The organism is Lysobacter sp., from assembly GCF_035655815.1.
Lineage (GTDB): Bacteria > Pseudomonadota > Gammaproteobacteria > Xanthomonadales > Xanthomonadaceae > Lysobacter_J.
The window spans coordinates 1-57329 of record NZ_DASRTS010000012.1; the positions used below are offsets into that span (position 1 = coordinate 1).

The 57329-nt window shown below is 67.0% G+C and carries 48 protein-coding genes, 1 tRNA gene and 1 riboswitch (1 of these 50 running past the window's edge); of the genes, 9 read left to right on the forward strand and 40 right to left on the reverse strand.

The window, feature by feature from the left end; genetic code table 11:
- On the reverse strand, positions 1-1972 hold a 1972-nt coding region (locus tag VFE83_RS02045; protein ID WP_324903252.1), incomplete at its 3' end, for an alpha-glucuronidase family glycosyl hydrolase.
- 295 nt (positions 1973-2267) lie between these two features.
- Between VFE83_RS02045 and VFE83_RS02050 the strand changes: the two genes are divergently transcribed.
- On the forward strand, positions 2268-3332 hold the full coding sequence (locus VFE83_RS02050) for a LacI family DNA-binding transcriptional regulator (protein ID WP_324903206.1): 1065 nt from the start codon (positions 2268-2270) through the stop codon (positions 3330-3332).
- Between the two features lie 17 nt (positions 3333-3349).
- On the opposite strand, the gene VFE83_RS02055 is transcribed toward VFE83_RS02050, so the two are convergent.
- The 5 genes from VFE83_RS02055 to VFE83_RS02075 all read right to left on the reverse strand — a co-directional run bounded on the left by VFE83_RS02055 (position 3350) and on the right by VFE83_RS02075 (position 10808).
- The gene (locus VFE83_RS02055) at positions 3350-4780 is read right to left on the reverse strand and encodes a sugar porter family MFS transporter (protein ID WP_324903207.1); all 1431 of its coding nucleotides are present in this window, start codon (positions 4778-4780) and stop codon (positions 3350-3352) included.
- Positions 4781-5077: 297 nt separating this feature from the next.
- Positions 5078-6409, reverse strand: a complete 1332-nt coding sequence (gene xylA, locus VFE83_RS02060; protein ID WP_324903208.1) for a xylose isomerase — start codon at positions 6407-6409, stop codon at positions 5078-5080.
- An 86-nt stretch (positions 6410-6495) separates the two neighbouring features.
- Complete coding sequence (xylB, locus tag VFE83_RS02065; protein ID WP_324903209.1) at positions 6496-8007, reverse strand: xylulokinase; 1512 nt, start codon at positions 8005-8007, stop codon at positions 6496-6498.
- 261 nt (positions 8008-8268) lie between these two features.
- Entirely contained in the window at positions 8269-9087 is an 819-nt protein-coding gene (locus tag VFE83_RS02070) for a UDP-2,3-diacylglucosamine diphosphatase (RefSeq protein ID WP_324903210.1), read from the reverse strand.
- Complete coding sequence (locus tag VFE83_RS02075; RefSeq protein ID WP_324903211.1) at positions 9084-10808, reverse strand: lysophospholipid acyltransferase family protein; 1725 nt, start codon at positions 10806-10808, stop codon at positions 9084-9086. The genes VFE83_RS02070 and VFE83_RS02075 overlap by 4 nt, the downstream gene beginning before the upstream one ends.
- 231 nt (positions 10809-11039) lie before the next feature.
- On the opposite strand from VFE83_RS02075, the gene metK reads away from it, so the two are divergent.
- The 5 genes from metK (at position 11040) to ahcY (ending at position 20178) form a co-directional block, all read left to right on the forward strand.
- Positions 11040-12260 (forward strand): methionine adenosyltransferase, encoded by a 1221-nt coding sequence (gene metK, locus VFE83_RS02080; RefSeq protein WP_324903212.1) that lies wholly within the window; start codon positions 11040-11042, stop codon positions 12258-12260.
- A 258-nt stretch (positions 12261-12518) separates the two neighbouring features.
- Complete coding sequence (locus tag VFE83_RS02085; RefSeq protein WP_324903213.1) at positions 12519-14084, forward strand: type I restriction-modification system subunit M; 1566 nt, start codon at positions 12519-12521, stop codon at positions 14082-14084.
- Positions 14081-15340 (forward strand): restriction endonuclease subunit S, encoded by a 1260-nt coding sequence (locus VFE83_RS02090; RefSeq protein ID WP_324903214.1) that lies wholly within the window; start codon positions 14081-14083, stop codon positions 15338-15340. The genes VFE83_RS02085 and VFE83_RS02090 overlap by 4 nt, the downstream gene beginning before the upstream one ends.
- Positions 15337-18357, forward strand: coding sequence for a type I restriction endonuclease subunit R (locus tag VFE83_RS02095; RefSeq protein WP_324903215.1), 3021 nt, complete (start codon positions 15337-15339; stop codon positions 18355-18357). The genes VFE83_RS02090 and VFE83_RS02095 overlap by 4 nt, the downstream gene beginning before the upstream one ends.
- Before the next feature lie 222 nt (positions 18358-18579).
- Positions 18580-18660: riboswitch (S-adenosyl-L-homocysteine riboswitch) on the forward strand.
- 72 nt (positions 18661-18732) lie between these two features.
- A complete protein-coding gene (gene ahcY / locus VFE83_RS02100; RefSeq protein WP_324903216.1) occupies positions 18733-20178 on the forward strand; it encodes an adenosylhomocysteinase in 1446 nt (481 codons plus the stop codon).
- Between the two features lie 151 nt (positions 20179-20329).
- On the opposite strand, the gene VFE83_RS02105 is transcribed toward ahcY, so the two are convergent.
- From VFE83_RS02105 to VFE83_RS02210, 22 genes are all read right to left on the reverse strand, one after another.
- Positions 20330-21787, reverse strand: a complete 1458-nt coding sequence (locus VFE83_RS02105) for a KAP family P-loop NTPase fold protein (protein ID WP_324903217.1) — start codon at positions 21785-21787, stop codon at positions 20330-20332.
- 277 nt (positions 21788-22064) lie between these two features.
- Positions 22065-22140: transfer RNA gene (locus tag VFE83_RS02110), tRNA-Lys, on the reverse strand.
- Between the two features lie 107 nt (positions 22141-22247).
- Positions 22248-22946 (reverse strand): 7-cyano-7-deazaguanine synthase QueC, encoded by a 699-nt coding sequence (queC, locus tag VFE83_RS02115; RefSeq protein ID WP_324903218.1) that lies wholly within the window; start codon positions 22944-22946, stop codon positions 22248-22250.
- A 25-nt stretch (positions 22947-22971) separates the two neighbouring features.
- Positions 22972-23649 carry a 7-carboxy-7-deazaguanine synthase QueE gene (gene queE / locus VFE83_RS02120; RefSeq protein ID WP_324903219.1) on the reverse strand — a complete coding sequence of 226 codons (678 nt, stop codon included), beginning with the start codon at positions 23647-23649 and terminating at the stop codon, positions 22972-22974.
- 56 nt (positions 23650-23705) lie between these two features.
- Positions 23706-24506, reverse strand: coding sequence for a tol-pal system protein YbgF (gene ybgF / locus VFE83_RS02125; protein ID WP_324903220.1), 801 nt, complete (start codon positions 24504-24506; stop codon positions 23706-23708).
- Positions 24507-24530: 24 nt separating this feature from the next.
- Positions 24531-25040, reverse strand: a complete 510-nt coding sequence (pal, locus tag VFE83_RS02130; protein WP_324903221.1) for a peptidoglycan-associated lipoprotein Pal — start codon at positions 25038-25040, stop codon at positions 24531-24533.
- 78 nt (positions 25041-25118) lie between these two features.
- Positions 25119-26435 (reverse strand): Tol-Pal system beta propeller repeat protein TolB, encoded by a 1317-nt coding sequence (tolB, locus tag VFE83_RS02135; RefSeq protein ID WP_324903222.1) that lies wholly within the window; start codon positions 26433-26435, stop codon positions 25119-25121.
- 141 nt (positions 26436-26576) lie between these two features.
- Entirely contained in the window at positions 26577-27557 is a 981-nt protein-coding gene (gene tolA / locus VFE83_RS02140) for a cell envelope integrity protein TolA (RefSeq protein WP_324903223.1), read from the reverse strand.
- Entirely contained in the window at positions 27557-28006 is a 450-nt protein-coding gene (gene tolR / locus VFE83_RS02145) for a protein TolR (protein WP_324903224.1), read from the reverse strand. Before tolR ends, tolA begins: the two co-directional genes overlap by 1 nt.
- Before the next feature lie 89 nt (positions 28007-28095).
- Entirely contained in the window at positions 28096-28878 is a 783-nt protein-coding gene (tolQ, locus tag VFE83_RS02150) for a protein TolQ (protein WP_324903225.1), read from the reverse strand.
- On the reverse strand, positions 28875-29384 hold the full coding sequence (gene ybgC, locus VFE83_RS02155) for a tol-pal system-associated acyl-CoA thioesterase (protein WP_324903226.1): 510 nt from the start codon (positions 29382-29384) through the stop codon (positions 28875-28877). Before ybgC ends, tolQ begins: the two co-directional genes overlap by 4 nt.
- A 50-nt stretch (positions 29385-29434) precedes the next feature.
- On the reverse strand, positions 29435-30484 hold the full coding sequence (gene ruvB / locus VFE83_RS02160; protein ID WP_324903227.1) for a Holliday junction branch migration DNA helicase RuvB: 1050 nt from the start codon (positions 30482-30484) through the stop codon (positions 29435-29437).
- Positions 30485-30603: 119 nt separating this feature from the next.
- Complete coding sequence (locus VFE83_RS02165) at positions 30604-32535, reverse strand: potassium transporter Kup (protein WP_324903228.1); 1932 nt, start codon at positions 32533-32535, stop codon at positions 30604-30606.
- Between the two features lie 34 nt (positions 32536-32569).
- Positions 32570-33160: a Holliday junction branch migration protein RuvA gene (ruvA, locus tag VFE83_RS02170; protein WP_324903229.1), complete on the reverse strand. Its 591-nt coding sequence runs from the start codon at positions 33158-33160 to the stop codon at positions 32570-32572.
- Positions 33161-33245: 85 nt separating this feature from the next.
- Positions 33246-33773: a crossover junction endodeoxyribonuclease RuvC gene (gene ruvC, locus VFE83_RS02175; RefSeq protein WP_324903230.1), complete on the reverse strand. Its 528-nt coding sequence runs from the start codon at positions 33771-33773 to the stop codon at positions 33246-33248.
- 25 nt (positions 33774-33798) lie between these two features.
- Positions 33799-34527, reverse strand: coding sequence for a YebC/PmpR family DNA-binding transcriptional regulator (locus VFE83_RS02180; protein WP_324903231.1), 729 nt, complete (start codon positions 34525-34527; stop codon positions 33799-33801).
- A gap of 38 nt (positions 34528-34565) precedes the next feature.
- Positions 34566-35198: an alpha/beta hydrolase gene (locus tag VFE83_RS02185; RefSeq protein WP_324903232.1), complete on the reverse strand. Its 633-nt coding sequence runs from the start codon at positions 35196-35198 to the stop codon at positions 34566-34568.
- Between the two features lie 888 nt (positions 35199-36086).
- On the reverse strand, positions 36087-36602 hold the full coding sequence (locus VFE83_RS02190) for a GNAT family N-acetyltransferase (protein WP_324903233.1): 516 nt from the start codon (positions 36600-36602) through the stop codon (positions 36087-36089).
- 2 nt (positions 36603-36604) lie between these two features.
- A complete protein-coding gene (locus VFE83_RS02195) occupies positions 36605-36883 on the reverse strand; it encodes a DNA primase (RefSeq protein WP_324903234.1) in 279 nt (92 codons plus the stop codon).
- 2 nt (positions 36884-36885) lie between these two features.
- Positions 36886-38682 carry an aspartate--tRNA ligase gene (gene aspS, locus VFE83_RS02200; protein WP_324903235.1) on the reverse strand — a complete coding sequence of 599 codons (1797 nt, stop codon included), beginning with the start codon at positions 38680-38682 and terminating at the stop codon, positions 36886-36888.
- A 303-nt stretch (positions 38683-38985) separates the two neighbouring features.
- Positions 38986-39288 (reverse strand): zinc ribbon domain-containing protein, encoded by a 303-nt coding sequence (locus tag VFE83_RS02205; RefSeq protein WP_324903236.1) that lies wholly within the window; start codon positions 39286-39288, stop codon positions 38986-38988.
- Between the two features lie 742 nt (positions 39289-40030).
- The gene (locus VFE83_RS02210) at positions 40031-41881 is read right to left on the reverse strand and encodes an ABC-F family ATP-binding cassette domain-containing protein (RefSeq protein ID WP_324903237.1); all 1851 of its coding nucleotides are present in this window, start codon (positions 41879-41881) and stop codon (positions 40031-40033) included.
- Between the two features lie 190 nt (positions 41882-42071).
- Between VFE83_RS02210 and VFE83_RS02215 the strand changes: the two genes are divergently transcribed.
- From VFE83_RS02215 to VFE83_RS02225, 3 genes are all read left to right on the forward strand, one after another.
- Positions 42072-44516, forward strand: coding sequence for a TonB-dependent receptor (locus VFE83_RS02215; RefSeq protein WP_324903238.1), 2445 nt, complete (start codon positions 42072-42074; stop codon positions 44514-44516).
- A 356-nt stretch (positions 44517-44872) separates the two neighbouring features.
- Positions 44873-46558: a YbaL family putative K(+) efflux transporter gene (ybaL, locus tag VFE83_RS02220; RefSeq protein WP_324903239.1), complete on the forward strand. Its 1686-nt coding sequence runs from the start codon at positions 44873-44875 to the stop codon at positions 46556-46558.
- Positions 46559-46567: 9 nt separating this feature from the next.
- The gene (locus VFE83_RS02225) at positions 46568-47203 is read left to right on the forward strand and encodes a YceH family protein (protein ID WP_324903240.1); all 636 of its coding nucleotides are present in this window, start codon (positions 46568-46570) and stop codon (positions 47201-47203) included.
- Positions 47204-47206: 3 nt separating this feature from the next.
- Here the strand turns inward: VFE83_RS02225 and VFE83_RS02230 are convergent, their stop codons facing one another.
- From VFE83_RS02230 to btuB, 12 genes are all read right to left on the reverse strand, one after another.
- On the reverse strand, positions 47207-47947 hold the full coding sequence (locus tag VFE83_RS02230) for an adenosylcobinamide-GDP ribazoletransferase (RefSeq protein WP_324903241.1): 741 nt from the start codon (positions 47945-47947) through the stop codon (positions 47207-47209).
- Positions 47944-48504, reverse strand: a complete 561-nt coding sequence (locus VFE83_RS02235; RefSeq protein ID WP_324903242.1) for a histidine phosphatase family protein — start codon at positions 48502-48504, stop codon at positions 47944-47946. Before VFE83_RS02235 ends, VFE83_RS02230 begins: the two co-directional genes overlap by 4 nt.
- Before the next feature lies 1 nt (position 48505).
- A complete protein-coding gene (cobT, locus tag VFE83_RS02240; protein ID WP_324903243.1) occupies positions 48506-49567 on the reverse strand; it encodes a nicotinate-nucleotide--dimethylbenzimidazole phosphoribosyltransferase in 1062 nt (353 codons plus the stop codon).
- Entirely contained in the window at positions 49564-50085 is a 522-nt protein-coding gene (gene cobU, locus VFE83_RS02245) for a bifunctional adenosylcobinamide kinase/adenosylcobinamide-phosphate guanylyltransferase (protein WP_324903244.1), read from the reverse strand. Before cobU ends, cobT begins: the two co-directional genes overlap by 4 nt.
- On the reverse strand, positions 50073-51560 hold the full coding sequence (locus tag VFE83_RS02250) for a cobyric acid synthase (protein ID WP_324903245.1): 1488 nt from the start codon (positions 51558-51560) through the stop codon (positions 50073-50075). Before VFE83_RS02250 ends, cobU begins: the two co-directional genes overlap by 13 nt.
- A complete protein-coding gene (gene cobD / locus VFE83_RS02255; protein ID WP_324903246.1) occupies positions 51557-52540 on the reverse strand; it encodes a threonine-phosphate decarboxylase CobD in 984 nt (327 codons plus the stop codon). The genes VFE83_RS02250 and cobD overlap by 4 nt, the downstream gene beginning before the upstream one ends.
- Positions 52533-53441 carry an adenosylcobinamide-phosphate synthase CbiB gene (gene cbiB / locus VFE83_RS02260; RefSeq protein WP_324903253.1) on the reverse strand — a complete coding sequence of 303 codons (909 nt, stop codon included), beginning with the start codon at positions 53439-53441 and terminating at the stop codon, positions 52533-52535. The genes cobD and cbiB overlap by 8 nt, the downstream gene beginning before the upstream one ends.
- Positions 53442-53452: 11 nt before the next feature.
- The gene (locus VFE83_RS02265; protein WP_324903247.1) at positions 53453-54745 is read right to left on the reverse strand and encodes a cobyrinate a,c-diamide synthase; all 1293 of its coding nucleotides are present in this window, start codon (positions 54743-54745) and stop codon (positions 53453-53455) included.
- Between the two features lie 18 nt (positions 54746-54763).
- The gene (cobO, locus tag VFE83_RS02270; RefSeq protein WP_324903248.1) at positions 54764-55390 is read right to left on the reverse strand and encodes a cob(I)yrinic acid a,c-diamide adenosyltransferase; all 627 of its coding nucleotides are present in this window, start codon (positions 55388-55390) and stop codon (positions 54764-54766) included.
- Entirely contained in the window at positions 55387-55947 is a 561-nt protein-coding gene (locus VFE83_RS02275; protein ID WP_324903254.1) for a hypothetical protein, read from the reverse strand. Before VFE83_RS02275 ends, cobO begins: the two co-directional genes overlap by 4 nt.
- Positions 55948-56016: 69 nt before the next feature.
- Positions 56017-56592, reverse strand: coding sequence for a hypothetical protein (locus VFE83_RS02280; RefSeq protein ID WP_324903249.1), 576 nt, complete (start codon positions 56590-56592; stop codon positions 56017-56019).
- Positions 56593-56620: 28 nt separating this feature from the next.
- A protein-coding gene (gene btuB / locus VFE83_RS02285) for a TonB-dependent vitamin B12 receptor (RefSeq protein ID WP_414674672.1) crosses the window boundary here: on the reverse strand, positions 56621-57329 show its 3' portion. 1151 nt of this gene lie beyond the right edge of the window; only the last 709 of its 1860 coding nucleotides appear in the window; its start codon lies beyond the right edge, outside the window; the stop codon is at positions 56621-56623.

Below are 57329 nucleotides of genomic sequence, written 5' to 3' on the forward strand. Positions count from 1 at the left end.
CTTCCACGCGCTGCTGGGCCAGGCGCTGGGCCGTGTCGTTCCAGCGCTGGGCATCCACCACCCCGCGCAGGCCGCCCCAAAGTTCCTGCATGCGCCCGACCTCGAGCACGCCGCGGTCGTAGTGCGCCACCAGCTCTTCCCACAGCGTGCGCTGCGAGGGCATGCGGTAGTCCCAGGACAGGTGGTGGAACCACAGCAGCAGTTCGGGCGGCGTGGTGGCCGGGTTGGAGAAGCGGCGCGCGACTTCGGGTGCGTACTGGCTGACTGCATTGCTGCCGCGCGCCGTGCGGTCGAAGCCGATGCCGTCGCGGCCGGCGCGGTGGTAGTACACCGGATTCCAGTCGGGACGCTCCAGGTTGTCCACCCAGGGTCCCGGGCCATGGTGGTGGCCGGTGTCCATCAGGTGGTGCAGGCCGAGCGGCGTCATGTAGTCGACCACTGCCTCGCGCGAAGCCATCATCATCGCGACCACCGGGTCGAGCACCTGCCTGTCCGGTGAGAAGGTCTGCGCCGCCCACTCGCGCGCCACGGCGCCGGCGTCCAGCATCGGATCCCAGGCCATGCGTCCGAACACGTACCAGTTGGCCTGGTCGAAGACCGAGCCGGACCAGGTACGGCTGCTGCCGATATTCGCCACGCCGGCGATGCCGCCGACGCGTCCCTTCTGCGCGCCCTGCAGTGCCTGGGTCACGGTGAGGGCTTGCGCATGTGTGCCGATACCGGCGCGGGTGTCGGCGCGCAGCGTTTCCTGGAACATCGGGCCGAGGTAGGCCTGGTGGGTGGCGAAGCCCAGGTACTCCTTGGTGATCTGGAATTCCATCATCAGGCGCGTGTCGGGCATGGCGCCGAACAGCGGGTGGAAGGGCTCGCGCGGCTGGAAGTCGATGGCGCCGTTCTTCACCTGCACCATCACGTTGTCGCGGAACCTGCCGTCCAGCGGGACGAACTCCGTGTACGCCTGCTTGGCGCGATCGTCCGGCGTCTCGTGCGAGTACACGAACGCGCGCCAGATGACCTTGCCACCGTGCGGCTTCACCGCGTCGGCCATCATGTTGGCGCCGTCGGCATGCGTGCGGCCGTAGTCCTGCGGTCCGGGCTGGCCTTCGGAGTTGGCCTTCACCAGGAAGCCGCCGAAGTCGGGAATGGCTCGATAGATCTCGTCGGCCTTGTCGGCCCACCAGTCGCGCACCTGCGGATCCAGCGGATCGGCGGTCGGCAGTCCGCCGATTTCCCTCGGCGCGGAGAAGCGCGCGCTCAGGAACACGCGGATGCCGTACGGACGGAACACGTCCGCCAGCGCCGCCGCTTTGGCGATGTACATCGGCGTCAGCTGCTGCGCACTGGCGTTGACGTTGTTGAGCACCGTGGCGTTGATGCCGATGGAGGCGTTGGCGCGCGCGTAGTCGATGTAGCGTGGGCTCACGTAGTCCGGCAGCTTGTGCCAGTCCCAGATCGACTCGCCCGCGTAGCCTCGCTCGACGTGACGGTCCAGGTTGTCCCAGTGGTTGAGCATGCGCAGCTGCGTGCGCGGCGCCTCGCGGATGTCCAGCGCATCGAGCGATTGTCCGGTCTGCAGCAGGCGCAGGTAATGGAACGCGCCGTACAGCGCGCCAATGTCGTCGTTGGCGGCGATGACCGTGGCCGGCTTGCCGTCGGCTACGACGTTGCGGATCAGGTAGCCCTCGCGACCGAGATCCTTCAGCTTCAGGCGCAGGCCCGCGATGGTTGGCGACGACGCCGGCGTGCCGACGATCAGCGCGCTACCGCTCGCCGTATCGGACGCAGCCGGTGCAGCGCCCAGCAGGCCGGTCAATGCGTGCTGCAGTTCATCGCGCGTCGCCTTCTGCGTGGGCGTGGCGGATGGCGCGACCAGCTGGCTGGCATGTGCGCGGACGGCTGTGGCCTGCTGCGTCGGCAACGGCCGGTAGCGCAGCCACAGGTCGTACCCGTCTTCGGCCCGTGCCGGCCGCATCGCGACGATGGTCGCCAGCAGCAATGCCGCCGCAGCACCGATCCGTAACAACGCTTCGCTTCCGCGGCGCAGGCGCGCCGCGGGTCCGATCCCGCCTACTTCAGTCATCGGCCCCTCCGACCGCACCGGCATGTGCTTTGATATGTGGATTCGCCGGCGATTTGTGTTACCGGTAACATGCGAACACCTCGAAGTCCAGATCAGCGGTCTTGCCAATGAAGGCCTCATGCGGAAACTGCGACGCGCGCGCTAGCTTTGCGCCTTCGCACGCGCCGGCCCAACGAAGGAACGAGCGATGAAGAACGAGAAGAAATCGGTCAGCCGCAAGGGCCGCGCGATCACGATCCACGAGGTCGCCTCGCGCGCCAACGTGTCGCCGATGACGGTCTCGCGCGTGGTCAACGGCAACAGCAACGTGCGCGACGCCACGCGTGATCGCGTCATGCGCGCGGTACACGAACTGGGCTACACGCCCAACCTGGCGGCGCGCTCGCTCGCCGCCGCTTCTGGCACCCGCATCGCACTGATCTACACCAACCCCAGCTCGGCCTACCTCAGCGAGCTGCTGGTGGGCGCGCTGCGCGGTACCGCGCGCACCGCCGCACAACTGGTCATCGATACCTGGGACAACCTGGACGCCAAGGCCGAACGCGCCGCGGCGCGGGCGCTGTCGAAAAGCGTGGCGGGCGTGATCCTGCCGCCGCCGCTGTGCGAATCCAAGACCATCATTTCCGAATTGCTCGGCGATGGCGTGTCGGTGGTGGCGCTGGCATCGGGCCGCTCCAGCGACGAAATCTCGCACGTGCGCATCGACGACTTCCACGCCGCACGGGAGATCACCGAGCACCTGATCGCCCAGGGCCACACGCGCATCGGCTTCATCAAGGGCCATCCCAACCAGACCGCCAGCGCACGGCGTTTCGAGGGATTCCAGGCCGCGCTCGCCGATGCCGGCATCGCGGCCGACGCGGGCCTGGTGCAGCCGGGTTACTTCACCTACCGCTCGGGGCTGGAGGCAGCCGAGAAGCTGCTCGGCCGGCGCCAGCCACCCACCGCGATCTTCGCCAGCAACGACGACATGGCCGCCGCGGCCATCTCGGTCGCGCATCGTCGCGGGCTGGACGTCCCGCGCGATCTGTCGGTGGTGGGATTCGACGACACGTCCGCGGCAACGACGGTGTGGCCGGAACTGACCACCATCCGCCAACCCATCGCCTCGATGGCGGACACCGCCATCGACATCCTCCTGCGCAGCATCCGGCGCAAGGAGAGCGAGACACGTCTGGTGGTCGATCATGTGGTCGCGCACCTGCTGGTCAAGCGGGGTTCGGTGGCTCCGCCGGCGTCCGCATCGGGCTGACGCGGACGCCTGCGGGTTCAGCCCACCATCTGTTCGAGTTCCTTGCCCTTGGTCTCGTGCACGAAGCGCAGCACGAAGAACACCGAGATGACGGCAGCGGCGAGGTAGAGGCTGTACGTGGCGGCCAGGCCGATGCCCGCCAGCAGGATCGGGAACGTCACGGTGATCGCGAAGTTGGATGTCCACTGCGCCGCACCCGCAACGGCCAGGCCCGAACCGCGGATCTGGTTGGGGAACATCTCGCCCAGCATCACCCACATCACCGGGCCCCACGACATGTTGAAGAAGATGACGTAGAGGTTCGCCGACACCAGCGCGAGCATGCCCATTCCGTCCGAGAGCGCGAGACGGCCATTCGCATCGAGGCTGCCGGTGGCGAACGCACCGGCCACGCCGGCCAGCGTCAGCGCCATGCCGGCCGAGCCGATCCACAGCAGCGGCTTGCGGCCCACCTTGTCGATCAGCAGCACGGTGACCAGGCACGCACCGATGCTGAGCGCGCCGGACAGCACGTTGATCAGCAGCGCGTCCTGTTCGGAGAAACCGACGGCCTGCCACAGCACGGCGCCGTAGTAGAAGACGACGTTGATGCCGACCAGCTGCTGGAACGTGGCCAGCCCGATGCCCACCCACACGATCGGCCGGATCTTGCCGGTGGCCTTGTTGACCAGGTCCGACAGGCGCGGGCGGTGATGGTCGGCCGACAGCGAGGCTTCGATCTCGCCCAGCTTGGTCTCCGCCTCGGTCGCACCGTACAGCTTGGTCAGCACGCGGCGCGCATCTTCCTTGCGGCGCTTGACCACCAGGTAACGCGGGCTTTCGGGAATGGTCAGCAGCAGCACCAGGAACAGCAGCGACGGGAACGCCATCATCCAGAACATCCAGCGCCAGGCCTCATACCCCAGCCACAACGGCTGCGTGGAGGCGCCGGCCGTCCTGGCCAGCAGGAAGTTGCTGAGGAACGCGCAGAACAGGCCACCGATGATGGCGATCTGCTGCACCGTCGCCAGGCGCCCGCGATAGCGCGCGGAGGCGACTTCGGCGATGTAGGCCGGCGACATGACGCTGGCGGCACCGACGGCGAAGCCACCGATCACACGTGCGATGACGAACATCGCAGAGCTGTTGGCCGCGCCCGAACCGAGTGCCGACACGAGGAACAGGACGGCCGAGATGATCAGCACCGAGCGGCGTCCCCAACGGTCGGCCAGTCGACCTGCAAAGAACGCGCCGATCGCGCAACCCAGCAGCATGGACGCGACCTCGAAGCCGAGTCCGGCCTTGGTCGACTGGAACGCCTGCTGCAGGCCGTCGACGGTGCCGTTGATCACGCCACTGTCGAAGCCGAACAGGAAGCCACCGATGGTGGCAACGCAACTCACGAGGATGATGAAGCCGGTGTTCTCCGCGCTTGCGGATCTGGAACCTTCGAGCGTGGCGCTGTTCATTCGCGTATCTCGTTTGAAGGAATCGGATTGGGTTCGGGAAGGTGGAACCATCACGCGTCCACGTTCAACCGGCACGAGCGCGAGCTTCCCCCACGCGCTGCACCTCACCGCCTTTAGCCGTACCGCCTGGGCTGTCATCCCCGCGCAGGCGGGGATCCATCTTTCACACGCGGCACGCTGTTGCGCAGCGGTGACGCATCGGACGCTTGGACTCCCGCCTTCGCGGGAATGACAGCTTTTTAACCCTTACCCGGGAGGAAAGACAGATCCCGGGATCCCGAATCCGCAAAGGCCGGCTCAGCGCAGCAGGTACTGGTTGAGCAGGTTCTCGTACTTCTCCTGCTTGCCGCTGATCTGCCTGGGCTCGCCGTTCTTCAGGGCCAGTGCGTGCAGGTCGGCCAGGCCCAGCTTGCCCTGCTCGAAATCGCGACCGGCGCCATTGTCGAAGCTGGCGTAGCGCTCGGCGCGCCACTGCTCCCACGGCGAGGCGTTCAGCAGTGCGTGCGCGACTTCCAGGCCGCGTGCGAACGCGTCCATGCCGCCGATGTGCGCGATGAACAGATCTTCCATGTCGGTCGACTCGCGGCGCGCCTTGGCGTCGAAGTTCAGGCCGCCCACCATGCCGCCCTGGCGCAGCACCACCATCATCGCGCCCACGGTGTCGTACAGGTCGGTCGGGAACTGGTCGGTGTCCCAGCCGTTCTGCGCATTGCCGCGGTTGGCATCGATGCTGCCCAGCAGGCCATGGTCGGACGCGACTTGCAGGTCGTGCTCGAAGGTGTGACCCGACAGCGTGGCGTGGTTGGCCTCGATGTTGAGCTTGAAGTCCTTGTCCAGGCCGTACTGCTGCAGGAAGCCGGCAACCGTGGCGCTGTCGAAGTCGTACTGGTGCTTCATCGGCTCCATCGGCTTGGGCTCGATCAGGTAATAGCCCTTGAAGCCGATGCTGCGGCCGTAGTCGCGCGCCATGGTCAGGAAGCGCGCGAAGTGCTCAAGCTCGCGCTTCATGTTGGTGTTGTGCAGGCTGGCGTAGCCTTCGCGGCCGCCCCAGAACACGTAGTGCTCGCCGCCCAGTTCGACAGTGGCGTCCAGCGCGGCCTTCACCTGCACCGCGGCGCGCGCGACGACGTTGAAGTCCGGGTTGGTCGACGCGCCGTTCATGTAGCGCGGATGCGAGAACAGGTTGGCGGTGCCCCACAGCAGCTTGACGCCGGTGGCCTGCTGGCGCTCCTTGGCGATCGCGACCATGTGCCTGAGGTTCTTCTCGTACTCGCCGATGTCCTCGGCGTCGGGCGCCAGGTCGACGTCGTGGAAGCAGTAGTACGGCACGCCAAGCTTGGTGATGAACTCGAACGCCGCGTCGGCCTTGTTCTCGGCCGTCTGCATCGGGGTGGCGCCTTCCCACGGGAACTTGCGCGTGCCCGGGCCGAACGGATCGTGGCCGGCGTTGGTGAAGGTGTGCCAATAACACACGGCGAACTTCAGGTGTTCGGCCATGGTCTTGCCGCCAATCTTCCTGTTGGCGTCGTAATGCTTGAACGCCAGCGGATTGTCGGAGCCCAGGCCCTCGAACTGGATGCGGCCGATGCCGGGGAAGTACTCGCGGTTGCCGATGAAGGGTGTGGTCATGGTGCGTGGCTCGATTCGTGTGGATCGTGGAGCGGAGGGAGGGCCGGGACTTCGTCATGCACGACGTGCATGGCGTCGCCGGGACGTCAGTGGGCGGTGGATTCCTGGTTCGGGTACAGCTGCCGTGCGGCTTCGAGGTGGCGCAGGAAACGGCGGTAGTGCTGGCGGTACGCGTCCGCGGCGGCCGCGTCGGGCTGCACCGCGAGCGATGCATCCACGCTGACGTGTTCGCGCGCGAGCGCGGCGATGTCCGCGCCCTCGCCCTTCGCACGGCCGTGGGCCCACAGCGCCTGCAACGCGGCGCCGAACGCCGCGCCTTCGGCCTGCTGCGGCACGTCCACGGGCAGATCGAACATGTCGGCCACCATCTGGCGCCAGGCGAGGCTGTGGCTGCCGCCGCCGGTCAGGCGGATCGAAGTGAAGCGCAGGCCGGCGTCTACCAGGCTGTCGTAGCCGTTCTTCAGGCTGTAGGTCGCGCCTTCCATCGCGGCGCGATACACGTTGGCGCGGGTGAGGTTGACCGGATCCATGCCGAACAGGCCACCGCGCGCGTTCGGCAGGTCCGGCGTGCGCTCGCCGTTGAGGAAAGGCAGCATCACCAGTCCGCTCGCACCCGGCGTGGTGCCGGCCATCACCGTGTCGCCGTCGCGGCTGCTGAAGCCGAACAGCCTGGCGACCGCTTCCGTGGCGACGGTGCAGTTCATCGTGCAGATCAGCGGCAGCCAGCCGCCGGTCGACGAACAGAACGCGGCCCAGCGCGCGCCGTCATCCACCACCGCGTGATCCGCGTACGCGAACAGCGTGCCGGAGGTGCCCAGGCTCATGCTCAACACCCCCGCCTCGACGTTGCCGGTGCCGATGGCGGCCATCATGTTGTCGCCGCCGCCGGCGGAGACCAGCACGTCGTGCGGCAGGCCCAGTTCGTCGGCGATGGCCGGCGCGATCCGGAAGCTCGCATCGGCCTCCACCAGCGACGGCAGGCACTGCGCCAGGTCGCGATCGCCGTCGGTGGCGGCCAGCATCGGTGCGGACCACTGGCGCGTGCGCACGTCCAGCCAGCCCGTGCCGGACGCGTCGCCGTATTCCATGTAGCGCTCGCCCGTGAGCCAGAAGTTCACGTAGTCGTGCGGCAGCAGGATCGTCGCCAGCTTCGCGTAGGCATCGCCGCGATGGCGGCGCGTCCACGGCAGCTTCGAGGCGGTGTACCCGGCCAGGATCGGATTGCCGGCGACTTCCACGCAGCGCGCCGCGCCGCCGACGGCCGACATGATCTCGTCGCATTCGCGCTGGGTGCTGGTGTCGCACCACAACTTGGCCGGCGCCAGCACGTTGCCGGCCGCATCCACCGGCACGAAGCCGTGCTGCTGGCCGGACACCCCGATGGCCGCGACGCGCGCGCGTTGCGCGGGCTCCATGCGCGAGAAACACGTGCGGATCGCATCGGTCCACCACTGCGGGTGCTGCTCGCGGCTGCCGTCATCGCCGCTGAGCAGTTCGAGTGCGACGCCGTGCGTGGCGACCACCTCGCGGCGCGCGGGATCGTACGCGACCAGCTTAACGCTCTGCGTGCCGACATCCAGGCCGACGAACAGGCTCATGCGCACCACCTCAACGGAAAGTTAGCGCTAACAATTCTCTGGCAAAAAAAAATGACCGGGACTGTCATTCGATTCGATCCGGTTCCCCGAACGGTTTGGGCGCACTGTACCAGCGGTGCGGAAAACCCTTTGCTGCGGTGCAAAAACGCCCGCAGGGCGGGCGCTCGCGACTGGGGGCTGAATGCGGAACGAGGCCGCCGCAACCGGGCTCGACAGATGGAGCCGCTACGCCGCGGCGCAGCTGGCACGCCCGGAATGCCGTCAGGCAGCGTCGGGCAATGCGACGGGCATTGGCGGGCGCGGCGGTACCAGCGCCCGGGTCTCGCCAGTGTGGGTCAGCAGGCGGAGGGTGCCGTCTGGTTCCTCGACCAGCGCGCTGAGGCTCTCCACCCAATCGCCGTCGTTGGCGTAGACCAGCCCATCGTGCTCGAACAACGCGGCGCGGTGGATGTGGCCGCAGACGATGCCGTCCAGTCCGCGCCGGCGTGCGTCCTCCAGACCGGCATGGACGAACCGCGCGATGTACCGCTCGGCCGCGCCGCTCTGGCGCTTGAGGAATTCGGACAGCGACCAGTAACGCTGGCCCATGTGCCGGCGCAGGCGGTTGTAGATCTGGTTGCCGGTCAGGATGCGGTAGTACAGCCAGTCGCCGAAGCGTTCCTGCAGGCCGCCGAAGTGGGTGACGCCGTCGTAGTCGTCGCCGTGCGTGACCAGCAGGCGCCGGCCATCGGCCGTGACGTGGATGGCGCGCCGGCGCACGCTCATGCGCGGCAGGGCCAGGCCGCAGAAGCGGCGGATCGGGCGGTCGTGGTTGCCGGGCACATAGACCAGTTCGGTGCCGGCGCGACGCAGCGCATGCAGTGCCTCGACCACACGGTTGTGCGCCGCGTCCCAGCGCGCGCGGCGCTGCGCCATCCACCACAGGTCGACGATGTCGCCGACCAGGTACAGGCGATCGCAGCGCAGGCCGGTGAGGAAGTCGGCCAGTTCGGCCGCGTGGCAATGCTTGGAACCCAGATGGACGTCGGACACGAACACCGCGCGCCGGCGCGGTGGAAGCGATGTCGGCATCGTCGTCATCCGGTGGCCTCCGCGGTGTGGGGAATCTGGCCGAGGTAGCGCTCGCGCTTCTTCGGGCGCAGCAGGTGCAGGTCGACCTCGATCAACCCATCCACCGCATCGCTGAAGGCCGGGTCCACGCCGAAGGCGAGAAAACGCGCGCCGCCCGGCTCGCACAGGTCGGTGTACTGCTTGTAGAGCATCGGCAGCGTGGCGCCGAGCGCGTCGAGGTTGGCCTTGAGCACACGGAACGCCGTGGCGGCATCGACGGCATCGAAAGTCGGCGGCGCGGCGCGGTACACGAACGGCTGCTTCGACACCGCGCGGATGTCGCCGCTGCCGAAGTAGCGCTGGTAGTACGCGACGATCTGCTCGCGCGCCTCCAGCGGCAGCGCCGCGCTGATCGACACCGGGCCGAACAGGTAGCGCACGTTCGGATGGCGCGAGAGATAGGCGCCGATGCCCTGCCACAGGTAATCGATGCTGCGCGAACCCCAGTAGTCCGGCACGACGAAGCTGCGTCCCAGCTCCATGCCCTGGGCGATGCGCATCACCGCGTCGTCGGCGTAACGGAACAGCGACGCGGTGTAGAGACCGGCCAGGCCGCGTTCGGCCAGCACGGCCGCGCCGCGCGCGATGCGGTAGGCGCCGGCGATCTTCATCGCCTCGGCATCCCAAAGCACGATGTGTTCGTACCAGCTGTCGTACAGGTCGACGTCGACGCGCTGGCCGGTGCCCTCGCCCACCGCGCGGAAGGTCAGCTCGCGCAGGCGGCCGATCTCCTGCAGCAGCGGCGAACCGGCTGCAAGCCGACCGGCGCGGATCTGCTTGCCGTCGAACGTGCGCCCGAGCAGCGGCATGGCTTCGACACCGGCGCGTACGGCCTGCGCGTCCAGCGGTTCGATCAGCGGTTGCGGCCGGGCGGCCGCCGCGGCATCGCTTTCGCGGCGGCGGCGGCCGAGCGAGAACAGCTCGCGACGCACTTCGCGCAGCAGGAGTTGCGGATTGCCGTCGGCGGGCAGCGACAGCGGCGTGCCGATGTGCAGCGCGACGCGGTGGGCGCGGCGCGCGAACATCTCGCGCGCCAGGAGCGCGGTGCCGGCCGGCTTGAACAGGGCTGAGGCGCCGTAGAACAGCGCGGAGTTGCGCGCTTCGATGCGTACCGGCAGCACCGGTGCGGCGCTGGCCCGCGCGAAGCGCAGGAAGCCGCGGCGCCAGCGCCCGTCGGTGACGCCGCGAAGCCCGAGCCGCGCGACTTCGCCGGCCGGAAACACGATCACGCACTGCTCCTGCGCCAGCGCCGCCTCGATGGCCTGCAGGCTCTGCGCGTTCGGACGGCCGCCCAGGATGCGCACCGGCAGCAGCAGGCCCGACAGCGGCTCCAGCGCGGAGAGCAGATCGTTGGCGACGATCTTGACGTCCCGGCGCACGCGACCCACCGCATCGAGCAGGGCCAGCGTATCGGTCGCACCGGAAGGATGGTTGGCGACGATCAGCAACCGACCGGATGCAGGAATGCGCGCCAGCTCCGCGGCCTCGGCGACGTAGCGCACCTGCAGGTGGTCCAGCGCCGCGCCAACGAATTCGAAGTCGCGCAGATGCCCATTGGCCTGCAGGAAGGCCTCGACCTGGTCGAAGCGCGACCAGCGGCCGATCGTGCGCAACAGCGGCCGGGCCACGCTGGCACGGCGTCCCCGGAACCAGTGCGGAAAACGTTCTTGCAGGCGGCGTTCGATCGGCATGCGTCGCTGCGCACCGCCCCGACGGGGCGTCCCTGGCGGCACGATGCGCTGCCGCGGCGACAACGACATGGCGGTTTCGGGTCAGAACGGTGACACGGCTTCGAACCCTGGCGCGGCCGCCTCACGGGCTTAACTCACCGGCAACACATGAATGACGCACAATGCGCCCACCGCGCCAAGCCTGTATCATGCGCGGCCATCCTTTCATCCGAATACGAGGATAAAGCCTCGATGTCCAGCTACCTGTTCACCTCCGAATCCGTCTCCGAAGGCCATCCGGACAAGATCGCCGACCAGATCTCGGACGCCGTCCTCGACGCCATCCTGGCCCAGGACAAGCGCGCCCGCGTGGCCTGCGAGACCATGGTGAAGACCGGTGCCGCCATCGTCGCCGGCGAAGTCACCACGACCGCGTGGGTGGACATCGAATCGCTGGCCCGTCGCGTCATCAACGAGATCGGCTACGACAACTCCGACGTCGGCTTCGATGGCCACACCTGCGCCATCATCAACATGCTGGGCAAGCAGTCGCCCGACATCGCCGCCGGCGTGGACCGCAAGAAGCCGGAGGAACAGGGCGCTGGCGACCAGGGCCTCATGTTCGGCTACGCCTGCAACGAGGCGCCGGAATTCATGCCGGCCCCGATCTACTACTCGCACCGCCTGGTCGAGCAGCAGGCCAAGATCCGCAAGAAGAAGAACTCGCCGCTGCCGTGGCTGCGTCCGGACGCGAAGTCGCAGGTCACCCTGCGCTACGACGCCAACCACAACGTCGCCGGCCTCGATGCCGTCGTGCTGTCCACGCAGCATGATCCGGGCGTCAAGCAGAAGGACCTGGTCGAGGGCGTGTACGAGCACATCCTGCGTCCGGTGCTGCCGAAGAAGTGGCTCGAGTCGCTGCCGAAGAACAAGATCCACATCAACCCGACCGGCATCTTCGTGATCGGCGGCCCGGTGGGCGATTGCGGCCTGACCGGCCGCAAGATCATCGTCGACAGCTACGGCGGCATGGCCCGCCACGGCGGCGGCGCGTTCTCGGGCAAGGATCCGTCGAAGGTCGACCGTTCGGCCGCCTACGCCGCGCGCTACGTCGCCAAGAACATCGTCGCCGCCGGCCTGGCCGACAAGTGCGAAGTGCAGGTGTCCTACGCCATCGGCGTGGCCCAGCCGACGTCGATCTCGGTGACCACCTTCGGCACGGGCAAGATCAGCGACGACAAGATCGAGAAGCTGATCCGCAAGCACTTCGACCTGCGTCCGTACGGCATCGTGAAGATGCTCGACCTGATCCACCCGGTCTACCAGGAGACGGCCGCGTACGGCCACTTCGGCCGCAAGCCGAAGGAAGTCAGCTACGTCGACGGCGCCGGCAAGAAGCAGGTCGCCACTGCCTTCTCGTGGGAGAAGACCGACAAGGCCGACGCGCTGCGCGCGGACGCCAAGCTCAAGTAAGTCACCACACACCTCTCCCGCTCGCGGGAACGAGGAGCAGGCCGCCGCAGGTGGCCTGGATGAGGCAACGGGCCGCATCGCGGCCCGTTTGCTTTTCGGCAACCACGCGACGCCGGAGCCGTCTGCTGCGCTGTTATCCTGCCGACCGCCATCCTCAGAATCGCCTCTCCCGTGGCTCCGCCGGGCAACCGGCGGCCCGGCGCGAAGCCAGGGCACAGGCGAACGTTTTCAAGATCGTGATTCATTGAAGGCTCGGACGTGACCAACAACAAAGAAGCCGAACGGGCAGAACTGCACAAGACCATCTGGCGCATCGCCAACGACCTGCGCGGCAGCGTGGACGGCTGGGACTTCAAGAGCTACGTGCTCGGCATGCTGTTCTACCGCTTCATCTCGGAGAACCTCACCGCCTACCTGAACACGCAGGAGCGCAAGGCCGGCCACAAGGACTTCGACTACGCCACATTGGCCGACGCAGACGCCGAGCAGGGCCGCGCCGAAACGGTGAAGGAAAAGGGCTTCTACATCCTGCCCTCGCACCTGTTCGCCAACGTGCGCAAGCAGGCGCGACACGACGCCAACCTCAACGAAACCCTGTCCCGCGTGTTCAAGGACATCGAAGGGTCGGCCATCGGTATGGACAGCGAGGACGATTTCAAGGGCCTGTTCGACGACCTGGACGTCAACAGCAGCAAGCTCGGTCCCACCGTCGCCAGGCGCAACGAGAAGCTGGTCAAGCTGCTCGACGCCATCGGCGACCTGCCGTTGAGCCACAACGGCAACACCATCGACCTGTTCGGCGACGCCTACGAATACCTGATGCAAATGTACGCCTCGACTGCCGGCAAATCCGGCGGCGAGTTCTACACTCCGCAGGAAGTCTCCGAACTGCTGGCGCGCATCACCGTCGTCGGCAAGACCGAAGTCAACAAGGTCTACGACCCGGCCTGCGGCTCGGGCTCGCTGCTGCTCAAGTTCGCCAAGGTGCTAGGACAGGACAAGGTTCGACAGGGCTTCTACGGGCAGGAAATCAACCTGACCACGTACAACCTGTGCCGCATCAACATGTTCCTGCACGACGTGAACTACGAGAAGTTCGACATCGCGCACGGGGACACACTCACGGACCCGGCGCACTGGGACGACGAGCCCTTCGAGGCCATCGTTTCCAATCCGCCGTATTCCATCCGCTGGGCGGGCAAGAGCAATCCGCTGCTGATCAACGACCCGCGTTTTGCACCTGCCGGTGTCCTCGCGCCGGAAAGCAAGGCGGACCTCGCCTTCACCATGCACATCCTGAGCTGGCTGGCGACCAGCGGCACGGCGGCCATCGTCGAGTTCCCGGGCGTGCTGTACCGCGGCGGCGCGGAGCAGAAGATCCGCCAGTACCTGATCGACAACAACTACGTCGACGCCGTCATCCAGTTGCCGCCCGACCTGTTCTTCGGCACCACCATCGCCACCTGCATCATCGTGCTGAAGAAGTCCAAGCGCGACAACGCCACGCTGTTCATCGACGCCAGTGCCGAGTTCGTGCGCAGCGGCAACAAGAACAAGCTGCTTGAGGCCAACCAGCGCAAGATTCTTGACGCCTTCACGGCCCGCAAGGACGTAGCGCACTTTGCGAAGCTGGTCCCGAACGCCGACATCGCGGCCAACCGCTACAACATCGCGGTGTCGTCCTATGTCGAGCAGGCGAACGACAGCGAAACGGTGGATATTCGCGCACTCAATGCGCAGATCGCGGGCATCGTGGCGCGCCAGGCGAAACTGCGGGCGCAGATCGATGCGATCGTGGCTGATCTGGAAGGCGAAGCGGCATGAGCCGGATTGACGATCTCATCAGCGAGCACTGCCCTGATGGAGTAACGTTCAAGGCCATTGGCGAGATAGCGGACTGCTACTCCGGCGCTACGCCTGCATCTGGCGTTTCCTCCTATTGGGAGAACGGGACCATTCCTTGGATGAGTTCCGGTGAGGTCAACAAGGGAATCGTTTACGACACCGACAAAAAGATTACCCAAGCTGGCTTCGATTCGTGCAGCACGAAGATGGTTCCCGCTAATGCCGTTGTCATCGCATTGGCAGGACAAGGCAAGACGAGAGGCATGGTAGCCAGAACTCGTATTTCTCTTTGCACCAATCAATCGTTGTGCTCGATCATCATCAACACTGCAACCGTAGATAGCGACTTCCTCTACCACTTCCTATCTACGCAGTACCAGCAACTTCGCAGCGTATCGGCTGGTGATGGCGGCCGCGGAGGTTTGAACCTTCAAATGATACGGAGCTACCGCGTTCCTGTTCCGCCGCTGGAAGTGCAACGCGATATCGTGAAAGTACTTGACGCATTCACGGAGTTTGAGGCGGAGTTGGAGGCGGAGTTGGAGGCGGAGTTGGAGGCGCGTCGGCGGCAGTACGAATACTACCGCGACGCGCTTTTGACATTCGGCGAGTGCGCGACGCCAACTCAGATCAGCGTGAGACTAATGGCCATGGCCGAGGTTGCAGAGGTTCGCAGCGGTTGGGGTTTCCCGAATGCCTACCAAGGCCAGGCTGAAGGCGCATACCCGTTCTACAAAGTCAGCGACATGAACCTTGTCGGCAATGAAACGGTGATGACGTCAGCCAACAACTTCATTGACGATGCCACGGCGCGAAAGCTCGGCGTCACACCTGCTCCTGCGGGAACGGTCATCTTTCCGAAGATTGGCGCTGCCGTTGCAACAAACAAGAAGCGCCTGCTTTCAATTCCATCAGCCTACGACAATAACGTGATGGGTTTAATTCCAAGCGATAAGCTCAATCCGCGGTTTCTCTTCTTCTGGATGCAGACGATTGACCTGACCATGCTTGCAAACGATTCCGGCGCTGTTCCATCCATCCGGAAATCCGAGATGGAGGCATTGCAAGTTCCTGTTCCTCCGCTGGAAGAACAAGAGCGCATCGTCGCTATCCTCGACAAATTCGACACACTGGTGAACGACCTCTCCTCCGGCCTGCCCGCCGAGATCAAGGCCCGTCGCCAGCAATACGAGCATTACCGCAACCGTCTGCTCACCTTCAAGGAAGCTGCATGAGCGAGAACCTCAAGCCATCCCGCTACGAGCCGATTGCGCTTTCCAGCGAAAGCACCGTCGTCGCGGAATTCGTCCGTCCGGACGACGTGCGTGAGGAACGTTACCAATCCGAGGCGGAGCTCGAACGCGACCTCATTGAGCGCTTGCAGGCGCAGGCTTACGAGTACCTGCGCATCACTTCAGAGGTTGATCTGATCGCCAACCTGCGCCGCCAGTTGGAGGCGCTGAACAGCATCAGTTTCAGCGATGCCGAATGGAAAGCCTTCTTCAACGAGAAGATCGCAGGCGCCAACGACGGCATCGTCGAAAAGACCGCGCGCATCCAGGAGGACTACGTCCAGGTACTCAAGCGTGACGACGGAAGCAGCAAGAACATTTACCTGATCGACAAGCGCAGCATCCACAACAACCGCCTGCAGGTCATCAACCAGTACGGGGTGGATGGGAGGCGCAGCAACTGCTACGACGTGACCATACTGGTCAACGGCCTGCCGATGGTGCACATCGAGCTGAAGCGCCGGGGAGTCGACATCCGCGAGGCATTCAACCAGATCGACCGCTATCAGCGCGACAGTTTCTGGGCCGGCTCCGGTCTGTTCGAGTACGTGCAATTGTTCGTCATCAGCAACGGAACGCTGACCAAGTACTACAGCAATACCGTACGCGATGGACATCTGGCGGAACTTCGCGGAAAGCGCCAGCGCAAACATACGTCCAACAGCTATTCCTTCACTAGCTGGTGGGCAGATGCGAAGAACCAGCCCATCACTGAGCTAGCGGACTTCACCAGGACCTTCTTCGCCAAGCACACGCTGCTGAACATCCTCACGCGGTATTGCGTGTTCGATGTGGACCGCAAGCTGCTGGTGATGCGCCCGTACCAGATCGTCGCCGCCGAGCGCATCCTGCAACGCATCGCCACCGCCACCAATCACCGGCAACTGGGTACCGTGGCGGCGGGGGGCTATATCTGGCACACCACCGGCAGCGGCAAGACGCTGACCAGCTTCAAGGCAGCGCAACTGGCGCGCGGCCTGCAAGAGATCGATAAGGTTCTGTTCGTGGTGGATCGCAAGGATCTGGACTACCAGACCATGCGTGAGTACGAACGCTTCGAGAAGGGCGCGGCCAACTCCAATACATCCACGGCTGTGTTGCAGAGGCAGTTGGAAGACCCGAACGCGCGCATCATCATCACCACCATCCAGAAGCTGAGCCGCTTCGTAGCCAAGAACAAGAAGCACCCGGTGTACGACGCGCATGTCGTGGTGATCTTCGACGAATGCCACCGTAGCCAGTTCGGCGACATGCACACGGAGATCACCCGGCATTTCAAGCGCTACCACCTGTTCGGCTTTACCGGCACTCCGATCTTCGCCGACAACGCCGGCACGGGCGGCAACCCGCGCCTGCGCACCACCGAGCAGGCCTTCGGCGACAAGCTGCACACCTACACCATTGTCGATGCCATCAACGACAGGAACGTGCTGCCGTTCCGCATCGACTACATCAATACCATCAAGACCGCGCCCAACGTGCGCGACAAGCAGGTCTCGGCCATCGATACGGAACGGGCCTTGCTTGCTCCGGAGCGGATAACTCAGATCGTCGGCTACATCCGCGAGCACTTCGACCAGAAGACCAAGCGCAGCGCCAGCTACAGGCTTGGTGGAAAGCGGCTGGCCGGCTTCAATTCCCTGTTCGCCACGGCTTCCATCGATGCGGCCAAGCGCTTTTACCTGGAGTTTGTCGACCAGCAGAAGAACCTCCCGTCCGCGCAGCGACTGAAGGTTGGCCTGATCTACAGCTTTGCTGCTAACGAGGAAGAGACGGATGGACTGCTGGGCGAGGAGGAGTTCGAGACCGAAGGGCTGGATCAAGGCTCGCGCGATTTCCTGGATGCGGCCATCCAGGATTACAATGGTCTGTTTGGCACCAGTTACGACACCTCCGCCGACAAGTTCCAGAACTACTACAAGGACCTGTCGCAGCGCCTGAAAAACCGGGAGCTTGACCTCGTGATCGTGGTCAACATGTTCCTGACGGGCTTTGACGCCACCACGCTGAACACGCTATGGGTGGACAAGAACCTGCGCGCGCATGGGCTGATCCAGGCCTACTCACGCACCAACCGCATCCTCAACTCGGTCAAGACCTACGGCAACATCGTCTCCTTCCGCGACCTGGAACAGGCAACCAACGACGCGCTGGCGCTCTTCGGCAACAAGGACGCCAGTGGCATCGTGCTGCTCAAGCCCTATGCGGACTACTACGCCGAGTACCAATCGAGGATCGCCGACCTGGTGTCGCTGTTCCCGCTGGGCAAGGCGATCACCGGCGAAGCGGCGCAGAAGGCATTCATCAAACTGTTCGGCTCGATCCTACGTCTGAGGAACATCCTCACGGCCTTCGATGACTTTGCTGGCAACGAGATCCTTAGTGATCGCGACTTCCAGGACTACCAGAGCCTGTACCTGAACCTGTACGCCGAATTCCGCAGCGCGTCCGAGGCCGAGAAAGAGTCGATCAACGACGACGTGGTGTTCGAGATCGAGCTGATCAAGCAGGTCGAGATCAACGTCGATTACATCCTGATGCTGGTCGAGCGCTACCTCAAGGTCAAGGGCACCGGCCAGGACAAGGAAATCCGCGCGGCCATCGAGCGCGCGATCAATTCCAGTCCGTCGCTACGCAACAAGAAGGACCTTATCGATCAGTTCGTGGATTCCGTTTCGCCGAAGGCGCCGGTGGATGTCGAATGGCTGGCCTTCGTCACCCGACGAAAGGCCGAGGAGCTTGGTCGGATCATCACGGAGGAGGGCCTGAACGCCGAGGAGACCGAGGCATTCGTGGACAATGCCTTCCGCGATGGCGCGATCCCGAGCAGGGGTACGGCAATCACCAGGATCCTGCCACCGGTCTCGCGTTTCTCGAAGAACAACGACCATGCAGTGAAGAAGCAGGTAGTTCTGGACAGGCTTGGAGCGTTTTTCGAGAGGTATTTCGGATTGGGGTGAGACTGTGCGGTGAACCCATGCCATCGAGGAAATGCTGAACGTGCCGCCGTTCCAGGCCTGGATCCGGCCCACCCCTTGAAAGCACGGGCATGGGTTCCCGTATTCACCGGGATGACAAGCTTCCGAACCGCCGGCGCCTCGAATCGAGCCGCCAGCCCGCGTTGCGGTGCAATTTCCGTTCCCGGTCAGTCTCCGGTGAAACAGGTAGAATCCTTCCCGTGCCACGCCGAGGGGCGCTGCGACCGTGATGATGAACACGGCCAGGCTCGGTGAGGCCTTCAGAAACAACGGCGCCCGGTTTGGCAGGTCCACGCGACCCGCCCTCACCCCATCCCTCTTCCACGACGGGAGAGCGGGACGAAACCGGAGCAATGCATGAACGCGCAAATCAAGACCTTCTCCACCGAAGGTGACTACAAGGTCGCCGACATTTCGCTGGCCGACTGGGGCCGCAAGGAACTGGACATCGCCGAGCAGGAGATGCCGGGTTTGATGTCGATCCGCAAGAAGTACGCCGCCTCGCGCCCGCTCGACGGCGTGCGCGTGACCGGCTCGCTGCACATGACCATCCAGACCGCGGTGCTGATCGAGACGCTGAAGGACATCGGCGCCGACGTGCGCTGGGCCTCGTGCAACATCTTCTCCACCCAGGACCATGCCGCCGCCGCCATCGCCAAGGCCGGCACGCCGGTGTTCGCCTGGAAGGGCGAGACGCTGGAGGAATACTGGGACTGCACGCTGGCCGCGCTGACCTTCCCGGGCAACGGAAGCGACAAGTTCCTCGGCCCGCAGCTGGTGGTCGATGACGGCGGCGACGTGACGCTGCTGATCCACAAGGGTTACGAGCTCGAGAACGGCAGCGACTGGGTCAACACCCCGTCGGGCAACCACGAGGAACAGGTCATCAAGAACCTGCTCAAGCGCGTGCACGCCGAGCGTCCGGGCTTCTGGCACACCGTCGTGCGCGACTGGAAGGGCGTCTCGGAAGAGACCACCACCGGCGTGCATCGCCTGTACCAGCTGGCCGAGGCCGGCTCGCTGCTCGTGCCGGCGATCAACGTCAACGACTCGGTCACCAAGAGCAAGTTCGACAACCTCTACGGCTGCCGCGAGTCCCTGGCCGACGGCCTGAAGCGTGCGATGGACGTGATGCTGGCCGGCAAGGTCGCCGTCGTGTGCGGTTACGGCGACGTCGGCAAGGGTTCGGCGCACTCGCTGCGTGCGTATGGCGCGCGCGTGGTGGTCACCGAGATCGACCCGATCAACGCCCTGCAGGCGGCGATGGAAGGCTTCGAGGTCAACACCGTCGAATCGACGCTGGGCCGTGGCGACATCTACGTCACCACCACCGGCAACAAGGACGTGCTGACGCTCGAACACATGCAGCAGATGAAGGACCAGGCCATCGTCTGCAACATCGGCCACTTCGACAACGAGATCCAGGTCGATCGCCTCAACGCATCGGGCGCCACCCGCCTCAACATCAAGCCGCAGGTGGACAAGTACACGTTCAAGAACGGCAACGCGATCTTCCTGCTGGCCGAAGGCCGCCTGGTGAACCTGGGCTGCGCCACCGGCCACCCGAGCTTCGTGATGTCCAACTCGTTCTCCAACCAGACGCTCGCGCAGATCGACCTGTGGGCGAACAAGGACAGCTACGAGCCCAAGGTCTACATCCTGCCGAAGAAGCTGGACGAGGAAGTCGCACGCCTGCACCTGGAGAAGATCGGCGTGAAGCTGACCACGCTGACCGCCGACCAGGCCGCCTACCTCGGCGTGCCGGTGGAAGGCCCGTACAAGCCGGACCACTACCGCTACTGATCGGCTTTCGGCTTACGCAACAGAAAACGGGCGCTTCGGCGCCCGTTTTTTTGTTGCATCAGGGCGGCCCGTGCCCTGATTTTTTACGGAAACGCGGCTGCCCGCTCGCTCACCCCATTCCAAACACGACAGCCTCGCGTGTGGACGCCGCCTAATCGCCGGCGAACGAATCGGCCAAAGATAGTGCACGCGAAATGGTGCCCTTTAGTCCTTTGGAGCTCGTTCCCGCACGCGCCCAAATTCTCGTGTATGCATCGCGCTTTGCAAGGTCAGCTTCGGCCTCAATCTTCGCCTGCATTCCGGCGATCAACCGCGCTTTTGGGTCACTTGCAGACTCTACATCGACGAACGCCTCGACGTCCCACCGGAACCCCGTGCGTACGATAACCGCGCTTCTTCCAAGAAGCGTATCCCCTTCAATAAATATGTCATTAAATCCGAGCCCACCCTTCAATATTCTGTAGAGGTCGGGCCGATAGAACCTAAGTCCCACTGAAATCGCCAAAACCCTTGGGACAATTACTGTGCTCGGCGGCGCGCTCCGAACATAGGCGTTCAACATCGTGAACGCCTGCGCTTGATCACGGGGTTGCAGTCGCATAGCTGATGCCACCGCAGGAAAGCATTCAATGATCTCAGCGACATCCAGCGCCCTACCGTACCTCTCCACCAACGCCTTGTAATTCTCTGGCCCCAAAGATGCCCCGGAGTGATGGGCAATTGCGTCCGGGGGAACTTCTGCACTTAGGCTCGTTAAGCCAAATTCCCTTGCCAAGACCGGCACAAACTGCGATGCCTTCGGTTCCGGAAGGTCGTATTCGAAATCAATGAATTTTCTGAGATACATCTCGCCATCGGTCTTTTCGCCGTACACAGTTGCGATCGCGGCTGGCAAGTTTCGAGCGTCCGTTGCCACTATAAAGACGAGCCCAGGAATGCTAAAAAAGTGTTTGATTCGCTCAAGAACTTTGATGGCGTAGTGCGGCCTACAGCGATCGAGCTCATCGATTATGACTACCACTTGGCTCTTAATTGGTCCATCGCGTCGGTTGGTTAAGACATCACGCGCGTTTTCAAGGGATCTTCGAAAATCATCTTCGAGCGCTCTGGACTCCCGCTCCTTTTGAAGAAAGAAGGAGCCTATGTCTTGCACGGCCTCGCCTGCCGCATCGATAACGTGTGATCCGCCAGGCAACAGTGCCGCCGTGAGAACCTTCGCAATCGGCGCAATTATTTTTACCCCGGCAGTTGCAAGTGAACTAATCGCAATGCTCGCGCGCTCAGACACACTTTCGTCGCCTCTAGAAAACTCTTCCAGTCGCGCGTTTGTTGCAGATATGAAGGCCATTAACGGGTCTTCGAGATAGTCCGTTTTCCAGGCATCGATGTGAATCGTCCGTACTCCGCTCAGCTCAAGGTACGCTCCCAAACGACGCAGAAAGACAGACTTTCCACTGCCCCACTCTCCACGGAGACTGATCACGCATGACTTGTCCAAGGAGCGTACAAGTCGCGTCAAGATCTCCCCTGATCCTTTTCGATCAAACGGATCGTCCCGCCAAGGTGACCTCACATCGATGCTGACCTCGCCAATGCGGTTGAGGAACACGGCTCTCTCCCTAGATGCGTGTGAGTTATCTTTACGGCACAGATGTTTCTGGATAGCCCGTGCCGATGGGAAACTCTTTGCGGACTTTCGCTGGAGCTCTTTCTTTGCGCTAGCACTTGTCCTATGGCCGACGGCGCCACTTCAACAAGCTGCTCAGTACAGGTCGGCGTATGTAGATGGACGCATCGTACCTAGGCACGGCTTAGCGCGCAGCGCCCTACGGAGACTTAGGGAGGGGCGCCCAACGCCTGAGGTCAATGGAGGGGCTTGAGGCTTATGGTGGGCCGTGATGGATTCGAACCATCGACCAGCGGATTAAAAGTCCGATGCTCTACCGACTGAGCTAACGGCCCACTTGGAAAATCGGCGCGGCGGTTTCGCTGCGCGGCCCGGCTTTGCGCCGGGGCGTGCATTCTAGCGCAGGCAGCCGTGAGGGTGCAGGCACGTGGCCCGGCGGTGTTCAGGCGTAGCGCGTGGGATCGGGCACGCCGGCGTCGGTGAAGCCCTGCGCGCGCAGGCGGCATGCGTCGCAATGACCGCAGGCACGGCCTTCGTCGTCGGCCTGGTAGCACGAGACGGTCTGCGCGAAATCCACGCCCAGCCGCACGCCTTCGCGCACGATGTCGGCCTTGCTCATGAACTGCAGCGGCGCATGCACACGGATCCCCGCGCCTTCGACGCCGGCCTTGGTGGCAAGGTTGGCGAGCTTCTCGAAGGCCTCGATGAATTCCGGGCGGCAGTCGGGATACCCCGAGTAATCGACGGCGTTGACGCCGCAGAAGATGTCGCTGGCGCCCAGCACCTCGGCCCAGCCCAACGCGACCGACAGCATGATGGTGTTGCGGGCGGGCACGTACGTCACCGGGATCGCATCCTTGGGCGCGCCCTGCCCCACTTCGTGGCCATCGGCGTCGGTCGGAACGGAAATCGCCTCGTCCGTCAGGGCGGAGCCGCCGATGCTGCGCAGGTCGACATTGACCGTCTTGTGCGCGACCGCGCCCAGCGAATTGGCGACGCGATCGGCCGCATCCAGTTCGGAGGTGTGGCGCTGGCCATAGCGCACGCTCAATGCATGCACGGCGAAACCCTGTTCGCGCGCGATGGCGACGACGACGGCGGAGTCCATCCCGCCCGAAACGAGGACGACGGCATTCTTCATGGTGTTTCCTTCGGGGACGGAGCGGTCAGCGACCGGGCTCGTCGTTCCAGAGAATCTTGTGCAGCTGCAGCTGGAAGCGCACCGGCAGGCGGTCCGCGACGATCCAGTCCGCCAGGTCGCTCGGCTTGATCTGCGTGAAGCTGGGCGAGAACAGCACGTCGCAGACCTCGCTCAACCGATGCTCCGCAACGATGCCCCTGGCCCACTCGTAGTCCTCGCGCGAGCAGATCACGAACTTGACCTGGTCGTGTGGCGTGAGCAGCGGCAGGTTCGACCACAGGTTACGGTGGACCTCCATCGAGCCCGGCGTCTTGATGTCCAGCACGCGCGACACGCGCGGATCGACCTCGGCGATGTCGAGCGCGCCCGAGGTCTCCAGCGACACTTCGTAGCCTTCGTCGCACAGCCGCCGCAGCAGGCCGATGCAGCGTTTCTGGGCCAGCGGTTCGCCACCGGTCACGCAGACGTGGCGGGCGCCATGGCGGCCGACCTCGGCCACGATGTCGTCGATCTGCCGCCACTCGCCGCCGTGGAAGGCGTACGCGGTGTCGCAGTACTGGCAGCGCAGCGGGCAGCCGGTCAGGCGCACGAAGACGGTGGGCCAGCCGATGCTGCGGGCCTCGCCTTGCAGGGACAGGAAGATTTCGGTGATCCGCAGCCGCTCGGGCGATGCGGCGGCCGCATCGAGGGGGACGGCGTTCATGGGGCGATTTTAACGGATCGGGCGGACGGGGTCCGCGCTGCGTTTGCCTGACGGGTTCAGCGCAGGCGGTTGAGCTGGATCGCGTTCAGGCGATCGCTGGCGGTGCGGGCGGCGTCGGTGCCGGGGTACTTGGCCGACACTTCGGCCAGCGTGCGTTCGGCGGCCTGCACCTGCTTCTGGCCCAGCTGCGACAGGCCGACCTTGAGCATCGCGCCCGGGGCCTTGTCATGCGTGGGGAACCGGTCCAGCAGCGCCTGGAACTGCAGCTGCGCCAGCTGGTAGTTCTGGGTGACGTAGTAGCTCTCGCCCAGCCAGTACAGCGCGTTGGGCGCGTATGCGCCGTCAGGGTAGGTTTCGACGAACGACTGGAACAGCCGCGAGGACTGCACGTAGTCGCCCGATTTGAGCGCATTGAAGGCGGCATCGTAGGCCGCGCGCTCGTCGGCATTCTTGGCGATGGCGCCCTTGTCGCCGTAGACCGCCGGTGGGCGGTCCTTGGCGGAGGCCGACGGCGCTGCCGGTGTGGTGGCAGGCACCGTGGGCGCATCGGAGGGCGGCACGACCGCGCCGCCTTCCAGACGGTTGATGCGACCGTCGAGATCCAGGTACTGGGCCTTGGAGCTCTGCAGCAACTGCTGGTTCTGCTGCTGCAGTTCTTCCACCTGCGAACGCAGGGCCTGCACTTCGCTGCGCAACTGGGTGACCTGGTTCAACAGGTCGACGTTGACCTGGTTGCCGGCCGCCTGCTGCTCAAGCGCGGCGACGCGGTCGGCCAGGCTGGCCCGTTGCGCGGCGACGGGCGCGGCGACCACGAGGGCCGCCGCGAACGCCAATGCCAGTACGGTCTTGCGAAGCATCACTGCGTACGTTTCCTGCACCGCTTACTTGGCGGTGTAGACGATCTCGACGCGGCGGTTCTTGGCCCAGCAGTCCTCGTTCGAGTCCGTGCAGACCGGGCGCTCTTCGCCGTAGCTGGTCACGGTGATCTGGCTGCCCGAACCACCGTTGGCCTGGATGGCCGACGACACGGCATTGCCGCGGCGCTCGCCCAGACCCAGGTTGTACTCGCGGCTGCCGCGCTCGTCGGCGTGGCCTTCGAGGGTCATGCGCGAGGACGGACGGTCACGCAGGTACTTGGCGTGGCAGCCGACGATCGCCTGGAACTCCGGACGCAGGGTGTCCTGGTCGAAGTCGAAGTAGACGACGCGCTGACGCAGGCAGGCGTCGGTATCCAGATCTTCCGGGCCGAAAGCGCCGGAGTCGGTCACGGGGGCGGTCGGCTGGGACGGAGCGGTCTCGGCCGGCGGAGCTTCTTCCTTGACCTTCTTGGAGCAGGCCACGGCCGCGGTGCAGAGCACGGCGGCGAGCAGGATACGAGTGGTGTTATTCATGGTTGTTCCTCGTCGTTACGGGCGTGGGACAGTACGGGGCAAACTGACTTTTTTAGCGATACGCCGCTTTCGTTTGTATCAACGCGGCAAACGGAACGGCCCCCAGGCGGGCTCCCGCACGTCCCCGTCCGCAAGCACCAGGCGCTGACGCACCCGTGCATCGGACGAAACGGCGTAGAGCACACCCCGGCGGCCCTCGCGCGCAGCATAAAGGATCATGGCGCCGTTCGGTGCAAAGCTGGGCGATTCGTCCAGCGATCCCGGCGAAAGTGTGCTCCAGCGCGCAGCGCCCAGGCTGCTGTCCATCAGGGCGATTCGGTAGTTGTTGCCGGCGCCCTGCGCGGTGGCGATCTTCTTGCCGTCGGCCGACACGCTGGCGCTGGCGTTGTAGCTGCCCTGGAAGGTCACGCGCGTCGCGCTACCGCCGCTGGACGGTACCGAATAGATCTGCGGGCGTCCGCCACGGTCGGAGGTGAAGTAGATGGTGCCACCGTCCGCGCTCCAGGTCGGTTCGGTGTCGATGGCGAAATGGTTGGTCAGCTGGTTCAGCGCCTTGCTGCCCAGGTCCATCACGTAGATCTCGGGATTGCCGGTGCGCGACAGGGTCAGCGCCAGCTTGCGGCCGTCGGGCGAGAACGACGGCGCGCCGTTGATGCCGCGGTACTTGGCGACCAGTTCGCGCGCGCCAGAGGTGATGTTCTGGATGTAGATGGTCGAGTTGCCACCCTCGAAGCTCACGTACGCGATGCGGTTGCCGTCCGGGCTCCACGAGGGCGACAGCAGCGGCTCGGGCGAGCGCACCACCGTCTGCGGATTGAATCCGTCGGAGTCGGCGACCACCAGCGAGTACTGCGAGCCACGGCCGCTGCCCGTCACGGTGACGTAGGCGATGCGGGTGAAGAACGCGCCGCGCACGCCGGTGATCTTCTCGTACACCGCGTCGGCGATCTGGTGGGCGACGTCGCGCATCGCGTTGGCACGCGCGGTCAGCGCGAAGCCAAGCAGGCGCTGCTGCTTGGCCACGTCGAACAGCTCATATTCGACGCGATAGCTTCCGGCGCCGGCATCCAGCACGCGGCCGACCACGATGTAGTCCTGGTTGAGCGCGCGCCAGGTCGGGTAGTTGATCTCGCCGCCGCGGGTCGGCTTCTCGACGATGTCGTTGACCGGGAGCGGACGGAACTGACCCGAACGCGCGAGGTCGGCTGTGACCACCTGGGACACATCCGTCTGCGGCGCGGCGGCGCTGCCCTGGTAGGGCATGGGCACGACGGTGATCGGGAGCGCCGCGGCATTGCCGCCGACGATGTCGATCTCCAGGCCCTGCTGGGCGGCGGCGGCGAAGGGGAGCAGAAGGGCCAGCAGCGCGGCCAGCCAGGCGTGGGATCGTTTCATCGGCACTCCGGTGTTGCGGAACAGTCGGTCCATGGTCCAGCGTTCAGCTTTGTAATTGTTAACAGCCGCAGGTGAACGCCGCCTCAAGCCGCCCTTCAAAAGGACGCGCTGCCCGTCGGCGGCGTCCTGCCGGCGAGCGGGTCAGCGATCTTCGGCGGTGAAGTTGATGTTGAGCTGACGATTGAAGACTTTTTCGAAGCCGGCGTACGGAAGCGGCTGGGCCTTGAGCACCGCCGCTTCGATCGAACGGCGGCCGGCCTCGTCATAGGCACAGGGGGAAGTCACTTCGGCCGACATCACGTTACCGCCAGGGAGCTGCCGGATGATGATCCGGCAGCGCGCGCCCAACGGAACGGTTTCCGGGCGCGTCCATTTGGACAGCACGGCTCCCTGGATCGCGGCCTGGTAGCGGGCCAGCAGGCTTTCGTCGGTGCCGCCGCTGCCGGCCGGCGCCGCGCTGCCGGCACTGCCCTGGTTCCCCGCTTCGGCCGCGGCGGACGAGGCCTGTCGTGCCTGCACGTCCGCGATCTGCTTCAGCCGCTGCTCGGCCAGCTGCTGCTCTCGCTGCAGCTTTTCGCGCTGGCGGCGGATCTCCGCCAGGCGCTGCTGGCGTTGCTGTTCCTGCTGTTCGGCCAGGCGGCGCTCCTGCTCGACCTGCTGCTGGCGCTTTTCCTCGGTCAGGTTGACCTGCTCCTGGCGGCGCTTGGCCTCCTGAGGCTTGGTCTCTTCCGCGGGCGTCGGCGTGGGCGTCTCGACCACCGCTTCCTGGTTCTCGCGGTCCGGTACCGGAATGAAGTCCTGCGCCTGCCGCTGCGGCTCGGCCACCGCGTCCTGCGGTACCGGTTCGGGCAGCGGCTGCGGCAGCGGTGCTGCTTCCTCGGGCTCCGGCGGCGGCAGCACTTCCTCGACCACGGGCTTGGGCCGGTTGCGCAGCGTGCGCTGCATCGCCGGCGACAGCGCGTCGGCGTCGATCAGTTCCGCGGCCACGGGCGAGCCCGCCGCGGACACGGGCGCGCCGCTGCGCGACCACAACAGGCCGACGAACATCAGCGCGAACAGCAGCGCATGCAGCAACAGCGCCCAGACGAACGCCTGCGCGGTATCGGCGCGCGTCTCCCGCATCAGCGACCGCCCTGGGTGCTCTGGTCGGGCTGGCTCATCAGGCCGACCTTCTTGACGTTGGCGTTCTGCAGCAGCACCAGTGCGTCCATGACCTTCTGGTAGTTGGCCTTGGCATCACCGGCGACGAACACCGCCACGTCCGGGTTCTGCGACACGATGCCGCGCACCTTCGCCTGCAGCGTCTCGGCCGTCACGGCCTCGTTGCTGCCGGCCTTCACCGTCAGGAAGTAGTGACCCTCGGAATCGACGCTGACGATGACAGGGTCCTTCTTCTCCTGGATCGACTTGGCGTTGGACTTCGGCAGGTCGATGTCGACGCCCAGGTTCAGCAGCGGCGCGGTGACCATGAAGATGATCAGCAGCACCAGCATCACGTCGATGTAGGGAACGACGTTGATCTCGGCTTTGAGCTTGCGCTTGCGATGGCGGCGCGCGGTGATCCCGGCCATGGCTTCCTCAGATTGCCCGGCGCGTCAGCGGCCAGGGCGGCAGTTGGAGAGTCCGCACGGCGAAGTGCGGATGCTTGCGGCAAATCCGCTCAGGCATCGTCGACCTGGCGCTGCAGGATCGACGAGAACTCTTCCGAGAAGGCGTCGTAGCGGACCGCGATGCGCTCGACCTTGGTGGCGAAGCGGTTGTACGCCCACACCGCCGGGATGGCCGCGAACAGGCCCATGGCGGTGGCGACCAGCGCCTCAGAAATGCCGGGCGCGACGGTGGCGATGGTCGCCTCCTTCATGTTCGCCAGGCCCTGGAACGAAATCATGATGCCCCACACGGTACCGAACAGACCGACGTACGGGCTGATGGAACCGACGTTGGCGAGGAATTCGAGGTTGTGTTCCAGCCCGTCGATCTCGCGCGAGCCGGTGGCGCGCATGGCGCGCTGCGCGCCTTCCAGCTGCATGCGGCTGTCGGCGCCGCGGCGCTGGCGCAGGCGGCCGAACTCGCGGAAGCCGGCTTCGAAGATCGCCTCCATGCCGCTGATGTCGCGGTTGCGCTCGGTCGAGGCGGCGTACAGCTTGGACAGCTCGGCGCCGGACCAGAAACGCTCCTCGAAGTTGTCCGCCTCGCGCGCGGCGCGGTCGAGCACGCGCTTCTTGCGGAAGATGATCACCCACGAAGCGATCGAACCCAGCAGCAGCAGCAACATCACCAGTTGCACCGGGATGCTGGCGTGCAGGACCAGCTGCAGCAGGTTGAGGCTGTTGTTGTCTGCGGCGGTGGTCAGCGCCTGCGCGGCCTGGCCGGCGGCATTGGCGGCGTCCTCCGGCAGGGCCTCCACGGTGGCGGCCTGCAGCGCGGTCAACAATGGCGTCATGCTTGGTTCTCCGTGCCCTTTGCGGGACTGTGTGCTTGCAATGGTTTGTCCTGGCGGGGCCGCTCGAGCGCCTTGAGTTCGCCCAGCAGCGGCTCCGGAATGGCGCGGGGGCGGAAGCTGCCGGCATCCAGCGCGGCCACCCTCACTTCCGACGTCAGCAGCAGGTCGTCGCCGCGACGGATCGCCTGCGCGAACACCGCGCTGGCGCGGCGGCACTCGACCAGCTCCGCACTCACCTGCAGCGCGTCGTCGAGCCGCGCCGGCTTGAGGAAGTCGAGCTGCATCGCGCGCACCGCAAACACCAGATCGTATTCGCGCCGCAGAAGTTCCTGTCCATAGCCCTGCGCGCGCATCCACTCGGTCCGCGCGCGCTCGAGATAGGCCAGGTACTGCGCGTGGTAAACCACGCCTCCAGCGTCGGTATCTTCCCAGTAAATGCGAACGGGGTGGCTGAACATGGATTTAAGCGCAGTGGATGGCGATGGATGCCGCGGCCGGTCGGCCATGATGCCGCACGGGCGCGACGGAAGCGCCGGGCACGTCGTGACCGCGTTCCCTATTCCCCATTCCCCGTTCCCGACTTGGCCGAAAACAGGTCGGTCTCCCTGCCGCGCGGCTGCAGACCCAGGTGGCGGTACGCCTTGGCCGTCGCCATGCGCCCGCGTGCGGTGCGGATGAGGTAGCCCTGCTGGATCAGGTACGGCTCGATCACGTCCTCGATCGTGCCGCGCTCCTCGCTCAGCGCGGCGGCCAGCGATTCCACGCCGACCGGCCCGCCGTCGAACGCATCTACGATGGTCGCCAGCAGCCGGCGGTCGATTTCGTCGAAGCCTTCCGGATCGACCTTGAGCATCGCCATGGCGGCGTCGGCGACCTCGCGCGTGATCGCCCCGCCGGCGCGCACCTGGGCGAAGTCGCGCACGCGGCGCAGCAGACGGTTGGCGATGCGCGGCGTGCCGCGCGAGCGACGCGCGATCTCGGCCGCACCGTCGGCCTCGCATGAGATGCCCAGGATCTGCGCCGAGCGGCGCACGATGCGGGTGAGTTCCTCGGGCGTATAGAACTCCAGGCGCTGGACGATGCCGAAACGGTCGCGCAGCGGCGCGGTCAGCAGGCCGGCGCGGGTGGTGGCGCCGATCAGCGTGAAGGGTGGCAGGTCGAGCTTGATCGAGCGCGCGGCCGGGCCCTCGCCGATCATGATGTCGATCTGGTAGTCCTCCATCGCCGGGTACAGCACTTCCTCGATGGCCGGCGAGAGGCGATGGATCTCGTCGACGAACAGCACGTCGTGCGGCTGCAGGTTGGTCAGCAGCGCGGCCAGGTCGCCCGCCTTCTCGATCACCGGACCCGAGGTCTGGCGCAGGTTCACGCCCAGTTCGTTGGCGATGACGTGGCTGAGCGTGGTCTTGCCCAGGCCGGGCGGCCCGAAGATCAGCACGTGGTCGAGCGCCTCGCCACGGCCCTTGGCGGCCTCGATGTAGATCTTCATCTGCTCGCGCACGGGCTGCTGGCCGAGGTACTCGTCCAGCCGCTTCGGACGGATCGAGGCTTCGATGGCCTCGTCCTCGCGGGTGGCGCCGGCGGCGATGATGCGTTGATCGTTCATGTGGCGGGAATCGGGAATGGGGAACCGGGAATCGTCAAGCGCACACCCGGCGCTTCATGCTCGCACATCGCGCTCGCGCTTCTCCCATTCCCGATTCCCGATTCTTCATTCCCGGCTTCTCAGATCTCCACCTGCGCGCCCAGCTCCACCAGCCGGTTGCCGGGAATCCGGAAGAACCCGGTAGCCGGTGCGGCGTTGCGGTGCATGAAGGCGAACAGGCGGTCGCGCCAGATCGGCATGCCGCGGTGGCGGCTGGCGACAACGGTCTCGCGGCTGGCGAAATAGGTGGTGTCCATCGGGTCGAAGTACGTGCCGCCCGCGTCGCAGGAGCGCATCAGCGCCAGCGGCACGTCGGGCACTTCCATGAAGCCGAACCGCACCAGTACGCGGTAGAAGTCCTCGCCGATCGACTCGATCTTCAGGCGCTTTTCCTTCGGCGCGTACGGGATGTTCAACGTCTCCACGGTCAGGAACACGTTGCGCTCGTGCAGCACCTTGTTGTGCTTGAGGTTGTGCAGCAGCGCATGCGGCACCACGCCCTTGTCGGCGGTCATGAAGATGGCCGTGCCTGGCACGCGCACCGGCGGCGCCAGCATCAGGCCAGGCAGGAAGGTGTCGAGCGAGATGCCTTCCTTGCGCACTTCCTCGTGCAGCAGTTCGCGGCCGCGGCGCCACGTGCGCAGCAGGGTGAACACCACCACGCCCAGCAGCAGCGGGAACCATGCGCCGTCGAAGAACTTGGCACCGTTGGCGAACACGAAACCTGCGTCGACGGCGAAGAACACCAGGCATAGCGGCAGCACCCAGGTGCGCCAGCGCGGCCACAGCGCGCGCGCGACCAGTGCCAGCAGCAGCGTGTCGATCAGCATGGTCGCGGACACGGAGATGCCATAGGCCGTGGCCAGCGCGGTGGAGCTGCGGAACATCAGCACCACCACCAGCACGGCGATCATCAGCAGCCAGTTGATGTACGGCACGTAGATCTGGCCGATGGTTTCCTGCGAGGTGTGCTTGATCTGCATGCGGGGCAGGAAGCCCAGCTGCATCGCCTGCCGCGCCACGGAATAGGCGCCGGTGATGACCGCCTGCGAGGCGATCACCGCCGCCATCGTCGCCAGCACGATCATCGGGTACAGCGCCCACTGCGGCACCGCCTCGAAGAACGGGTTCTTCACCGCTTCCGGATGGGCCAGCACGAAGGCGCCCTGCCCCAGGTAATTCAGGGTGAGGCACGGCAGGACCAGGAAGTACCAGGAGTGGCGGATCGGGCGCGGGCCGAAGTGGCCCATGTCGGCGTACAGTGCCTCGCCGCCGGTCACGGCCAGCACCACCACGCCCAGGATCATCACCGACAGCCCGCCGTGCTCGGCGAAGAAGCGCATGCCCCACATCGGGTTGAGCGCGCGGATCACGTCGGGCGCCTTGACGATGTTGTAGATGCCGATCAGCGCCAGCGAAACGAACCACACCAGCATCACCGGGCCGAACACGCGGCCGACCTTCTCGGTGCCGAAGCGCTGCGCCAGGAACACCAGCACCAGGATGATCACCGACAACGGCACGATGAAGCGGTGCAGCCCGGGCGCGGCGACTTCCAGGCCTTCCACCGCGCCGAGCACGGTGATGGCCGGCGTGATGACGCTGTCGCCGAAGAACAGCGAGGCGCCGAAGATGCCCAGGATGCCCACCACGTAGGCCGAGCGGGAGCCTTTCGCCAGCGTGCGCTGGGCCAGCGCCATCAGCGCCATGATGCCGCCCTCGCCTTGGTTGTCGGCGCGCATGATGATGGTCACGTACTTCAGCGTGACCACGATCATCAACGCCCAGAACACCAGCGACAGCATGCCCAGCACCGTCGCCTGGTCCACCACCATGCCCAGTTGCTGCGCGAAGTGCGGCGAGAACGCCTCCTTCAGCGTGTACAGCGGGCTGGTGCCGATGTCGCCGAAGACGACGCCGATGGCGCCGACCATGAGGCTGGCGAGCCCCTGCTTGCCGTGGGCGTTGGGGCCGTGGGCAGCGGCAGGCGATGAGGGAACGGACGAGGACATGTAGGCGTCTGCTTCGGGTCGCGAAACGACCGGCTCAGCGAAGCGCGGACTTTAGCGCTTTGCGGATGATGGTGGCGGCGTCGTCGCCGGCGGCGGTGGCATCGCGCGCCATGCGCACGGCCTCGGCGGGCTTGTAACCCAGCTGCTGCAGGGCGATCACGGCCTCGCTCTGCGGATCGGCCGCCGCACCGGGCGCTGCGAGCGTCGCACCGGCACCGGCCAGATCGGCCGCGCGGTCGCGCAGTTCGACCACCATGCGTTCGGCGGTCTTCTTGCCGATGCCCGGGATGCGCGTGAGCGCGGTGATGTCGCCGGCCTGCACCAGCCGGGCGAACTCGTCCACCGACACGCCCGACAGCACCGCCAGCGCGATCTTCGCGCCGATGCCCGAGACCTTCTGCACGTCGCGGAACAGGCGGCGCTCACCCTCGCGCAGGAAGCCGTACAGCGAGACGCTGTCTTCCTTCTGCGCGTAATGCGTGAACAGCGACACCTCGCGTCCCAGGTCCGGCAGGTCGTAGAAGGTGCTCATGGGCGCTTCGAGCTCGTAGCCGACGCCGTTGACGTCCACGACCAGCCACGGTGGCTGCTTGAGGACGAGAATGCCTTTGAGGCGGCCGATCATCGGCAGGCCTCCGACCACGGTTGTCCCTGGCGCGGCGACACGCGGGCCGGTGGCTCGGGCATCAACGTGTCTTCGAGGCGATCGGTCATGCTCCACGTCTCCGCAGCAGCGCAGTGGACAGGCCCGTGCGCGCGGACGTAGCGCTCATGTGGGCATGGGTGAGGGCAACTGCAAGCGCGTCGGCGGCGTCGGCCTGCAGCTTCACTTCGGGGAGGTTCAGCAGCAGGCGCACCATGTGCTGCACCTGCTGCTTGTCGGCGGCACCGCGGCCGACAAGCGACTGCTTGATCACGCGTGGCGGGTATTCGCTGATCGGGATGCGACGGCGCACCACCGTCGCCAGCGCGGCGCCGCGGGCATGGCCGAGCTTCAGCGCCGAGGTGGCCGACTTGTCCATGAAGACCGTCTCGATGGCCACCTGCTGCGGCTGCCATTCGTCCAGCAGCGCTTCCAGGCCTTCGCAAAGCAGGCCCAGGCGCGAGGGGAAGTCCTCCGCGTCTAGCAGCTTCAGCGCCTGCGCATGCACGAAGGCGCAGCGCCCGTCGGCGGCGACGTCGATGACGCCGATGCCGGTGCGCTGCGAGCCGGGGTCGATTCCCAGGATTCGGATCACGTCGCGAGCCTACGCCGACCCGGGGTCAGGCGTACGCGTCCTCGCCGAGTTCGGCGTTGGAATAGACGTTCTGCACGTCGTCCATGTCTTCCAGCCAGCGCAGCAGCTTGGCGACCTGCTGCGCGGTCTCGCCGGACACGGCCACGTCGTTGTCCGCGCGCATGGTGACTTCGGCAATGTCGGCTGTCAGGCCGGCGCCCTCCATGGCCGCCTTCACGGCAGCGAATGCGTCCGGCGCGGTGACCACGTCGATCGCGCCGTCGTCGTAGACGACCACGTCGTCCGCGCCGGCGTCGATGGCGACCTCGGTGATCTTCTCCTCGTCCGCACCGGCGGCGAAGGACAGCACGCCCAGCTTCTTGAACATGAAGGACACCGAGCCATCGGTGCCGAGGTTGCCGCCGAACTTGCCGAACGCATGGCGCACGTCGGCCACGGTGCGGACCTTGTTGTCGGTCAGGCAGTCGACGATGACCGCGACGCCGCCCGGGGCGTAGCCCTCGTAGCGGATCTCCTCGTATTCGACGCCTTCCAGTTCGCCGGTAGCCTTCTTGATGGCGCGCTCAATCACGTCCTTGGACATGTTGACCGACAGCGCCTTGTCGACCGCCGCGCGCAGGCGCGGATTGCCCCCGGGATCGCCGCCGCCGTTGCGTGCGGCGACGCCGATCTCGCGGATCACCTTGGTGAAGATCTTGCCACGCTGCGCGTCAACCGCGTTCTTGCGGGCCTCGATGGAGGGTCCTCTGCCCATGGAATCTTCCAGATGAAAACGTGTCGAAGCCGGCAATTTTACCTGATCGGCCCGGTCGCGCCCGGATGGAAGCGGCCTTCGCGGAAGAACGCCACGGCTAGCCGCGCAGCCACCGGCGAGACCAGCAGGCCGGTGTGGCTGGTGGGGATGACCGTGTGGTCCGTCAGGCCGCCCAGGCAGGTTTCCTCGACCGCCACGGTGCCGTCGTTGTCGCCGTGGAAGCGGCCGAAATAGCGGCCCAGGCCGATCGGCGTGCTGCCGGCGATGACGCCCACCGCGGCGGCCCCGCGCCAGGGATTGCAGCCCCGGCGCAACAGGTCCGCGCTGTGTCCCAGCGACATCGCGCTCCAGGCGTGCCCTGCCAGCCCCTTGGCCGCCCCGCTCCCGCACAGCGGCGAGCCCAGGCACACCACGCGGGTGACCAGCAGGTCGGGGTGGCGCTCCAGCGTGGTCAGCGCCACCAGCCCGCCCAGGCTGTGTGCCAGCAGGTGCGCCGGCCGGCCGCGCAGGTGGTCGGCCAGGCGCGGGACGGCTGCGTCGGGCCCGCCTGCCACGGTGGCGTAGCCGAAGGTTTCGGTCGTGAACCCGGCCCCGCGCAGGCGACGCGCCAGCCAGTGCATGGAGAGGCGGGGCATCCAGAGCCCGTGGAGCAGGATCACGCGATCGGTCATGGGGGCGATGTTGCCCTGCTGCGGTGCGGGGGAGTGAGAAAGACGTTGGAGCGTGCGAGGGGGACGCCCGTAACGACGCGCTGCGAATAGCCCCTCTCCCATCGGGAGAGGGAAGCAGAGCGTCGGCCCTCTGGGACTTCCGCCATGCGACATCTTTCCGCTGAGAACAAAAAGCTTGGCGTGCAGTAGGGGACCGCAATCACGCGCCGCGAATAGCCCCCCTCCCACCGGGAGAGGGGTTGGGGCGAGGGTCGGGACATGCGGTGCAATGACACCGCCAGGTGACTGACGCTTCGCGATCTTCGACACACGGCTCGCCCCTACCCTCACCCTCGATCCCTCTCCCGCTGGGTGAGGGAGGCAGAGCGTCGGCCCTCAGGGACTTCCGCCATGCGACATCTTTCCGCTGAGAACAAAAAGCTTGGCGTGCAGCAGGCGCCCGCAACGAGGAGCCAGGAATAGCCCCTCTCCCACCGGGAGAAGGGTTGGGGTGAGGGTCGGGACATGCGATGCAATGACACAGCCAGGTGACCGACGCTTCGCGATGTTCGACGCACGGCTCGTCCCTACCCTCACCCTCGATCCCTCTCCCGGCGGGAGAGGGAAGCAGAGCGTCGGCCCTCAGGGACTTCCGCCATCCGGCAACGTTCCCGCTGAAAACAAAAAATTTGGCTTTCAGTAGGGCCGCAACGACGCCCGCGAATAGCCCCTCTCCCATCGGGAGAGGGGTTGGGGTGAGGGTCGGGACATGCGGTGCAATGACATCGCCAGCTGACTGACGCTTCGCGATCTTCGACACACGGCTCGCCCCTACCCTCACCCTCGTTCCCTCTCCCGGTGGGAGAGAGAAGCAGAACAGGCGCGTGGGATGCGAAGAGAGAGGCAGCGCTACGGCCGCGTCGTCTGCCTCAGGATGAACTCATGGTCCCGCGTGTTGCCGACCACGAAGTCGTAGTCGCCCACGCGCTCGAATCCGTGGCGCGCGTAGAAGCGCTGCGCGCCGAGGTTCTCGCTCCACACGCCGATCCACAGCGTGCGCGGACCGTCGCGCAGCAGCCATTCCATCGCAGCGTCGAAGAGGCGCGAACCCCAGCCGCCGTTCTGATGCTCGCGCAGGACGTACAGGCGCTTGAGCTCACCGTCTTCCGGCGCGACGTCGGCGTGCGGGAGCGTGCATGCGCCGGCCGTTGCGTAGCCGACGGGCTTTCCGTCGACTTCCAGCAGCCACGTCGCGTATGCGGAGTCGGAAAGCAGACTGGCCCACGCCGTTGCGGCGTAGGCCTCGCCCAGGAAGTGCGACAGATCCTCCGGCGGATAGAGATGGCCGAAGGTCTGCGTGAAGCACGCCGACGACAGCACCGACAGCGCCTCGGCGTCGGACGGAGTCGCGCGGCGCAGCTCCATCGTTACTGGTCTTCCTCTTCGTCCTCGTCGGACTCTTCCTCGTCTTCCTCGTCCTCTTCGGCGTCCTCGTCTTCCTCTTCGTACTCGTCGCCGAAATCCTCACCGTCCCAGCGGAACTGCTCGTCCGGAACGAACGCCAGCGAGACCACGCCGGCACCGGCGCGCGTGCGCACCAGCCAACCGCCGAACACCTGCGCGCGCTCGGTCGTCAGGCCCGCGCCCGCCGCCGAACCGGTTTCGCCCAGGGCTTCCCACTCAAGGTCAAACGGAACTTCGCTCATGGTTACTTCCCTTCCTTCTCACGAACCTGGATGTGGACTTCCGCCAGCTGCGCGTCCGGCACCGGCGACGGCGCGCCGGTCATCAGGCACTGCGCGGTGGTGGTCTTGGGGAACGCGATGACGTCGCGGATCGACTCGGTGCCGGCCATCAGCGCGGCGATGCGGTCGATGCCGAACGCGATGCCGCCGTGCGGCGGCGCGCCGAACTTCAGCGCGTCCAGCAGGAAGCCGAACTTGCCTTCGGCCTCCTCCGCGCCGATGCCCAGCAACTCGAACACCGCGCTCTGCATCTGCGGACGATGGATGCGGATCGAACCGCCGCCGATCTCGTTGCCGTTGAGCACCATGTCGTAGCCGCGCGACACCGCGGTTTTCGCGTTGGCGCGCAGGTCCTCGATGCTGTCCACCGCCGGCGCGGTGAACGGATGATGGAGGGCGACGTAGCGGCCTTCCTCCTCGTCCCACTCGAACATCGGGAAGTCGGTGACCCACAGCGGGCGCCAGCCGGCCTCGACCAGGCCCAGGTCCTTGCCGAGCTTCAGGCGCAGCGCGCCCATGAAGTCGCTGGCCGACTTGTACGTCGCCGCGCCGAAGAAGATCGCATCGCCCGTGGCCGCACCGGTGGCCTGCACGATGGCGGCCAGCGTGGCGTCGTCCAGGAACTTGGCGATCGGCGAATTGATGCCGTCGCGGCCCTTGCCCGCGTCCTCGACCTTCATCCACGCCAGGCCCTTGGCGCCGAACTTCGCCGCGTAGGCGCCGTAGTCGTCGATCTGCTTGCGGCTCAGCGTGGCGGCGCCGGGCACGCGCAGCGCGATCACGCGGCCGTCCTCGTGGTTGGCCCAGTCGGTGAACACCTTGAACTCACAGTTCTTCACCAGCTCCGCGACGTCGGTGAACTCCATCGCGATGCGCAGGTCGGGCTTGTCCGAACCGTAGCGACGCATCGCCTCGGCGTAGGTCATGCGCGGGAATTCCGCGGCCAGCTCCACGCCGATCACCTCGCGGAAAACCTCGCGGATCATCGCCTCCACGGTGTCCTGCACATCGCGCTCGGACACCCACGCGAACTCCATGTCGAGCTGGGTGAACTCGAGCTGGCGGTCGGCACGCAGCGCCTCGTCGCGGAAGCAGCGCGCGATCTGGTAGTAGCGGTCGAAGCCCGCCATCATCAGGATCTGCTTGAACAGCTGCGGCGACTGCGGCAGCGCGTAGAACTCGCCCGGGTGCATGCGCGCCGGAACCAGGAAGTCGCGCGCGCCTTCCGGTGTGGCCTTGGTCAGGATGGGCGTCTCGATGTCCTGGAAGCCGCGCTCGTCGAGATAGCGACGCAGGGCCTGCACCAGCTTGATGCGCGTGCGCATCATCTGCTGCATTTCGGGGCGCCGCAGGTCGAGGTAGCGGTACTTCAGGCGGATGTCCTCGCCCGCGTTCTCGTGCGCGTGGAACGGCAGCGGCTCGGCCTTGTTCAACACCTCGATGCGGGTCGCGACGACTTCGACCTGGCCGGTGCGGATCTTGTTGTTGACCGCCTCGCGCTTGCGCACCACGCCGGTGACGCGCAGGCAGTCCTCGTAGCCCACCTGGGCCGCGGTCGCGATGACCGCCGCATTGGCGTCGCCCGCGCCCAGCGCCGCGTCCGACGTCGGCTCGGCCACGATCTGCACGATGCCTTCGTGATCGCGCAGGTCGATGAAGCACAGGCCGCCGAGGTTGCGGGCGACGTCGGCCCAGCCGCACAGGGTGACGGTCTGGCCGATCAGGGCCTCATCGACGAGGCCGCAGAAGTGGGTACGCATGGGGGCTCCAAGAATCACGACAGCTGGAAAGCTACGGTCCGGCGCAGGCCGGCCGGAGAACTGGGCATTCTAGCGGCAGCGGGAGCGCCTGACCCGTCGGCGGCGTAGCGGATGTCGATGATCGCGAACGCTGCGTGGCAGGAACGCCGCCGGTCGTGTGTTGAGGGCCCGCAGAGCGGTTGCCGCCAGGAGGGCTTGGTCGCCAGCAAGCTGGCTCCTACGTCCCCTACGGCGCGGACGCCGCCGTAGGAGTGAGCTTGCTCGCGAACGGATCGTGGTCGCGCCGTATCGCTGACCGCGCCCTCAGGGCTTGCTGCTGGCCGGGGTCTCGGTCTTCTTCTCGGCAGGCTTGCTCTCTGCCGGCTTGCTGTCGGCGGGCTTGGCCGCGCCGCCCTCGCCGGCCAGGTTGCGCTTCTTGTCGCCGTCCTTCTTGAAGTCGGTCTCGTACCAGCCGCCGCCGGCCAGGCGGAACTGCGGGGCGGTGAGCTGGCGGCGCACCTGCGGCTCGCCGCAGGCCGGGCACTGGGCCGGATCCGCGTCGGACAGCTTCTGCAGGCGGTCGAAGGTGTGGCCGCAGGCGGCGCATTCGAAGGCGTAGATCGGCATGGCGGACGAGGTTGCGAAAGACAGGCCGGCATTCTGGAGGCAAGTGGCGGTTTTTCAAGCCTTTCGGGCGTTCAGGCGCAAACGGATCGACTTGCCGGTTCGGAGGGGGCCAGGGCAGCGCGGCTGCGGGCTCGCCATTGGGCGATGGAGCGCGCGAAACCAACGCTGCGCAATCCGTCTCGCGTGAAGCGTCGCACCGATGGATTCGCGCCTTCGCGGGAATGACGAGCATCAGCGACGACGTCTTCGCTGACGTTCGACATCCTTCAGGACCCCGTCGTCCCGGCGAAGGCCGGGACCCAGGCAATCAAGCCTCGCAGCCGGGGCGAAAGGCCCACTCCACCGTCATTCCAGCGAAAGCTGGAATCCACTTTGATCTTCACTACGGCAGACCAGGCGGCAAGTCACAGCGCAGCGCTTCAGTGCACCGGCGGTTCTGCGCCACTTCTTCGTTGCCCCTCACCCCAACCCCTCTCCCGATGGGAGAAGGGCGAGCCCGTCATCCCGGCGAAGGCCGGCATCCAGGCCATCAAGCCGTCCGCAGGCGATGCAACGGAAACACTCTTGCGTTCGTCATTCCAGCGAACGCTGGAATCCACTTTGATCTAACCTTCAACGCTGCGTAGTCCGTCCAGCGTGAAGCATCGGACCGATGGATTCGCGGGAATGACGGACATCAGCGACCGCACCTCGAACGCACGCAGCACCGCCCGGTGAAGCGCGCGACGGCAGCATGGTGCGCCTACGCGTCGTACAAGCCCAGCAACGCCTCTTCGGCTTCCGCCAGTTCCGCCGCGATCCGTTCGCGGTGTTTCGACAACGCCACCGCATCGGTGCCGCCGCCGGCATAGCGGTCGGGATCGGCCAGGTCCATGTCGAGCGTGTGCAGCTTCGATTCCAGTTCGGCCACGCGTGCTTCGGCCTGAGCCAGCTTGTGTGCGTTGACCTTCGGTCCTTTCGACGCCGGCTTGGCGGGCGCGGCAGCGACCGGCGCGGGCTTGGCCTTCTCCTTCTCCGCCGAGGACTCGCGGGTGCGCAGCCATACGGCGTAGGCGTCCAGGTCGCCGTCGAAAGGCTGCGCGACGCCATCGGCCACGCGCCAGAACGTGTCGCAGACCAGGCCGATCAGGTGGCGGTCGTGCGAGACCAGCACGATCGCGCCGTCGAAGTCGCTGAGTGCCTCGGCCAGGGCCTCGCGCATGTCCAGGTCGAGGTGGTTGGTGGGTTCGTCGAGCAGCAGCACGTTGGGCTTGCGCCACGCGATCAACGCCAGCGCCAGGCGGGCGCGCTCGCCACCGGAGAATCCGTCCACCGACTCGAACGCGCGATCGCCCGGGAAGTTCCACTTGCCCAGGAAGTCGCGCAGCTGCTGCGTGGCCACGCCCGGCGCGATCTTGGCCAGGTGGTCGATGGGCGTGCTGCCTTCCTGCAGCGACTCGACCGTGTGCTGGGCGAAGTAGCCGATGCGCAGGTCCGGGTGGCCGCCGCGCTCGCCGGTGAGCAGCGGGATCTCGCCCACCAGCGACTTCACCAGCGTGGACTTGCCGGCGCCGTTGGGGCCCAGCAGCGCGACGCGGTCGCCGGCCTCCAGCACGAAGCGCACGTCGTGCAGCACCGTGTGCTGGCCGTAGCCGCAGTCGGCGTCGGTCAGGCGCAGCAGCGCGTGCGGCAGCTTGTCCGGCGCGGGGAAGTCGATACGCAGCGCGCGCTCGATGCGGACCGCCTCGGTGCCGGCCAGCTTGGCCAGGCGCTTCATGCGGCTCTGCGCCTGCTTGGCCTTGCTGGCCTTGGCCTTGAAGCGGTCGATGAAGCTCTGCAGGTGCGCTCGCTCGGCCTGCTCCTTCTCGAACGCGATCTGCTGCTGGCGCAACTGCTCGGCGCGCTGGCGCTCGAACGCGGTGTAGTCGCCGGTGTACAGCCTGGCCTTGCCGTCGTTGAGGTGCAGCGTGTGCGTGGACACGCCGTCCAGGAATTCGCGGTCGTGCGAGATCAGCAGCAGCGTGCCGGGGTACTTCAGCAGCCACTGCTCCAGCCACAGCACGGCGTCGAGGTCGAGGTGGTTGGTCGGCTCGTCCAGCAGCAGCAGGTCGGACGGCGTCATCAGCGCGCGTGCCAAGTTCAGGCGCACGCGCCAGCCGCCGGAAAATTCCTTCACCGTGCGCTCGTGCGTGTCCGGCGAGAAGCCGAGGCCGTGCATCAGCTTGCCGGCGCGCGCGGTGGCGTCGTAGCCGCCCAGTTCCTCCAGCCGGTGGTGCGCCTCGGCCACGGCTTCCCAGTCCTCGCGCGCCATCGCATCGCGCTCCATGGCGATGGCCGCGTGCACCGCGGCATCGCCCGACAGCACGAAGTCCAGCGCCGGATCGTCCAGGGCCGGCGTCTCCTGCGCGACGCTGGCGATGCGCACGCGCGACGGCACGTCGATGTCGCCCTGGTCGGCTTCCACCTCGCCCTGAATGGCGGCGAACAGCGACGACTTGCCCGTGCCGTTGCGGCCGATCACGCCCACGCGCCACCCGGCGTGCAGCGCGAGGTCGACATTGGACAGCAGCAGGCGCTCGCCCCGGCGAAGGGCGAAATTGCGGAAGGAGATCACGGTGGGAGGCTGCGCGAGGCAGTGGGCTGAAGCGGCCCGCCAGTCTATCGGGAGACGGTACCGTTTGTTAAGAAACTGTTGACAACGGCGGCGCGCACCTGTTACTCGGAGAGCCATCCGCCACAAACGGCAAAGTTTTCAGAGCGTTATCGCAGAACCCCTCCCCAGCCCTCTCAGCCAGGAGCCGTCGATGATCCGCCTCTCCCCGCTCGCCGCCGCCGTCGTACTCGCCCTTGCCGCCGCGCCCGCGCTCTCGCAGGAACCAGCCCCCGCGCCGGCCTCGACTCCGCGCACCCTCGACACCCTGATCGTCACCGGCACCCGGGTGTCCACCCGCACGGTGGCGCAGTCGCAGTCGCCGATCGACGTGATCACCCCGGAAGCGCTGCAGGCCACCGGCACCACCGAACTGGCGACCGCGCTGTCGCGCGCGGTGCCCTCGCTGAACTTCCCGCGGCCGGCGATCAGCGACGGCACCAACGCGGTGCGCCCGGCGCAGTTGCGCGGCCTCGACCCGGGCCAGGTGCTGGTGCTGGTCAACGGCAAGCGCTACCACGGCACCGCGCTGGTCAACCTCAACGGCACCCAGGGCCGCGGCTCCTCGCCGGCCGACCTCAACACCATTCCGATCGCCGCGGTCCAGCGCGTGGAAGTGCTGCGCGACGGCGCCTCGGCGCAGTACGGCTCGGACGCGATCGCCGGCGTGATCAACGTCGTGCTCAAGGGCAGCGCCGAAGGCGGCAGCGTCGGACTGACCGGCGGCAAGTACAGCGCCGGAGACGGCGAACAGGCACAGCTGGACGGCAACGCCGGCTTCGCGCTGGGCGAAACCGGCGCCCTGCACCTGGCCGCGCAGGTCGGCCACCAGGACTACACGGATCGCGCGCGGCCCTGGGTGTTCGGCCCCGGCACCACCACCAACACGTCCAACGTGCCCAACAACAGCGACAACCACACGCCGCTGGGCCAGGTGGTGCAGCGCTGGGGCGATCCGGAAGTCGACTACAACGCGGTCTCCGCCAACGCCGACTTCAGCCCGGCCGAGGCGGTCAACTTCTACGGCTACGGCATCGCCAGCCGGCGCGACGTGCTGTCCAACGGCTTCTATCGAAACGCCAACAACAACCGCAACGTCCTGGCGATCTACCCCAACGGCTTCCTGCCGCTGATCCGCAACATCGCCGAGGACGGCGCGCTGGTGCTCGGCGTGAAGGGCGAAACCGCCGGCGGCTGGAACGTCGACCTGTCGTACAACTACGGCGTCAGCCAGCTCAGCTTCGGCGTCGAGGACAGCCTCAACCGCAGCTTCGGCGCGGCCTCGCCGACGCAGTTCCATTCCGGCGCGCTGGAATACAGCCAGAACCTGCTCAACCTCGACGTCAACAAGCTGCTCGAAGCCGGCGAGACGACCATGACGCTGGCCTTCGGCGCCGAATGGAAGGGCGAGAAATTCAACCAGAGCCCGGGCGACTTCCACTCGTGGGCCAACGGCGGCGAGCTGCTCAACGGCAGCCCGACGGCGTCGGGTGCGCAGGTGTTCCCGGGCTTCAAGCCGTCCGACGCCGGCCACTTCAACCGCGAAAGCTACGGCGTGTACGCGTCGCTGGAAGCGGAGTTCAACGAGCAGTTCTCCGCCGGCATCGCCGTGCGCAGCGAGGACTACAGCGACTTCGGCAGCGAGACCACCGGCAAGCTGTCGGGCCGCTTCGCGCCCAACGAGCAGTTCGCGATCCGCGCCACCGTCTCCACCGGCTTCCACGCGCCGACGCTGCAGCAGCAGTTCTTCCAGTCCACCGCGACCAACTTCATCGGCGGGCAGCCGTTCGACATCCGCACCTTCCGCGTCAACGACCCGGCGGCGATCGCGCTGGGCGCCGAACCGCTGAAGGCCGAAACCTCCAACAACTACAGCCTCGGCCTGGTGCTGACGCCCATCGACAAGCTGTACATCACCGTCGACGCCTACCTGATCGACATCGACGACCGCATCCTGCTGTCGGAGAACCTGACTTCGACCGCGGTACGCAACTACCTCAACGCCAACGTCGAAGCGAGCCTGGGCGGCGGTCGCTACTTCACCAACGCGGTCGACACGCGCACCAAGGGCGTGGACATCATCGGCACCTACTCGTTCGACCTCGCCGGTGGCGTGCTCGACACGACCGTGGCCTACAACTACAACAAGACCACGATCGAGCGGATCGCCGACAACCCACCGTCGCTGATGGCCATCGACCCCACCGCGGTGCGCTTCGGCCGCGTCGAGATCGGCCGCCTCACCGATGGTTCGCCGCGCGACAAGTTCCAGCTCGGCGGCAACTACCGGCTGGGCAACTGGGGCTTCAATGCCACGGCCACGCGCTACGGCGAATTCACCGTGCTGTTCGGTGCCACGCCGACGCCGGCGAACATCGCCCGCGACCAGACCTTCGACGCGCAATGGACGCTCGACCTGTCGGGCAGCTACGAGTTCGACAACTGGGAATTCACCCTCGGCGCCGACAACGTGCTGAACGAGTATCCGGACGAGGTGATCTACGCCAACTCGACCAACGGCCAGATCCCCTACAGCGCCAGCTCGCCGGCTGGCTTCAACGGCGCCTACGTGTACGGGAAGGTCGGCTACAAGTGGTGAGATCCGCCATCGCCGCGGATGAAGAACGCCTCCGGATGCGGAGGCGTTCCTTTCCGTCACCTGCGTCCGGTCCAATGGCGGTGTAGCTGGTCGGGCGCGCCACGATCACGGCATTCGAAATCGCTCGCATCGCGCGCCGGACCGATCGGTGGTCTGGACCATGCATCGCATCCGATGCGATGGCGACCGGAGATCGCCTCGGATTCCACGCCATTCAGCTTGACCCTCATCGCGTCCACAGGACCTGCGCTGCGCACCTGTTCCAATCGGTGCATTCGCGGTGAGGGATGCACGCGCAGGTTGCATCAGCCTGCCTCGGCCCACATCCTGAACCGGTTACCGTCCCTGGAGAGCCGATGCATCACACGTCACTGATCGCGATCCTGGTGGCCGGCTTCGTGCTGGCCTTCATCTTCGGCGCGCTCGCGCAGCGCCTGCGTCTGTCGCCGCTGGTCGGCTATCTGATAGCGGGCGTGATCGCGGGGCCGTTCACGCCGGGGTTCGTCGGCGATCAGACACTGGCACCGCAACTGGCGGAAATCGGCGTGATCCTGCTGATGTTCGGCGTGGGCCTGCATTTCTCGCTGAAGGACCTGCTGGACGTGAAGGCCATCGCAGTGCCCGGCGCGGTGGCGCAGATCGGGCTGGCGACGGCGCTGGGCTGGGGCATGGCGCTGCTGCTGGGCTGGTCGCACGGTGCCGGCCTGGTGTTCGGCCTGTCGCTGTCGGTCGCCAGTACCGTGGTGCTGCTGCGCGCGCTGGAGGAACGCCGGCTGGTCGAGACCGGCCGCGGGCGCATCGCGGTCGGCTGGCTGATCGTCGAGGACCTGGCGATGGTGCTGGCGCTGGTGCTGCTGCCCGCGCTGGCCGGCCTGCTCAAGGGCGATGCGGCCAATGCGGTCGACGTGTGGGAAGCGCTGTTCAAGACCTTCGCCAAGGTCGGCGCGTTCGTCGCGGTGATGCTGATCGTCGGCCGCCGCGTGATTCCGTGGATCCTCGAACGCGTGGCGGGCACCGGCTCGCGCGAGTTGTTCACGCTGTGCGTGCTGGCCATCGCGCTGGGCGTGGCGTTCGGGTCGGCGGCGATGTTCGGCGTGTCGTTCGCGCTGGGCGCGTTCTTCGCCGGCATGCTGCTCAACGAATCGGAATTCAGCCACCAGGCCGCCAACGAGACCCTGCCGCTGCGCGATGCGTTCGCGGTGCTGTTCTTCGTCTCGGTCGGCATGCTGTTCGACCCGGCCATCCTGATCAAGCAGCCGCTGCAGGTGCTGGCGACGTTCCTGATCATCGTGTTCGGCAAGTCGCTGGCGGCGTATGCGATCGTCCGTGCGTTCGGCAAGCCCAATTCCACCGCGCTGCTGATCTCGGCCAGCCTGGCGCAGATCGGCGAGTTCTCCTTCATCCTGGCGGGACTGGGCATGAGCCTGGAAATCCTGCCGAAGGAAGGCCAGGACCTGATCCTCGCCGGCGCGTTGCTGTCGATCATCGTCAATCCGCTGCTGTTCGCGTGGCTGGACCGCCGCGAAGCGCGCGAGGCGAAGGAGCGCGAGCTGGAGCAGGAGGAACACATCTACCCGCCCATCCCGCCCGACCTGCGCGACCACGTGATCCAGATCGGGTACGGCCGCGTCGGCAGCGAACTGGGCCGCCTGCTGCGCGACCGCGGCGTGGGGCTGGTGGTGATCGACGGCGAGGAGGACCTGGTCGATCGCGCGCGTGGGGCGGGCATTTCCGCGATCCGCGGCAACGCGGCCAACGAGCGCGTGCTGCGCGAGGCCGCGCCCGAACGCGCGCACACGGTGATGGTGGCGATTCCCAACGCGCTCGAAGCCGGCGAGATCATCGCCAAGCTGCGCGAGATCAATCCGGCGCTGACCATCGTCGCGCGCGCCCACAGCGATGCCGAGGTGAAGCATCTGCTGGAGCACGGCGCCGACGGCGCGGTGATGGCCGAGCGCGAACTCGCCCACAGCCTGGCCGAGATGGTCATGGCCACCCCGCCCTACCGCGGCGAGCGGCACCTGCCGCCCGCGACCGCCTGACACGACCGCATGGACACCAACGACAACGCACCGCTGCCGCAGCTCAGCCCCGTCGAGGCGCGCATCGTCGCCTCGCTGATGGAGAAGGAAGCCACCACGCCCGACAGTTACCCGCTCACGCTCAACGCCATCGTGCTGGCCTGCAACCAGAAGACCGCGCGCGAGCCGACGATGGACCTGGAACCCGGCGAGGTGGGCCATGCGTTGCGGCAGCTGGAGGTGCGCGGCTGGGTGAAGTCGCAGCACGGTTCGCGCGCCGAGCGCTACGCGCACCGGCTGGAGGCCATGTTGAGCCTGACCCGTGCGCAGGCTGCGCTGCTCGCGCTGCTGATGCTGCGCGGTCCGCAGACGGCGCACGAACTGCTCGCCCGCAGCGAGCGCCTGGCGCAGTTCAATGGCGTGGACGACGTGCAGTACGCGCTGGATCGCCTGTCGCAGCGCACGCCGCCGCTGGTTGTCGCACTGCCGCGGCAACCGGGCCAGCGCGGCGATCGCTACGCGCACCTGCTCGGCGGCGAGCCGGACATCACCGAAAGCCCGGTCGCCGCCAGCGGTGGCAGTTCGACCAGCCTGGCCGAGCGCGTCGCCGCGCTGGAGCAGCGCATGGCCGAACTGGAAGCGCGACTGGCCGCACGCGAGGGCTGAGGTTCAGGCCAGCGCCAGCACGACCAGCGCGGCGGCTTCCGACATTTCGATCAGCGCACCGGTGGTGTCACCGGTGATGCCGCCGATGCGGCGTATGCACGCACGCCGCCACAGCACGAACACGCCGAATACGCACGCCGCTGCGATGGCGCCGTGCACGCCCGCCGCGACGCACGCGGACACGCCCAGCGCGATCGTGCCCAGGCACGCACTGCGTGGCGCATCGGACAATCCGCTGCCCAGGCCACCGGCACGCACATACGGCGTCGTGACGAAGGCAGCCGTTGCCGCCACGCGCGCAAGCAGCGGCGCGATCCACAGCGACGACCACGCTGCGGCGGGCAGGCTTGCCAGCGCCGCGAACTTCAGCAGCAGCACCAGCACGACCGCGGTGACGCCCGCCGGGCCGCTGCGCGGATCCTTCATGATTTCCAGCGTGCGCGTGCGGCTGGTGGCGGGATCGGCGCCCATGCCGCCGATCCATGCATCGGCGCTGTCCGCCAGCCCGTCCAGATGCAGCGCGCCGGTCAGCGCGACCCAGGCCAGCAGCATCAGTGCGGCCGCGAGCATCGGGCGATCGGATGGCAGCGCCCACGCGAGCGCGCCCAGCAGCAGCCCGATCAGCGCGCCCACCAGCGGGTACCACGCCAGCGAATGACGGCGCGCACGCGCATCGTCGAACACGCCCGTCGGCACCGGAATGCGGGTGAGGAAGCCGACCGCGACGAGCAGCCCGCCGATCATGCGCCGGCCGCCTCCCGCACGTGCCATTGCAGAGGATGCAGCGAAGCGTGCGGCACGTCGATGCCGGCCATGTCGCCGAAGTCGCGTCGCTCGGCGATGCAGCGCAACAGCCGGATCGCACCGCCGTGCGTGACCACCAGCACGCGCTGCGCCCGCGCGTGTTGCGCGATGTCGTCGAGCGCAGCAGACAGGCGCGTACGGAACTGCGCGAACGTCTCCGCGCCCGGCGGCGGATGCGCGACGGGATCGGCCCAGAAGCGCCCGAGCGCATCGCCCTGTTCGTCGGCAAGCGTTTCGATCGGCACGCCCTGCCACTCGCCGAAGTGGTACTCGGCCAGGCGCGCATCCAGCCGCAGCGTCAGCCGTCGCGATTGCGCCAGCTCCTGCGCGAACAGGGCGCAGCGCTGCAGCGTCGACGACACGACCGCATCCCAGCGCCCGCCTGCGACCGACGCGCGCAGCTGCGACCAGCCCAGCTCGCTCAACGGGTCATCCAGTCGACCCCGGTAGCTGCGCTGCCCGGTATCGCCATGGCGCAGCAGATCGATGCGGACCATGTCAGACGCCGGCCCGGGTCGAGGTCGACACGCCGGCCTGTGCGAACGTCGCCATCCCGCCATGCAGCGCGCAGGCCAGGCGTAACAGCGGCACGGCGACCGCCGCGCCACTCGCCTCGCCCAGGCGCATGCCCAGGTCCAGCAGCGGCCGTGCCTGCAATGCGTCCAGCAGGCGTGCATGGCCGCGCTCCTGCGAACGGTGCGCAAACAGCAGCCAGTCGCGCACGCCGGGATTGATGCGCACCGCGGCCAGGGCCGCCACCGTGGTGATGAAGCCATCGACCAGCACCGGCACGCGCGACTGCGCGGCGGCGATGAAGGCGCCCGTCAACGCGGCGATCTCGAAGCCGCCCAGGCAGCGCAGCTGTTCCAGCGCGTCGGTCGCATCGGCATGGCGCTGCAGCGCGCGGGCGATCACCGCGGCCTTGTGCGCCACGCCGGCCTCGTCCAGGCCTGTCCCGGCACCGGCGAGCAGCCCCGGGCCTTCGTCCAGCAGCGCGCAGGCCAGCGCGCTGGCAACGGTGGTGTTGGCAATGCCCATCTCGCCACCGATGAACAGGTCCGCGCCGCTTTCGAGCGCCTGTTCGACACGCGATGCACCGGTGCCCAGCGCCGTTTCGAGTTGCGCGCGCGTCATCGCGGGGACGTGGCACAAGTTGCCGCTGGATGGCGCGATCACGGCGCGCAGCACGCCCGGGATTTCGCCGGGGTCGTTCACCGTGCCCAGGTTGACCACGTCGAGCGTCGCGCCCAGCGAGCGCGCGAGCACGCTGATCGCGGCGCCGCCGGTGCCGAAGTTGCGCACCATCTCCCCGGTCACCGCCTGCGGAAACGCGGACACGCCTTCCTCGGCGACACCGTGATCGGCCGCGAACACGCTGATCCACACGCGCTCCAGCTTCGGGCACTCGGAGGCCTGCAACGAGGCCAGCCGCACCGCAAGATCCTCCAGTTGTCCGAGCGATCCGGGCGGCTTGGTCAGGTTGCGCTGGCGCGCACATGCGGCACTCGCGCTGGCGGCATCGGGCGACGCACACGGCTGCGTCCACCATTCGTTGGTCATGCGGAAGTGTCCTTGAGGGTAAGCGGCAGGCCCGCCGCGACGAACAGCACGCGCTCGCAGCGCTGCGCGAGCATCTGGTGGAGCCGACCCGCTTCGTCGACGAAGCGCCGCGTCAGTTCGCCCATCGGCACGACGCCCAGGCCGACCTCGTTGCTTACCAGCAGGATCTCGCCGGGCAGCGCCGGCAGGGTTTCAAGCAGCGCGTAGCGTTCGCGCTCGAACCGCGCTTCGTCGCCGTACGCCAGCAGGTTGCTCAGCCACAGCGTCAGGCAGTCCACCAGGACGCAGCGCTCGTCGCGAGCGTGCTCGCGCAGCACGCCCGCCAGTGCGAGCGGCTCCTCGATGCACGACCAGTGCGACGGCCGCCGCTCGCGATGGTGCGCGATGCGTGCGGCCATCTCGCCGTCTCCGGGCTGCGCGGTAGCGACATACACGACCTCGCGCCCGCACTCGCCGGCAATGCGTTCGGCCAGGGCGCTCTTGCCGGAGCGCGCACCGCCCAGGATCAACTGGCGCATGCGGCCTCCGCTGCATCGTCCAGTTGCAGCAGGCGCAGCAGCGCGCCGGTGTCCAGGTGCGCCTCCACGGCGTCCGCCAGCCGATCGATCGATGCTTCGCGCAGCGCATGCACATCGACCGCGTCCGCGTCGTGCAGGCCGGCCCAGCGCAGCAACGCGGCCAGCGCCTCGGGCTGATCGAACACGCCGTGCAGATAGGTGCCCATAACCTGTCCATCCGGCGACATCGCGCCATCGACGCACCCGTCGTCGAGGAGAACGGACGGCGACTGCAGCGCAGGACCTTCGCTGATGCCGCAGTGGATCTCGTAACCGCGCACCGGCGCATCCGCGAGCGCCAGGCGCCCGCGCACGTTGCGCAGCTGCTTGTGCGGTGCGAGCGTGGTCTGCAGATCCAGCCAGCCGAATCCCTCGCTGGAGCCCGCTTCGCCCTCGATGCCGAGTGGGTCGTGCACGGCGCGACCGAGCATCTGCAGCCCGCCACAGATGCCGATGACCTTGCCGCCGTAACGCAAATGGCGCGCAAGCGCCTCGGTCCAGCCGTTCTCACGCAACCAGGCGACGTCGGCACGCGTCGACTTGCTGCCGGGCAGCACGACCAGGTCGCAGGGCGACAGCGATTCGCCGGGCCCGACGAACACGCACTCGACCTGTGGATGTGCACGCAGCGCATCGAAATCGGTGTGGTTGCTGATGCGCGGCAGCGCCGGCACGGCGACGCGCAGCCTGGCGTCCGGCCGGACCTCGCGATGACGCGGCAGCGCGTCCTCGGCTTCCAGCTGCAAGCCATGCAGGTACGGCATCACGCCCAGCACCGGCCGACCGGTTTCGCGTTCCAGCCAGTCCAGTCCCGGCTGCAGCAGCGAAAGGTCGCCGCGGAACCGGTTGATGACGAAGCCCGCCACGCGTGCGCGTTCACTGTCGGACAGCAGCGCCAGCGTGCCCACCAGATGCGCGAACACGCCGCCGCGGTCGATGTCGGCGACCAGGATCACCGGGCAGTCCACGGCCTCGGCATAGCCCATGTTGGCGATGTCGTTGGCACGCAGGTTGATCTCCGCCGGGCTGCCCGCGCCTTCGACGATGACCGCCGCGTACGCGTCACACAGGCGCGCATGCGAGGCCAGCACGGCCTCGCGCGCGATGCGCTTGTAGTCGTGGTACGCGCGTGCGTCCAGGTTCGCCACCGCGCGGCCATGCACGATCACCTGCGCGCCGGTGTCGCTGTTGGGTTTGAGCAGCACCGGGTTGAAGTCGGTATGCGGCGCAAGCCCGCAGGCCTGCGCCTGCACCGCCTGCGCGCGGCCGATCTCGCCACCGTCCACCGTCACCGCGGAATTCAGCGCCATGTTCTGCGGCTTGAACGGCACCACCCGCACGCCGCGCCGATGCAGCCAGCGGCACAGCGCGGCCGCCAGCGTGCTCTTGCCGGCGTCGGAGGTGCAGCCCTGCACCATCAGTACGCGTGCCGTCATGCCGTCGCCTCCGCCAGCGCCGCATCCAGCCGCGCGAACGCCGCATCGTCTGGCGGCAGGCCAAAGCGCAGGCTGGAGGGTTCATCGAACAATCGCGTGAGGATGCCGCGCTTCGCCAGTGCGTCGTGCAGTTGCGTGGCGCGGTCATCGCATCGCCACTGGAAGAACGCGCAGCCTGCCGTGGGCGCGAGGTCGCGGCATTCGAGCAATGCGCGCAGGCGCCCGGCGCACGCGGCGAGCCGCTCGCGTTGTGTCGCATGCCATGCATGATCGGCCAGCGCATGCCGCAGCACATACCGGGCCGGACCGGCCAGCGTCCAGGGCCCGAGTAGTTCGCGCATCGCATCGATCAGTGCAGGTGCGGCGCAGACGAAGCCCGCGCGCGCGCCAGCCAAGCCGAAGAACTTGCCGGCCGAACGCAGCACCACCAGTCCATCGCGAGCGCTGTGCGGGCCCAGGCTCTGCAAGGGAGTGGCGTCCATGAAGGCTTCGTCGACCACCAGCCATCCGCCGCGGCGCGCCAGTGCTTCGTGCAGCGCCAGCAGCGCGTCGCCTTCGAAGCGGTCTCCGCCGGGGTTGTTGGGATGGATCAGCACGATCACGTCGAAGCGTTCGTGGTCCGCCAGCAGCCGATCCGCCGGCAGCGTTTCCACCGCATGCCCGGCGCGCGACCACGCATGCGCATGCTCGGCATAGCCGGGCGCGATCACGCCGACGCGTCCGGGCGCGCGCAGGCGCGGCAACGCCTGGATCGCCGCCTGCGAACCCGCGACCGGCAGCACGTGCGGCGCCCCGTAGTAGGCGCATGCGGCTTCGATCAGCCCGTCGTCGTCCTCGGGCAGCCGGTGCCAGGCCGATGCGGGCACGTCCGGTACCGGCCACGCGAACGGACTGATGCCGGTGGACAGGTCGAGCCATCGCGCGGGCTCGATGCCGTAATGCCGCGCAGCGCGCAGCAGGCGGCCGCCGTGCTCAAGCATGCGCGATACCTCCGAACACCCACGCGACAATGGCGATGGCCAGCCACAGCAGGATGCCATTGCGCACCAGCCGCAGGGCGGCGCCGATCGCGTCCGCGTCCGGTGCGCGGCCTTCCCCGAGCACCGGCCGTGGTTCCCACTCACCGTGATAGGGCGCGGGTCCGCCGAGCTGCACGCGCAGCGCGCCCGCACCGGCCGCCATGACAGGACCCGCGTTCGGGCTGTCCCATTGCGGGGCCTGCGATCGCCAGCAGCGCCACGCGCGCGACGTGTCGCCCAGCAACGCATAGGTGAACGCGGTGAGTCGCGATGGAATGAAGTTGAGCGCGTCGTCGATGCGCGCCGCCGCCCAGCCGAAGCGTTCGTACCGCGGCGTGCGATAGCCCCACATCGCATCCAGCGTGTTCGCCAGCCGGTACAGCACGACGCCGGGCGCGCCGAGCAGGACGAACCAGAACAGCGCGCCGAACACCGCATCGCTGCCGTTCTCGAGCACCGACTCGGTCGCCGCGGCGGCCACCTGCGATGCATCGAGCGCGGCAGTGTCGCGACTGACCATGCGCGAGACCGCAATGCGCGCGGCGGACAGGTCGCCGCCACGCAGCGGTGCTTCGACCGCTCGGGCGTGTTCGCCCAGGCTGCGATGTCCGAGCGCCAGGTACAGCACCGCCGCGGCGAATGCCGCCGCGGCCCACGGCGACCACGATGCCAGCAGCCGCGACAGCAGTGCCGTCGCCAGCACGGGCGGCAGCACCGCCAGGCACCACGCCACCAGACCGGACATGCGCCGTTCACGATGCAGGCGTGCCTCGATGGCCCGCGCCAGCCGGCCGAACGCCACCAGCGGATGCGCGCGTCGCGGCTCGCCCAGCACGGCGTCCAGGCCCATTCCGGCCAGCATCGCCAAGGCGCTCACGGACGGAACAACCGCGTTGCGGCCGTCGGATTGGACGGGAAGTAGAAGTGCACGAAGCTGGCGGTCATGCGTGCCTGCCGGTACACCGCCTCCACGCTGGGCCCACCGTTCGGGTTGCGTGCACTCGCGAGCGCGGTGCTCTCGATGTGCGCCTTCGCGTAGTGGAAGGTGTGTCCGCGCATGGCGCCTTCGGGCAGGTCGACCGCCTGCAGGCCGAGGGCGGCAAGCCGCGTCTGCATCGTGGCCTCGCCGTGCAGCAGGCCGGCCATCGGTGCACGCACGCCCTCGCGGTCGGTCAGCGCATCGAGTGCGAACAGCATGCCGCCGCATTCGGCCAGCAGCGGCTTGCCGGCGTCGCGGTGCGCACGCAGGGCTGCATGCAGGTCACCGCGCGTCGCGAGCGTCTGCAGATGCAACTCCGGATAGCCACCCGGCAGCCACGCCGCGTCGCATTCCGGCAATGCATCGCCGGCCAGAGGCGAGAAGAACTTCAGTTGCGCACCGGCCTCGCGCAGCAGGTCGAGGTTGGCCGCGTACAGGAAGCAGAACGCCGCATCGCGTGCCACGGCGATGCGCATGCCGTGCAGATCGCGCGGCACTTCGGGTGGAGATGCCGGCGCGAATGCCATGGGCGGCGGCAATTCGGTCGATGCGTGGGTGGACCACGCATCGGCCAGTGCATCCAGCCGCGCGTCGATATCGGACAGTTCACTGGCGGATACGAGGCCCAGGTGGCGCTCGGGCAGCGCGAGCGCCGCATCACGTGGCAGTGCGCCCAGCCAGTGCAGGCCGGTCGGCAGGCTGTCGCGCAGCAGCGTGGCGTGATGCGCGCTGCCGATGCGGTTGGCGGCCACGCCGTGCACCTTCAGATCTTCGCGATAGCGGGCCAGGCCCGTGGCCACGGCACCGAAGGTCTGCGCCATGGCCGAGCCATCGATCACGGCTAGCACCGGCAAACCAAGCGCCCGCGCCAGATCCGCGCTCGACGGCGAGCCGTCGAAGAGTCCCATCACGCCTTCGACCAGGATCAGGTCGGCCTCGCCGGCGGCCGCGTGCAGGCGTGCACGCACGTCGGCTTCGCCCGTCATCCACAGGTCGAGCTGGTACACCGGTGCGCCACTGGCGCGCTCCAGCACCATCGGATCGAGGAAGTCCGGGCCCGTCTTGAACACACGCACGCGGCGTCCCTGGCGGGTGTGCCAGCGCGCGAGCGCGGCGGTCACGCTGGTCTTGCCCTGTCCGGAGGCGGGCGCCGATACCAGCAGGGCGGGACAGTGATGCGTGCGCATGCTCGTCGTCCGATGCGGTTACAGCTCGATGCCGTGCTGCGCCTTGATGCCGGCCTTGAACGCGTGCTTCACCACGCGCATCTCGGTGACGGTGTCGGCCGCTTCGACCAGCGCATCCGGCGCACCACGTCCGGTGATCACCACGTGCTGGCGCGGTGGACGTGACGCCAGCGCCACCAGCAGTGCCTCCAGCGAAACGTACTCCTTCGCCAGCGCGATGTTGAGTTCGTCCAGCAGCACGAAGTCGTAGGCCGCGTCGCCCAGCATGCGCGCGGCGACATCCCACGCCGCCGCGGCCTTGCCGGTGTCTCGGTCGCGGTCCTGGGTCTCCCAGGTGTAGCCCTCGCCCATCACGTGGTAGTCGACCAGATCGTCGAAGCGGCGAAAGAACGCCTCCTCACCGGTGGAGAAACTGCCCTTGATGAACTGCACCACGCCGCAGCGGAATCCATGGCCCAGCGAGCGCGCGAGCATGCCGAAACCCGACGAGCTCTTGCCCTTGCCGTTGCCGGTGTTCACCACGACCACGCCGCGGTCGATGGTCGCACGTGCGATGCGGCGCTCGACCAGCTCCTTCTTGCGCTGCGCGCGCTCGCGGTAATGCTCGTCCTCGCTGAGTCCGCGACGCTCGCTGCCGCGGCTCATGCCGGCACGCTCCGCCGCGCGTTCACGCGCGCCGCCATGCCCAGCCAGGCGGAGCGCAGCACGAACGCCACGCCGACGTAACCGGCCAGCGTGCCCAGCGCGCGCGGGTAGTAGTGCGGAATCCGCGCGATGAAGCCCGACAGCGTCGGCTCGGCATACCGGCCCGAGAAGAACCAGAAGCCACCCTTCGACAGCAGGTAGGCGACCGATGCCGTCACCAGCAGCACCAGCGCGAGGCGCGGCACGGTCGACCATGCATCGCGGTGCAGTCCGCGATACATGTGGCCGCCCAGCCACAGCGTGGCGTACGCCAGCGCCAGCGCCCAGTACGCGGGCGACAGGCACCAGTCGGTGATCGTGCCGCTGGCCAGGCTGGCGAAGTCCAGCAGCGACGACAGCACGAAGAACAGCGGCAAGGCCCACATCGGGCGCAGCAGCGCACCGGCCAGGAAGAACACCGCCCACGAAGCGCTGGGCAGCGCATCGACGCTGGCGAAATGCTGGCCGCGCGTGCAGATCATCAGCGCGGCAAGCGCGGTGCCGACGAGCACCTGCATGCGCGCGGAAGCCAGCGGCAGCGCCGGCGTTGAAGCGTCGATTCGGGTCAGGCTCATGTGCGTGCTCCTTCAGCGGACGGCAGCGGACAGGCGACCGCGCAGCGACCACGCGGCGAGCGCGTGCATCGCCAGTGCGGCGGCGACATAGGTCATGGTGGTGCGCACGAACAGCGGTCCCCATTGCCAGGCGCGCGCGACGTACTCGGCGAAATGCGGGTTCTCATAACGTCCGCCCAGCCAGTAGAACGCGCCGTTGGAAATGGCGAACGACAGCGTCGCGCAGGCCATCGCCACCGCGAACGCACCCAGCATCGGCTGCCATGCGGCCCGCATGCGCGTCGAGTACCAGCGTCCGCCGTACCACAGCACCGCATATGCCGGCAGCAGGAACGAGTACGCCGACGTCACACAGAAATCGCTGACACCGGCAATCTCAATCGACACCCAGTCGACGACCACCGCCAGCACCAGGAAACCGGCGAACTGCCAGTGCCTGCGCAGGTACAGGCCACCGAGGAAGAACAGCGCCATCGACGCATCGGGCAGGTGCAGCACCGTGCCGAAGTGGTGGGAGCGGGTGGCGACCATCAGCGCGGCGAACGCGGCGAACAGACCCAGGCTGGCGTTTCGGGACAGGGTTTTCATCGGCGACCTCGTGGTGGGAAGCGTCCGCTCAGCGGACGACGGGTTGGTAACGCAAGGTCACCAGCCAGGTGCGGCCCGGCTGGTTGTAAAGCGCGGCGGTCTCGTAGCGCTTGTCGAACACGTTGTCGACCGAGGCCTGCACGCTCCATGCGTCGCTGAAGGCGAAGCCGGCACGCAGGTCGGCCAGCCCGTAACCGGCCAGACGCGTGGTGTTGGTCAGGTTGTCGTAGCGCTCGCCCGCACCGGTGACGCTGGCGCCGACGCTGAAACGCCCGAAGCGACGGTCGGCATCGACGCGTCCGCTGCGCCTGGCACGGCGCGGCAGCACGTTGTCGTGGTTGGCGTTGTCGCCGTCGTTGCGCGGATCCAGCCACGTCAGGCTGGTGCGCAGGTCCCAGCCGGCCAGTTCCGTGCCGACGACCGCCTCCACGCCTTGGATGCGCGCACGGTCGATGTTGTTGGGCGCGCCGAAATCGCCCAGGCTCGAATCGAAGGCGATCATGTCGTCGATCTCCGTGTCGAACGCGTTGACCGACCACGTGCCCCAGCCGTGCTCGCCACGCAGTCCCAGCTCGACGCTGCGCGAGGTCTCCGGACCGAGCGCGGGATTGCCGTAGCCCGGGAAGTACAGTTCGTTGAAGGTCGGCGCCTTGAACGCGGTGCCGTAGCTGGCACTCAGCCGCAGGGCATCCGTGAAGTTCCAGCCCCACAGCACGCTGCCGGTGGTCTGGCCGCCG

What these genes read in the sequence shown, in the direction of transcription:
- VFE83_RS02235 (WP_324903242.1), bottom strand. Translation starts at nt 48,504, where the DNA reads ATGGTCCGCATCGATCTGCTGCGCCATGGCGATACCGGGCAGCGCAGC.
- ahcY (WP_324903216.1), top strand. Translation starts at nt 18,733, where the DNA reads ATGAACGCGCAAATCAAGACCTTCTCCACCGAAGGTGACTACAAGGTC.
- tolR (WP_324903224.1), bottom strand. Translation starts at nt 28,006, where the DNA reads ATGGCCGGGATCACCGCGCGCCGCCATCGCAAGCGCAAGCTCAAAGCC.
- ybgF (WP_324903220.1), bottom strand. Translation starts at nt 24,506, where the DNA reads ATGCTTCGCAAGACCGTACTGGCATTGGCGTTCGCGGCGGCCCTCGTG.
- metK (WP_324903212.1), top strand. Translation starts at nt 11,040, where the DNA reads ATGTCCAGCTACCTGTTCACCTCCGAATCCGTCTCCGAAGGCCATCCG.
- ruvA (WP_324903229.1), bottom strand. Translation starts at nt 33,160, where the DNA reads ATGATCGGCCGCCTCAAAGGCATTCTCGTCCTCAAGCAGCCACCGTGG.
- tolB (WP_324903222.1), bottom strand. Translation starts at nt 26,435, where the DNA reads ATGAAACGATCCCACGCCTGGCTGGCCGCGCTGCTGGCCCTTCTGCTC.
- VFE83_RS02280 (WP_324903249.1), bottom strand. Translation starts at nt 56,592, where the DNA reads ATGAAAACCCTGTCCCGAAACGCCAGCCTGGGTCTGTTCGCCGCGTTC.
- cobD (WP_324903246.1), bottom strand. Translation starts at nt 52,540, where the DNA reads ATGCTTGAGCACGGCGGCCGCCTGCTGCGCGCTGCGCGGCATTACGGC.
- VFE83_RS02265 (WP_324903247.1), bottom strand. Translation starts at nt 54,745, where the DNA reads ATGCGCACGCATCACTGTCCCGCCCTGCTGGTATCGGCGCCCGCCTCC.
- cbiB (WP_324903253.1), bottom strand. Translation starts at nt 53,441, where the DNA reads ATGCTGGCCGGAATGGGCCTGGACGCCGTGCTGGGCGAGCCGCGACGC.
- tolQ (WP_324903225.1), bottom strand. Translation starts at nt 28,878, where the DNA reads ATGACGCCATTGTTGACCGCGCTGCAGGCCGCCACCGTGGAGGCCCTG.
- aspS (WP_324903235.1), bottom strand. Translation starts at nt 38,682, where the DNA reads ATGCGTACCCACTTCTGCGGCCTCGTCGATGAGGCCCTGATCGGCCAG.
- VFE83_RS02215 (WP_324903238.1), top strand. Translation starts at nt 42,072, where the DNA reads ATGATCCGCCTCTCCCCGCTCGCCGCCGCCGTCGTACTCGCCCTTGCC.
- cobU (WP_324903244.1), bottom strand. Translation starts at nt 50,085, where the DNA reads ATGCGCCAGTTGATCCTGGGCGGTGCGCGCTCCGGCAAGAGCGCCCTG.
- ruvB (WP_324903227.1), bottom strand. Translation starts at nt 30,484, where the DNA reads ATGAACGATCAACGCATCATCGCCGCCGGCGCCACCCGCGAGGACGAG.
- VFE83_RS02190 (WP_324903233.1), bottom strand. Translation starts at nt 36,602, where the DNA reads ATGGAGCTGCGCCGCGCGACTCCGTCCGACGCCGAGGCGCTGTCGGTG.
- xylB (WP_324903209.1), bottom strand. Translation starts at nt 8,007, where the DNA reads ATGAGCCTGTTCGTCGGCCTGGATGTCGGCACGCAGAGCGTTAAGCTG.
- VFE83_RS02195 (WP_324903234.1), bottom strand. Translation starts at nt 36,883, where the DNA reads ATGAGCGAAGTTCCGTTTGACCTTGAGTGGGAAGCCCTGGGCGAAACC.
- VFE83_RS02090 (WP_324903214.1), top strand. Translation starts at nt 14,081, where the DNA reads ATGAGCCGGATTGACGATCTCATCAGCGAGCACTGCCCTGATGGAGTA.
- VFE83_RS02095 (WP_324903215.1), top strand. Translation starts at nt 15,337, where the DNA reads ATGAGCGAGAACCTCAAGCCATCCCGCTACGAGCCGATTGCGCTTTCC.
- ybaL (WP_324903239.1), top strand. Translation starts at nt 44,873, where the DNA reads ATGCATCACACGTCACTGATCGCGATCCTGGTGGCCGGCTTCGTGCTG.
- queE (WP_324903219.1), bottom strand. Translation starts at nt 23,649, where the DNA reads ATGAACGCCGTCCCCCTCGATGCGGCCGCCGCATCGCCCGAGCGGCTG.
- VFE83_RS02275 (WP_324903254.1), bottom strand. Translation starts at nt 55,947, where the DNA reads ATGCAGGTGCTCGTCGGCACCGCGCTTGCCGCGCTGATGATCTGCACG.
- VFE83_RS02230 (WP_324903241.1), bottom strand. Translation starts at nt 47,947, where the DNA reads ATGATCGGCGGGCTGCTCGTCGCGGTCGGCTTCCTCACCCGCATTCCG.
- cobT (WP_324903243.1), bottom strand. Translation starts at nt 49,567, where the DNA reads ATGACCAACGAATGGTGGACGCAGCCGTGTGCGTCGCCCGATGCCGCC.
- tolA (WP_324903223.1), bottom strand. Translation starts at nt 27,557, where the DNA reads ATGCGGGAGACGCGCGCCGATACCGCGCAGGCGTTCGTCTGGGCGCTG.
- VFE83_RS02205 (WP_324903236.1), bottom strand. Translation starts at nt 39,288, where the DNA reads ATGCCGATCTACGCCTTCGAATGCGCCGCCTGCGGCCACACCTTCGAC.
- VFE83_RS02180 (WP_324903231.1), bottom strand. Translation starts at nt 34,527, where the DNA reads ATGGGCAGAGGACCCTCCATCGAGGCCCGCAAGAACGCGGTTGACGCG.
- pal (WP_324903221.1), bottom strand. Translation starts at nt 25,040, where the DNA reads ATGAATAACACCACTCGTATCCTGCTCGCCGCCGTGCTCTGCACCGCG.
- VFE83_RS02165 (WP_324903228.1), bottom strand. Translation starts at nt 32,535, where the DNA reads ATGTCCTCGTCCGTTCCCTCATCGCCTGCCGCTGCCCACGGCCCCAAC.
- xylA (WP_324903208.1), bottom strand. Translation starts at nt 6,409, where the DNA reads ATGACCACACCCTTCATCGGCAACCGCGAGTACTTCCCCGGCATCGGC.
- queC (WP_324903218.1), bottom strand. Translation starts at nt 22,946, where the DNA reads ATGAAGAATGCCGTCGTCCTCGTTTCGGGCGGGATGGACTCCGCCGTC.
- VFE83_RS02225 (WP_324903240.1), top strand. Translation starts at nt 46,568, where the DNA reads ATGGACACCAACGACAACGCACCGCTGCCGCAGCTCAGCCCCGTCGAG.
- VFE83_RS02185 (WP_324903232.1), bottom strand. Translation starts at nt 35,198, where the DNA reads ATGACCGATCGCGTGATCCTGCTCCACGGGCTCTGGATGCCCCGCCTC.
- cobO (WP_324903248.1), bottom strand. Translation starts at nt 55,390, where the DNA reads ATGAGCCGCGGCAGCGAGCGTCGCGGACTCAGCGAGGACGAGCATTAC.
- VFE83_RS02050 (WP_324903206.1), top strand. Translation starts at nt 2,268, where the DNA reads ATGAAGAACGAGAAGAAATCGGTCAGCCGCAAGGGCCGCGCGATCACG.
- VFE83_RS02070 (WP_324903210.1), bottom strand. Translation starts at nt 9,087, where the DNA reads ATGACGACGATGCCGACATCGCTTCCACCGCGCCGGCGCGCGGTGTTC.
- VFE83_RS02075 (WP_324903211.1), bottom strand. Translation starts at nt 10,808, where the DNA reads ATGCCGATCGAACGCCGCCTGCAAGAACGTTTTCCGCACTGGTTCCGG.
- ybgC (WP_324903226.1), bottom strand. Translation starts at nt 29,384, where the DNA reads ATGGCCGACCGGCCGCGGCATCCATCGCCATCCACTGCGCTTAAATCC.
- VFE83_RS02250 (WP_324903245.1), bottom strand. Translation starts at nt 51,560, where the DNA reads ATGACGGCACGCGTACTGATGGTGCAGGGCTGCACCTCCGACGCCGGC.
- VFE83_RS02055 (WP_324903207.1), bottom strand. Translation starts at nt 4,780, where the DNA reads ATGAACAGCGCCACGCTCGAAGGTTCCAGATCCGCAAGCGCGGAGAAC.